Below are 53147 nucleotides of genomic sequence, written 5' to 3' on the forward strand. Positions count from 1 at the left end.
TAGCGCTCGACCGCCATGGCCATCTGCGCCTCGATGATCTTCTCCAGAGCCTGACGACCCATCGGCCGATAGCCCTCCGACCAATCCAGGCCTTCCGCCTGCATTGCCTTCACGACTTCAAAAGCCAGTGGTAAACTCGTGATCGTCGCAGCTTGCTGTGGCATGGGGGTGCTCCTCTTGTGTGCTTGGCAGTTCACATCTGGAGTACCCCTTCCTTGCCCTGACACAAAATCTCTTACGTCACCGGCGCCGCGTCGCACCGGACATGATGCGCGGATGGTGGTATAATCGGAGCGTTGTTTGACATCGTGAATACCGCATCGAAAGCGCGAGCAAAGAACCTGATCCGGGAACGCGGTGTTCGCGCGATCGAACAGACCACTTCAGAACCTTTACCTGCCTTTACGGGGGAAGATAAGCTTCGTCCTCTCGTGCAACGGACAAGGCTTTTGTTGTCAGAGGCTTGATGTCCTTTCGATGCCTCCAGAACGAGGGCAGCCGTAAAGGTGGTTGCGGGTTGTGCCGGCGGGCGGCTCACCCGGTCGTCGGGCGTTTGCGCCTCGCGCGGGATTGGGCGCTCTGGGCGAGCAGGGCGGTGACCGTCGCATCCTCGACCTGTTCGAAGTCCTTGTAGAACTGGCCGACGCCGCCGAAGTCGTCCGGCTGGTGCAGGCAGAGGATATCGTCGGCCTCGCCGGCGAGCGCGGCGAGCGTCTCCGGCGGTGCGACCGGCACCGCCAGGATGATCGCGTGCGGGCGGCGGCGACGGGTGGCGCGCAGCGCGGCGCGCATGGTGGCGCCGGTGGCAATTCCGTCATCCACCAGGATGGCGGTACGGCCGCGGACTTCCAGAGGGGCGCGCCCGCCGAGATAGAGCCGCCGCCGGCGCTCGATCTCTTCGAGCTGCTTCGCCGCTTCCGCTTTCAGATAATCATCGCCCGACCCGAGCTCGGCCTGAATCTCCGCGTTGACGGCCAGCTCGGGATGATCGCCGTCGGCGATCGCGCCCAGCGCCAGCTCGCGGTGCCAGGGCACACCGATCTTGCGCACCAGCACGATGTCGAGCGGCGCCTTCAGCTGCTCGGCGACGGCATAGCCGACCGGAACGCCGCCGCGGGGCAGGGCCAGCACGATCGGGTCCTGCAACTTCCGCTGCGCCAGCTGGTCGGCGAGCAGCCGTCCGGCCTGGATGCGATCCCGGAAGATCATGGGCTCTCCCGACGCCGGGCCTGCGGCGGATCTAGCGCGTGGCGAGGACGTTGAGGTAGGCGATGATGTCGTCGATCTCGCTGCGCGACAGGTTGAAGTTCGGCATCGGCGGATGCGGATCGGCGAGCCAGGCCTTGAGCCAGCCTTCCGGGTTCGGCCGCCGCGCGATGGTCTCCAGCGCGGGCGCCCCGTCGCTCGCGACTCCGGTGCCGAGCCCATGGCAGCTGCCGCACCAGTGGCGCACCAGCCAGAAGCCGCTCCTGGCATCGCCGTCGGCCAAAGCCACGCTCGACGCCGTCGCGAGCAATGCCGCGATGGCGAGACCCGCCCGGCGCTGCGTCATTCCGCCTCCCCATCCGCGTCATAGGCGGGATCGGCGATGAGAATGTCGTAGACCATCTCGGCGGTGGGGCTGAGGCCCTCGGCGTTGAGGCGCGGGTCTTCCCGGCCGCCGCCGAGCCACTTCAAGGCCTGCTCGATCTCGGCATAGGTCGCCCCGCTGGCGAGGATCGCGGCGATCGTGCCGTCCTCGAGCTCGCCGACCAGATGCGCGATGTCCTTGCGCTCCAGATGCTGCATCCGCGGTTCGCTGTTCGCTGTCATTGCCGTCTCCATCAGCGCGTTTCCCCGATGCAAGCCGAAGCCTGCCGCCGCCGCTTTGACGCCGGTCAAATCCGGGGCGCCGCCCGCGGACTAGATCCAGATGATCTTCGCCGGGTTCCGCACCGGGCCGTCCGGGCGGCGCTTCGGATGCCCGATGACGACCGGCGCCACGGGATGCAACACGGCCGGGATCCCGAGCTGGCGCTTGACGTCATCCTGCGCCAGCCAGGGCCGGGCGAAGCCGATCCAGCATGATCCCAATCCCGCCGCATGCGCCGCCAGCATCAGATTCTCCGCGGCCAGGCAGCAATCCTCGGTCGATTGGCTTTCCTGATCCGTCGCGCAGACGACCACCAGGGCAGCGGCGCCGTGGAACAGCTCGAAATGCGGATCGAGCGCATGGCTGCGCAGCGGCGAATCCGCGAGCAGGAACTGCAGCGCGGCCTTCTGCGCCTGGGTCGAGAGCTCATGCAGGCGCTGCCTTCCGAGCAGGACGGCGAAGGCCCAGGGCTGCCGGTTCATGGCGCTCGGCGCCAATGCGGCAGCCTCGACCAGCCGCTCGACGTCCTGCCTGGAGACGGCCTGGTCGGTGAACTCCCGGCAGGCTCGGCGCGTGCGCAGTCCCTCTAGCAAGTCCATCTTTGCCTCGCTGCTCCTACATCTCGTCGCCCATGCCCGGCATGCCCATGCCGGCAGGCTTGCGCTCCGGTTTCTCGGACACCAGGACCTTGGTCGTGATCAGCAGCCCGGCGACCGATGCGGCGTGCTGCAGCGCCAGCCGCATCACCTTGGTCGGATCGATGATCCCGGCCTTGACCATGTCGACATAGACGCCCTTCTGGGCGTCGAAGCCGAGCGCCGGGTCGGCGTCCTCCAGCAGCTTGCTGATGATCACGGCGCCATCCTTGCCGGCGTTCTCGGCGATGGTGCGGGTCGGCGCCTGCAGGCTCCGCTTCACGATGTCGAGGCCCATGCGCTGGTCGTCGTTCTCCGGATTGACGGCGTCGATCGCGGAAGCCGCATAGAGCAGGGCGATGCCGCCGCCGGCGACGATGCCTTCCTCGGCGGCGGCGCGGGCCGCGTGCATCGCATCGTCGACCCGGTCCTTGCGCTCGCGCACCTCGAGCTCGGTCGCGCCGCCGACCCGCACCACGGCGACGCCGCCGGAGAGCTTGGCCAGCCGCTCCTGGAGCTTCTCGCGGTCGTAGTCCGAGGTGGTTTCCTGGATCTGCTTGCGGATCTGGGTGCAGCGGGCGTCGATGTCGGCGCGCTTGCCCTTGCCGCCGATGATAGTGGACGTATCCTTGGTCGCGATCACGCGCCGCGCCGAACCCAGCATCTCGACGGTCACGGCCTCCAGCTTGATTCCGATCTCCTCGCTGATCATCTGGCCGCCGACCAGGATCGCGATGTCCTCGAGCATGGCCTTGCGCCGGTCGCCGAAGCCGGGGGCCTTCACCGCGACGATCCGCAACCCGCCGCGCAGCTTGTTCACCACCAGCGTGGTCAGGATCTCGACGTCGAGGTCCTCGGCGATCACCATCAGCGGCCGGCCGCTCTTGATCACGGATTCCAGCAACGGAATGAAGGACTGGAGATTGGAGATCTTCTTCTCGTAGACCAGGATCAGCGGCTCATCGAGCTCGCAGCTCATCTTCTCCGGGTCGGTCACGAAGTAGGGCGAGAGGTAACCGCGATCGAACTGCATGCCTTCGACGATCTCCACCTCGGTTTCCAGCGATTTCGCCTCCTCGATGGTGATCGCGCCTTCCTTCCCGACCTTGGCCATGGCGTCGGCGATCATCTCGCCGATATCGCGGTCGCCGTTCGCGGAAATGGTGGCGACCTGGGAAATGTCCTCGTGGCCCGACACGGTCTTCGAGCGCGCCTGAATGGCCTTCACCGCCGCTTCGACCGCGAGATCGATTCCGCGCTTCACCTCCATCGGATTGAAGCCCGCGGCGGTCGCCTTGACGCCGTCGCGGACCATGGCCTGCGCGAGCACCGTTGCCGTGGTGGTGCCGTCGCCGACCAGGTCGCCGGTCTTGACCGCGGCTTCCCGGACCACTTCCGCGCCCATCGCCTCGACCGGATCCTCAAGCTCGATCGACTTCGCGACCGTGACGCCGTCGTTGCTGACCCGCGGCCCGCCGAAGCCCTTCTTGATCAGCACCGTCCGGGCGCGCGGGCCCAGCGTGGTCTTCACCGCGTCGGCGAGCACATCGATGCCGTGCAGCATGCGCTCCTGCGCACTGCGCCCGAATTGCACTTCCGTGAATGGCATGGCTGGTTCCTTCTCGTGAGGCTCAGGTGGCGGCCCAGAGCTCGCGCAGCTCGTGCGGCATGATCTTGATGACCTTGGCGACCTCTCCGGAATCGATCCGCCGCCACATGACGTTGAAGACCGACCGTGCCGCCAGCTCCGGCTCGGCGGCGAGACGCGGCGGCAGCCGATCGCTCAGATGGTCGAGGAAGTCGCGCAGGTGCCGCTCATACGTCGGCGTCTTGGCCGGGTGCCAGCCCTCGTAGAACACCCCGCGCAGCAAAATCGGCAACTGCGCGCCGAGATGCACGGCGTTCTCCGGCCCGAGCCGATCCCGCAGCGCATGGAAGACCGCCTTGAGCGCCCCATAGGCGTCCTCGCGGCTGTCCAGGCCGGATTCTTCCATCAGTTCCTTCAGCCAGAGATTGGTCTCGTGCAACGTCTTTTCGAACACCGCAAGGCCGGTCGATGACATCGTTGCCTCTTATCGGTTCAGAGCGGGATCGCCGATTCCAGATGCCCCGGCAGGTCCTGCATGGGAATCTTGGTCAGGTCCTTGTCGATCTCCGCGACCAGCAGGGCCTTTGCCTTCTGCCCGAGCGACTTGCGCAAATCGCTCAACATGTGCGGCGGGGCGACCACGACCAGGCGGTCGTAGGATTTCTCGACCGCTTTCTGCTCGACGAAGCGTGCGACGTCCTTGGCGAAATTGGCGGCTGCCGTCCGCCGCGGGTCGTGCTTGGGCTCGACCGCATGCCGGGCCTTGCCGACGCTCTCGATGCTGCGGGACGGTCGATCGGAACCGAGGTCGCGGCTGTGATGCGAGGTGTCGGGATTGTGGAACGTGCCCTGGTCCACGCCGACCAGGCGCTCGTTCGGATTCTCCTGTGCGAAGATCTTCGCCTGGGCTGCATCGGCGATCACAATCCAAGTCCGGCGGCGATGTGGCATAGCTGATCCTCCTGAAGGCCTCGCCAGTTTCAGGGGAGATTGAACCCCGGCCGAAAAGGCGACCTTGACCGATATCAATGAGCCCTTTCGGCTGCGACTTTGATGGAGGTCAAACCATCGATCCGCGCCTTCCCGTAGGCTCGATGCGCGGAATCGCTCCGCAGGCCGGGCATCCCGATGGATCGAGCGCTGCTGGAGAAGCATCTCGCGATGGCGGAAAGAAACGTGCGGCGCGGCGCCGAGCATCTGGAGCGGCAACGCGCCCTGGTGGCCAGACGCGAGAGCCTCGGCCGTCCTTTGCCCACCGCCTGCGAGCTCCTGGAGATGTTCGAGGAGTTGCAGGTCGAACACGTCGCGCATCGCGACCGGCTCTTCGCCCCGTCGGCGCACTGGTCCCGCATGCATTGAAGGCGGTGAGGCCGGGCGGCAGTGTGGTCTGTGCGGGGATTCACATGAGCGACATCCCGGCGATGCCCTAGGCGCTGCTCTGGGGCGAGCGCGAGATCGCCTCGGTCGCGAATCTCACGCGCCGGGACGGCGAGGAGTTCCTCGCGCTGGCGCCGAGGATTCCGATCCGGACCGCGACCACTGGCTATGCCTTGGCCGATCCCAACCGCGCCCTGGCCGATCTCCGGCAGGGACGATTGAACGGCGCTGCGGTGCTCCGGACTTCGGCCGACTGACGCTTCTCTAGGAAGCTGCGGCGCGCTCTTCCTTCTCGGCGGCGGCGATATGGCGCTTCACCTGCAGGAATCGTTCCGGGTCGACCGAGATGGAGTCTATGCCGCAGGAGACCAGGAATTCCGCGAAGTCCGGATGATCGCTCGGCGCCTGGCCGCACAGCCCGACCTTGATGCCGCCCGCATGGGCCTCGGCGATCGCATGGGCGATCATCCATTTCACGGCCTCGTTCCGCTCGTCGAACAAGGGAGCGAGCAGCTCGGAATCGCGGTCCACGCCGAGCGTCAGCTGGGTGAGATCGTTGCTGCCGATCGAGAAGCCGTCGAAGCGGTCGGCAAACTGCCGGGCGAGGATGACGTTGGCGGGTATCTCGCACATCATGTAGACCTCGAGCCCGTTCGTGCCGCGCTTCAATCCATTCGCCGCCATGACGCCGAGCACCTGGTCGGCCTCGTCGAGCGAGCGGCAGAAGGGAATCATCACGATCACGTTGCGGAAGCCCAGCTGCTCGCGCAGGCGGCGCAGCGCCCGGCATTCGAGCGCGAAGCCGTCAAGATAGCGCGGCGAGTAGTAGCGGCTGGCGCCGCGGAAGCCCAGCATCGGGTTCTCCTCCGCGGTCTCGAAACCGGCGCCGCCGAGCAGGTGCGCGTATTCGTTGGTCTTGAAATCGCTGGTGCGGACGATGACCGGGGCCGGATGGTGGACCGCCGCGATCTTGGCCAAGGCGCAGGCGAGGTTCTCCACGAAGTATTCCGACTTGTCCGCATAGCCGCGGGTGAGCCGTTCGATCTCGGCGGCGACCGTGGGATCCTTGATCTCCGGGAAATGCGCCAGCGCCATCGGGTGAACCCGGATCTGGTTCGCGATCACGAACTCCATGCGGGCCAGCCCGACGCCGTCACTCGGCAGCCGCCACCAGCGCGATGCCGAGGCGGGATCGGCCAGGTTGATCATCACCTTGGTCCGGGTGGCGGGAATGGTCCCGAGCGCGATATCCTCGACGGTGAATTTCGCTGCGCCCCGGTAGATGTAGCCCTGGTCGCCTTCGGCACAGGAAACCGTGACGGTCTCGCCGTTGCGCAGGGTCGCGGTCGCGTTGCGGGTGCCCACCACGGCCGGCAGGCCGAGCTCGCGGCTGACGATCGCCGCATGCGAGGTCCGTCCGCCGTGATCGGTGACGATCGCCGCGGCGCGCTTCATCACCGGCACCCAGTCGGGGTCGGTGGTCGCGGTCACCAGGATCGACCCGTCCACGAACTTATGGATATCGCCGGGGCCTTCGATCACGCAAACCGGCGCCACGGCGACGCTGTCGCCGATGCTGAGACCTTTGAGCAGGCATTCGCCTTTCGACTGGATCTTGTAGTTGCGCAGGGTCGCGGCGGTCTTGTGCGACTGGACCGTCTCCGGCCGGGCCTGGACGATGAAGATCTCTCCGCTCTCGCCGTCCTTGGCCCATTCGATATCCATGGGGCGGCCGTAGTGGCGCTCGATCGCCTGGCCCCAGCGCGCGAGGGAAAGGATCTCGCCGTCCGAAAGCACGAAGGCCGCGCGCTCGGCCTCGGTGGTCGCGACTTCCTCCGTCGTCGCCGCCTGGTGGCCGGTCGCATAGACCATCTTCCGGCTCTTCTGCCCCAGCGCGCGTTCGATGATCGGCGCGAGGTTCGGGCTCGAGAGGAACGGCTTGTAGATCTCGTATTCGTCGGGATCGACCGAGCCCTGGACCACCAGCTCGCCGAGGCCCCAGGCGGCGTTGATCACCACCACCTTGTCGAAGCCGGTCTCGGTGTCGAGCGTGAACATGACGCCCGAGCTGCCCAGGTCGGACCGCACCATGCGCTCGATGCCGATCGAAAGCGCGACATCCAGATGGCCGAATCCCTTGGCGACGCGGTAGACGATCGCCCGGTCGGTGAAGAGCGAGGCAAAGCAGCGCCGGCAGGCATCGAGCAGCGCCGCCTCGCCGCTGATGTTGAGGAAGGTCTCCTGGGCGCCGGCGAAGCTGGCGTCGGGCAGATCCTCCGCGGTGGCGCTCGAGCGGACCGCCACCGCGATGTCGGTCTTGCCGCAGCGCCGGCCCAGTTCGGCATAGCCGTCTCGGATCGCCGCGGCGGTCTCGGCCGGCCACTCGCCCTTCAGGAAGGCGGCACGGACGGCCTGGCCCGCGTCGCCCAGGTCGTCGCCGGATGCCGAGACGCGGGAGAGTTCCGCCTCGATCACTTTCGCCAGCCCGTTATGCGCGACGAAGCGGCGATAGGCGGTGGCGGTGGTGGCAAATCCCGGCGGCACCCGGACGCCCAGCGTCCCCAGATTGCCCAGCATCTCGCCGAGCGACGCGTTCTTGCCGCCGACACTGGAGACATCGACGTTGCGAACTTGATCGAGCCAGAGGATCAGCGCCTTGGAGTCCGGCATGGAGATCTCAGTGCTTGCTATTGGGCTTGGCGTCGCGCGCGACCGAGGTCACGCGAAAGGTGAGGTCGGCCCCGGAGAGGTCGCGCACGGTCAGATACTCGCCGGGCGAAAAAGTGTGGTCGCCGAAATGGAAGATCGCCTCATCATCGCGCTCCCCGAAGGAGAAGCACCAGAGGCTCTGGTTGCGATGGACGAGACGCCCGTGCTTGGGATCCTTGTCGCCCCAGAACTCCTCCACCACGGCGCGGTCCCGATCGGACCTGTAGGCGGTCGCGTCGAGCCGTCCGGCGCGGTCCAGCGGCGCATGCAGCAGGTAGCCATGATGGGGGCTTCCCTCCGGAAACTCGGGATTCCGCGCCAGTTCCATGCGGATCGTGCTCCACGTCATTTGGCCCTCCTTGCGACGGCTCCGACGCGTGCCGGGCGGATGCCGAAAATGCCGGATGCCAGATTGATCGGAGGGCACGAGATGCGCTTTGATAGCGATCAAAGCGGCAACTTGCCACGCCGGGCCTGACGCCAAGCCAGCCGGCGCAGTAAGGTGAGGGACGGCGCCAATCGGGGAACATGCGTGACCGGCCAGGACCAGAACTCGGCGGCGATCGAAGGCGATGATGGACTGCTGCTGGCGCTTGAAGGCGGCCGGATCGGCACTTGGCGCTATCTGGCGGCGGATCGGCGCTTCCAGCTTTCCGGCCGGGCGCGACAGCTGCTCGGGCTGGGTCGCGCCGACGCGGATCTGAACGAATTCCTGATGCTGGTGCATCCGGATCAACGGAAAGAGATCGAATCGGCGTTCCGCCAGATCGACGGCGACTGGGCTTGCGATATCGATTTCAGGAACGGCCTCGGCCGATGGTTTCGCATCCGCGGTGCGGCGCCCGCCAGCGGCGGCGAGGCCCGCGGCATCCTGGTCGATATTCTCCGGCGCAAGGACCATGAGGAATCGGTCAGCCGGCTGGCCGCGATCGTGGCCTCGTCGGACGACGCCATTGTCGGCGAGACGCTGGACGGGATCATCACGGATTGGAATCGCGGGGCGGAGCAGATCTTCGGCTATCCGCCGCAGGAGGTCCTCGGCAAGTCGGTCTCGATCCTGCTCCCCGGGGATCACGCCGGCGAGACCGAACGCATTCTAGAGCGCATCCGGCAAGGCGAGCGGGTCGAGCATTTCGAGACGCAAAGAAGGCGCAAGGACGGCAGCGTGATCGAGGTCTCGGTGACCGTCTCCCCGGTCTGGGACGCGGCCGGCCGCCTGGTCGGTGCGTCGAAGGTGGCGCGCGATGTTTCCGCCGCGAAAATTGCGGAAAAGGCGCTGGCCGAGCGCGAGGCCCACCTTCAATCCGTCCTCGACACCGTGCCCGACGCGATGATCGTGATCGACACCAAGGGCATCATGCAGTCGTTTAGCGCCACCGCGGAGCGCCTGTTCGGCTACCGCGCGGCGGAAGCCATCGGCCAGAACGTGAGGATCCTGATGCCGACGCCCTATCACGAGAGCCATGACGGCTACCTGCGGCGCTACATGACGACCGGCGAACGCCGGATCATCGGGATCGGCCGCATCGTGGTCGGACGGCGCAAGGACGGCTCGACCTTTCCCATGGAGCTTTCGGTCGGCGAGATGAGCGTCGGCGACCGCCGCTTCTTTACCGGATTCGCCAGGGACCTGACCGAACGGCAGGAGGCGCAGCAGCGGCTGCAGGAGCTCCAGTCCGAGCTCATCCACATGGCGCGGTTCACCGCCCTCGGCGAGATGGCCTCGACGCTGGCCCATGAGCTGAACCAGCCGCTGACCGCGGCCGCCAGCTACCTCAACGGCGCAAGGCGCCTCCTGGACCAGAACCAGCCGGGCGGGCTGCCGATGGTGCGCGATGCGGTCGACCGCGCCGCGCAGCAGGCCTTGCGCGCCGGGCAGATCATCCGCCGGCTCCGGGAGTTCGTGGCCCGGGGCGAGGCCGAGCCGAAGATCGAAAACCTGGTGAAGCTGATCGAGGATGCCAGCGCCCTGGCGCTGGTCGGCGCGAAGGAAACCGGCGTCCGCGTCAGCTTTCGCTTCGACCCCTCCGTGCAGTTCGTGCTGGCCGACAAGGTGCAGATCCAGCAGGTGCTATTGAACCTGATCCGGAACGCCATCGAAGCGATGCTGGAGCTGCAGCGCCGCAACCTCACGGTTTCCACGGAACGCCTGGATGGGGAGACGGCGGTGGTGGCCGTGGCCGATACAGGCCCGGGCATTGCCGCGGAGATCAGGGACCAGCTGTTCCAGCCCTTCGTTTCGACCAAGCATCACGGAATGGGCGTCGGCCTGTCGATCTCCAGGACCATCATGGAATCCCATGGCGGCCGAATCTGGGTCGAGAATAATCCGGAGGGTGGCGCCATATTCAAGTTGACGCTGAAGACCGTCGAACCCGAGGAGATTGATGATGGTCGCTAATGCCGTGGTCCACGTCATTGACGATGACGAGAGCGTGCGCCATGCGCTGGCCTTCCTGCTGGCGACCTCCGGGATTCCGGTCCGAGTGCATGAGAGCGGGGACGCCTTCCTCGAAACCGTCGATGGCCTCCAGCCCGGCTGCATCCTGACCGACATTCGCATGCCGGGAATCGACGGTCTGGCGCTGCAGCGCCGGCTCGCCGAGCTTGGGATCAATCTTCCGGTCATCGTCATGACCGGTCACGGCGACGTGCCGATGGCGGTCGAAGCGATGAAATGGGGAGCCGTCGACTTCATCGAGAAGCCGTTCGACGACGCCGTGCTGCTGAAAGCGATCCAGACGGCGCTCGACCGCTACAGCGAGCAGGGCCAGCGCGAGTACGAAGCCGCGCAGATCACGGCCAAGGTCAACGGATTGTCGATCCGGGAACGCCAGGTGCTGGACGGGTTGATTGCCGGGCGGGCCAACAAGACGATCGCCCATGATCTGGAGATCAGCCCGCGGACGGTGGAGATCCACCGCGCCAATGTCATGACCAAGATGGGGGCGGGCAGCCTTTCGGAGCTGGTCCGAATGGCGCTGCTCGCGGGCCTCATTCCGCCCAAATAGCCGCCTGCACGCCTTGCGCCAAATCAAAGCCGGTGCCACGACCGGCGTTAGACTGCGACCGTTCCGCGACGATGCGGCGGATTGCGGAAGAAGGCGCAATGCCCGGCACCTGGGTTGTATTTATCGTCGACCGCGATTCGGCGGTCAGAGATTCGCTTCGCTTCAGCATCGAGCTCGATGGAATGAATGCGCGCACCTGCGGCAGCGGCCGGGAGCTGCTGGAGCACCCGGAGCTCGACAACGGCTGCTGTGCGGTCATCGATGGAAGGACGCTGGGTCATGACGGTGCCGAAGTCGCGACCGAGCTTCAGGCGCGGCGTCACATCCTGCCGCTCATTCTCATCCTGGACCACGTAAGCCAGCGCCCGCTGTCCCGCCTGATCGACCTGGACCTCTTCCATGTCGTGCAGAAGCCGGTCCTGGATGATGCGTTGCTGCGCTGCGTGCGGGCGGTGCGCCGGTTTGAAGGTTCCGGCGCCTCCGCCTCGACCTGAATACTAGGCGTAGAGCTCTTCGAGCGTGGCGACGTTCTTGATCTCAATCTGCCGGGCGGTCGGCAGGGCGATGTGGCCCTGGCGTTCCAGCTGCGAGAGACTCCGCGACACCGTCTCGATGGTGAGACCGAGGTAGTCGCCGATGTCGGTGCGGGTCATGGCCAGGCTGACGATGTCCTTGCGGCTCGAGTTCTTGGTCCATTCGACCAGAAAGGAGGCGACGCGCTCCAGGGCGCTGCGCCGGCTCAGGACCATCGCATGCTCCTGTGCCTTCGCCAGGCGGCCCATCGCATAGGAAAACAGCTGCTGCGGGACCGCCATCGCCCCCTGCTTGTCGCTGGTCAGCTTGACCTGCTGGTAGCAGTGGAGGGTGCAGTCGGTCACCGCCTCGGCGCCGAAGCTGCGCGCCTCAGCCAGGTCGAAGCCGAAGACTTCGCCCTCGCCGTAGAAGGCATCGATCTGGCGCCGGCCATCCGACAGGAAGCGGCAGGTGCGCACCACGCCGGAGACGACCCGATAGAATACCTTGGCGTCGTCACCTTCCGCGTAGATTTCCTGGTTGGGCTCGAAGTGGAGCACCGTCCCCTTCGCGAGTTCGTCTTCGGAGCCACTGTCCGCCGGAAGACGCGACAGCACGGCGGCGGCGGTGATGGCGGAGCGGTCCATGGCGATCGCGTTCTGGGCAAGCATCGTAGCCTCCTGTTCATTCGGTGACCCAAGCTGTAGCAGTTGCGCACAGCCGCCAGAATCCGCTCGGACCCTAAGGATTTCCCCCTAAGGGCCAGCCCTAGGTAGTTTCCCATAGTGCGCTAAACCCAAGCAATTCCAAGTGTTTACGTGATTCTTTCGCGCGGCGGGCGCAGCGGTCATCGGCGACCCGGCCGGACCCGCGCCCGGTGTTGATTGCCGTCAAAGCGGACTTGCGGCTTGGCCCGGATTCTCCCGCGCTCTCCCTGAGCAAACCGAGCAACGCGAGGCGCTGATGACCTACCGCAGAATTCTAGCCGCGATCAGCGGCGGCTCCGCGTCTCAGGCGACGACCGATGTCGCCTGCTGGTTGGCGAAGACCTTCGCGGCGAATGTCGAGGGCTTCCACGTCAAGTGGGATGCGGTCGCGATATCGGCGATGACCACCGGGATGCTTGGTCTGTCGATCGACGGCATCGCGCTTGAGCAATTGGTCGCCGAATCGGAGACCGCGGCGCGCCGTGCGGGTGACACTTTCCGCGGCCGGGCTGAGAAGATGGGCCTGGTGCCGTTTGCGGGCGACCGCAAGGTGCCGTCATTCGGCTGGCGCGTCGCCAAAGGCCCCGCGCCCGAGCTCGTCGCCCGCGAGGCCATTCTTTATGACCTGGTCGTGCTCGGCCGCTCGGACCGCGTGCTCGACGAGCCCTCGTCCCATGCCATCGAAGAGACTCTGACCAAGTCCGGCCGGCCGGTCCTGCTGACGCCTTCGACGGCGCCCACCGAGATCGGCCAGCATGCGGCGATCGGCTGGAACGGCTCGGCGCAGGCGGCGCGCGCCGTCACCGCCGGCCTGCCGCTGCTGAAGCGGGCGGAGAAAGTCACCGTCATCACGATCGGAAAGGAGTGGTCAGCCGGCTCGGCTGCGATCATCGACTTCCTGGCCTGGCACGGGGTCGAGGCCCATCACCTGGAACATGCAAGGGAAGGCGGTCGTGCCGCCGGTGCCCGGCTGATCGAACAGGCGGAGACGACCGGCGCCGACCTGTTGGTGATGGGTGCTTTCGCGCATGCCCCATGGCAGGAAGCCCTGTTCGGCGGCGCCTCACGGGAAGCGCTCAAGACCAGCAGCCTGCCGATCCTGCTCGCCCACTGAGGATCGGCTCCATTGAGGATCGGTGACGGAGCCGCGTAGCTGTCACATCATGCACATCGACTGCGGCAGCACCCAGCTCGCCTTCTCCTGCTGATCCGGCGTCAGCGCGTGGAATAGCTTGAGTGCAGCGTCTCTCGTGGTCTTCATCGCATCGAGATGCGATTCCATGGCCTGGATGTGCAGGTCGTAGGCCTGATCGAAGGGCAGCTTGTCCTGCCACATCGCACTCATCATGGTCTGGTGGGTGGACAACATCTGTCCGCTGCGCGCCTTGATCGCCGCGGCGTAAACGTCCCAGGCAGGCTCCTGTGCCGGCGTGATCGCAAGTTCAGAATGGATATAGGCCAGCTGGCCATCCAGCCAGGCCGACGCCGACCGCTGATAGTCGCTGTCGGAGGCAGCGCCCATCATCGATCCCGCCATCATCGGGCAGCCGCGCATCATGCCGAAGCCCATCATCCCCGGCCCGTAACCGTTCGGCCCGCCGCCGCCCCACATCATCATGTTCCGGCCGGGCCATTGAGAGGAGGGCTGATCCTGCGGTTCCGACTGGCCAAGGGCCGGGGTCGCGATCGCGAGGGCGGCGATGACGACGGAGGCCAGGAGTGTCTTGCTGGGCATGGCGCTGCTCCTTGGAGAGGACGACAGGTCAGACGATCCGCCAAGGGCCATCCCACCGCTTTGATTTTCGTCAACGCCCGCGGTTGGGGACGGAACAAGAGTGTCTCCGTCGGGCGCTGCCGGAGAACGTCCATGTCGAAGATGTATGCGCGCGGCGACAGCGTCTTCCTGCTGGAAGTGAATTAGGCAAGAGACTGGATCGATGTTACCGCGTACATATGCCATCGCGACCGTCCTGTTGGCATTCCTCACGCTTGTGCCACCGGCGGCCGCTCAGGATAGCCGGCAAGCCGCCAACGCGCTGCTCGCGGCGAGCGAGCTGGGTGACACGCCGCAGGCCGATCCCGGCTTCTGGCGGCTGCAAGGCGCCATCGCGCTTTATCGCGACCTCGCGGCGAAGGGCGGCTGGCCCATTTTGCCGGCCGGCCCGAAGCTCGCGCGCGGCGACAGCGGCCCCCGGGTCGAAGCCCTGCGGCGCCGCCTGGTCGCGAGCGACGACCTTGCCGCCGAACTGCAGCGCGGCGATTTCGACCCGGTGCTGGAGCAGGCCGTGCAAGCCTTCCAGGCGCGCCACGGGTTGCAGACCGACGGCGTCGTCGGGCCGAAGACCCTGGCGGCGCTGAACGTGCCGGTGCAGCAGCGGCTGGACATCATGGTCGCCAATCTCGGCCGGCTGCAGCGCCAGAACCGCGATTGGGGCCGGCGCTACATCGCCGTCAACATCGCCGCCGCCACCTACCGGCTGGTGATCGACGGCCATACGGTTTTCGAGCGCCCGGCGGTGGTGGGCAAGCCGAGCTGGCCGACGCCGGTCCTGGACAGCGTGATCGATCGCATCGAGTTTCACCCTTACTGGCGCATCCCGACCAGCATCGCCGACGGCGAAGTCTGGCCCAAGCAGGAGGCCGACCCGGGCTATTTCGCGCAGCAGGGCATTCGCATCGTCGGCAGCGGGCTGGTCCAGGATCCCGGCCCGCGCAACCCGCTCGGCGTCGTGAAGTTCGTGTTCGACAACCCCTACAGCGTCTATCTTCACGACACCTCGGCTCCGGGCTTGTTCGCCCGGGCCTATCGCTTCCTCAGTCACGGCTGCGTCCGCGTGTCCGATGCGGCCGCCCTGGCCCGTGCGCTGCTGGCGCCGGACCCGCAATGGCCGGAGGCGCGGGTGGACGCGGCCATCGCCGGCGGCGCCAACCAGGACGTCGTCCTGCGCCACCCGATTCCGCTGCACATCGTCTATGACACCGCTTGGGTCATGGAGGACGGCACGATCCAGTTCCGCGACGACGTCTACCACGGGGACTTCAGCCAGCAGGCGTCGGTATCGCCGAGCCTGGACGAGGCGAGCGCGCAGGTTGCCGGGTTGGGCATCCCGCCCGGCGGCTGCCGAGGTTAGTGAAGCCGGGCACGGCAAACCGGCGCCCGGATTGCTATATTTCTTCTCTCTATATCAATATCTTAGATGGATCCGGAAAAAGCCGGCGGGTGTTGTCGATTCTCCCGATCCCCGTTCGACGTTCTGATACCAGGCCGGTGAGGCCGGTTCAGACCTGGATTCCACTGTGAGAGGACAAGCCATGACCATCGCCAAGAACACGATCTGCGTCTGGTACGACAAGGACGCCGAGGCGGCCGCCCGCTTCTACGCCGCGACCTTTCCGAACAGCAGCGTCAACGGCGTCCACAAGGCGCCGAGCGATTATCCCTCCGGCAAGGCGGGCGACGTGATCACGGTCGATTTCACGGTCTGCGGCATTCCCTGCGTCGGCCTCAACGGCGGCTCCTACTTCAAGCAGACCGAGGCCTTCTCCTTCATGATCTCGACCGAGGACCAGGCGGAGACCGACCGCTACTGGAACGCCATCGTCGGCAACGGCGGGCAGGAGAGCGCCTGCGGCTGGTGCAAGGACAAGTGGGGCGTCAACTGGCAGATCACGCCGCGCGTGCTGCTGGAAGCGATGGCCGCCGGCGGCGCCGAAGCCAAGCGCGCCTTCGACGCGATGATGCACATGAAGAAGATCGACGTCGCCAAGATCGAGGCGGCGCGGCGCGGCTCTTAAGCCACGCCGAGCTCCGCATCGACCGCATCCGCAAGCTGTCCCAAAGTGGCGAAGTGGAAATGCGGCTTGGTCATGGCCTTGGGCTTCGGCGTGCCGCCGAAGCCGGCCTGGCCCTGGCGGCGCTCGATCCAGCAGGTGGTGTAGCCGAGCTCGACCGCGACGCCGATGTCGTGGTGCTGGCTCTGCGCGACGTGCAGGATTTCCGACTGCTTGTAGCCATGCGCCGATTGCCGGCCCTGGTTGAAGGCGAAGAACTGCGGGTTCGGCTTGGCGCAGCCGGTGTCGTCGCAGGTGACGCTGTCGTGGAACGGGTTGCCGAGGGTCTCGGAATAGGCCGAGAAGGCGGTGCGGTCGGCATTGGTCATGGCGACCAGCCGGAAGCGCTTCCTGAGCCTGGCGAGCGCTGCCGCGGAATCGGCAAAGGCCGGCAGGCGCAGGATGGCGAGCTGGAAGGCATCGGCCGTCGCTTCGTCGCGCACCAGATCGAGCTCGGCGGCGAGCGAGAGATAGACATGGTTGAAGGATTCCGAGGTGCGGCCGTGAAACTTGTCCCGGGCGCGGACATAGGGCTCGAAGATCGCGTCGTCGCTGGCGGCCTTCGCCTTCGGCCCACCCAGCGCCCGCACGGCATTGAGCACGCCGGCCTCGAAGTCGATGCAGGTGCCGACGATGTCGAAGGTCATGACCTTGAAATCCGAGATCTTCATGGGGCTCCTCTGTGCGCGCGGGAATGCGCGGGAAGCAGGGGACAGCGGACCAATGAACCACGCAACCGGAAAAGAAGGGCCGGCACCATTGAGTCGCGGCGGCGAGTCATGGGAGGATCGGCGCCATCCTCCGAATCTCTCCGCATGAGAACCAGACCATGTGCGACACCTTCGTGATCCGCAGCCGGCTGGCGCAGTCCGGCCGCACCACCCTCGCCAAGAATTCAGACCGCGAGCCCAATGAAGCGCAGTATCTGACGCGCAGCGAAGCTGCCGATCACGCGCCGGGCAGCACCGTCCGCTGCACCTACATCGAGGTGCCGCAGGTGGCGCATACCCATGCCCTGCTGGGCTCGCGGCCCTGGTGGATGTGGGGTTTCGAGCACGGCGTCAATGAACACGGGCTCGCGATCGGCAACGAGGCCGTGTGGTCGCGGGTGCCGGGTTCGCTGGAGCCGGGGCTGCTGGGGATGGATCTCTTGCGCCTCACCTTGGAGCGTGCGGCATCCGCCGATGAAGGCCTCGCGGTGATGACCGCCCTGCTGGAGCAATACGGGCAGTCGGGCAGCACGTCCGCAACGCGGCAGACCACCTATCACAACAGCTTCATCATCGCCGATGCCACCGATGCCTGGATCCTGGAAACCGCCGGCCGGCATTGGGCGGCGAAGCAGGTCCACGACTGGGCGGCGATCTCGAACGTCTACTCGATCGGCGCCGATTACGACCGGATCTCCGCCGGCGCGATCGCACACGCCGTCGCCTCGGGCTGGTTCGATCCGAAGGCGGGCAAGCCGTTCGACTTCGCCGCTGCCTATGCCGATCAGACGGTGGGCTTCCTGCCCGGCTGCAAGGCGCGGCTGGTCTGCGCCGAAGCACGCCTCGCGGGGCTCGAACGCAAGGGCAGGATCGCGCTCGAGGACGTCTTCTCGGTGCTGCGCAGCCATGATGAAGGCGACCTGCTGCACGACTGGCGGCCCGGCCCCGACGGCGAGAGCCTGATCTGCATGCACGCGACCGCGCCGGACGGCTCGGAGACCGCGGCGAGCATGGTGGCGGAGCTGCCGGGCGCAGGAGATCCTGACGGGCCTTATCGGCTCTGGCTCTCCTTGGGCTCGCCCTGTCTCTCCAGCTTCGTGCCGTTCTGGCGCGATTCCGAGATTATGGAGGATTGGCAGCAACCCGGCTCGAACGCGCCCGATGCCTGGTGGCGCTGGGAGGAGATGCAACGGCTGATCGAGCAGGATTATGGGCGATTGGCTGCAGCGCCGAGGGCGATCTTGAAGACGCTGGAGACGGATACATTGACTGCCGTTCGCGCTCTGCCGGAGGGCAACGACGCGCGTCGTGCACTTAGTGGGAATGTCGCACAGCGCCTGGATTCGGCCGGTCGCATCATCACCGACCTTACGCGCGCCAGTGCACGCGACGTGATCGCGCCCCGTTCACCGGATCCGCGTGGCGACTATCTCGCACGGGTCGAGGCTTCGCGCCTGCCGACTTCGCGCCGCGCCGGCGCCTAGTGGACAAACAGCCGAACGACTGTGCTCGAGCCCGCAGCCTTGAACGGACCGGTCCAGAGATCTTCGATCCCGTCGGGGAAGTTGTTGTTCCAGGCGAGCAGGCTGATACCGCCCATCACGCGGCGTTGGCGCTCCAGCGCGGGGGCGAGTTGAATGACATTGTCGGTGTGCATCTCGGGTCTCCACGGGGTTTCGCCCCTATGCGATCTTAGATGGGCATCGGCTAAGGTCCGGTTAGTGCGCCGGCGCACAACCGATGCTCATTTGCGAGAATTGACGTCGCGCCCGGCCGCAAACAGCACACCACGATGTGCTGCCGCTACACAGCGGGGGCGGTAGATTGGTCGTGACGGCCGAAGCCGCCGACCCCGGGCTAATTGCCGCCGTTGTCGGGATTGTTGGAATTGTCGGGGCTGCGGGTTCTGGTCGAGTCCGCTTCGCACTTCTGCTTGCTGTTGCCCACCATGCCCGAGCAGTCGGGGGCCGGCGCCGTGCAGCCGGCGAGAAGGGTAAGCGCCGTTGAAGCCGCCATCAGGAGGCGGGCTGATTTCGAGACCATTTCATACACCTTGGACCGTTCGGCTCGCTTCCTCAAAAACCGCCGATCGCGCCCTCGGTTCCGCGCGCTGCACGCGCAGTGTCATCTACTCCTTATGAATCGGGTCCACCCATTTTACGTTCTCCGGCTGCTCGACCGGCTCGATGTCGAGATTGACCACCACGGATTCCCCGTCGCTGCGGACCAGAACGCATTCCAGCACTTCGTCGCGGGAGCCGTTGATCTCCTGGTGCGGGACGAAGGGCGGGATGTAGATGAAATCGCCCGGCCCGGCTTCCGCGGTGAATTCCAGGCTCTCGCCCCAGCGCATCCGGGCCTTGCCGCGCACCACATAGATAACGCTTTCGAGCGGCCCATGATGATGGGCGCCGGTCTTGGCGTTGGGATGGATATGCACGGTGCCGGCCCAGATCTTCTGCGCGCCGACCCGCGCGGTGTTGATAGCCGCCTTGCGGTCCATGCCGGGCGTTTGCGCCGTGTTGCCGTCCAGCTGATTGCCCGGAATGACCCGGACGCCGTCATGCTTCCATTTCGGATCGGTCATGATCGCCTCCCATTTTCAGCCAGCTTAACAACTGCCGCGCTTCACGCCAAACTGCTTGCAACAGCGAGGTGACAACCTATGCCCGAACCAAGGCAGATGCGGCTCGGCGCCTTCATGCGGCCGGTGACCATCCACACCGCGGCCTGGCGCTATCCCGGCGCCTATACCGACGCCAACTTCAACTTCAAGCATCTGAAGCGCTTCGCCCAGACCCTGGAGCGCGGCAGGTTCGACGCCTTCTTCATGGCCGATCACCAGGCGCTGCTCAACATGCCGATCCAGGCCCTGAAGCGCAGCGGCACCGTCACTTCCTTCGAACCGCTGACTTTGCTGCCCGCGCTGGCCGTCGTCACCGAACGCCTGGGCCTGATCGCCACCGCGTCTACCACCTACAACGAGCCCTATCACGTGGCGCGGCGCTTCGCCTCGCTGGATCACCTCAGCGGCGGCCGTGCCGGCTGGAACCTGGTCACCTCCGGCAACCCGCATGAGGCGATGAACTTCGGCCGCGACGAGCATGTCGAGCATGATGCGCGCTACGCCCGCGCCCGCGAGTTCTTCGACGTGGTGACGGGCCTCTGGGATTCCTGGGCCGACGACGCCTTCATCCGCGATGTCGAGAGCGGCATCTATTTCGACCCGGAGAAGCTGCACACGCTCAACTGGAAGGGCGCGCATTTCAAGGTCAAGGGCCCCTTGAACATCGCGCGGCCGGTGCAGGGCTGGCCGGTGATCGTTCAGGCCGGTGCCTCGGAGGCCGGCCGCCAGATCGCCGCCGAGACCGCGGAAGCCGTCTTCACCGGCCAGACCAGCATCGTCGAGGCGCGCAAGTTCTACGCCGATGTGAAGGGCCGCATGGAGAAGGTCGGCCGCTCGCCCGATCACATGAAGATCCTGCCCGGCGTCTTCGTCGTGGTGGGCGACACGGTGGAGGCGGCGCGCGCGAAGAAGCGCAAGCTCGACAGCCTGGTCCATCCCGACAGCGGCATCGCCTCGCTCTCGGTGGCACTCGGCACCGACGTCTCCGGCTTGGCTCTCGACGGGCCGCTGCCGGAGATCCCGGAGAGCAATGCCAGCCAGAGCGGCCGCCAGCGCCTGGTCGACATGGCGGCGCGGGAGAACTTGACCGTGCGCCAACTGGCCCAGATCGTCGGCGGCTCCTACGGCGCGCTCGAGCTGGTCGGCACACCCGAGACCATCGTCGACCAGATGGAGGAGTGGTTCTCGACCCGGGCCTGCGACGGCTTCAACGTGATGTTCCCTTATGTCCCCGAAGGCCTCGACGACTTCGTTGATCGGGTGATTCCGGAATTGCAGCGCCGTGGACTGTTCCGCAAGGAATACGAGGGCAAGACCCTGCGCGAGAATCTCGGCCTGCCGCGACCGGAGAACCGATTCTTCAGCTGAACGCTCAGCGCATGACGGCATGCAGGATATCGGCGCCGTAGAGAACGGCGACATAGCGCAGCGCCTTGCCCAGCCCGACCAGGGCGGTGAACAGCCCGAGATGCACCCGGAGCACGCCAGCGACGATGGTCAGCGCGTCGCCGATCAGCGGCACCCAGGCGAGTGCCAGCGCCCAGACTCCATAGCGGCCGAACCAGCGGGATGCGCGCTCCATCTGCGCCGGCGAGGCGGGGAACCAGCGCCGGCCTGAGAGATTCGCGAACCAGCGGCCCATGATCCAGCCGACGATGCTGCCCAGCGTGTTGGCGACGGTCGCGACCAGCAGCAGCAGGGTGACGTCGAGCTTGCGCTCGAGCGCCAGCATTACCAGCACCACCTCGGAGGAGCCGGGCAGAATCGTGGCGGAAAGGAAGGCGGCGGTGAAGAGGCCGGCATAGGCGGTGAGGGCGTCCATCGCCCAGGTTCTAGCCGGAATAGGCGGCGCCGACGATCAACTTATCGTCGGCGCCGGAAAAGGCCGGTCAGCTCTTGAAGAAGGCGAGCAGGTCGGCGTTGATCACGTCGGCGTGGGTCGTCGCCATGCCATGCGGCAGGCCCTTGTAGGTCTTGAGCTCGCCCTTCTTCAGCAGCTTGGCGGCGAGCGGTGCGGAATCCGCGTAGGGGACGATCTGGTCGTCGTCGCCATGCATCACCAGCACCGGCACCTCGATCTTCGTCAGGTCCTCGGTGAAATCGGTCTCGGAGAAGGCCTTGATGCAGTCGTAATGCGCCTTGGCGCCGCCCATCATGCCCTGGCGCCACCAGTTGCGGATGGCGCCCTCGGAGACCTTGGCGCCCGGCCGGTTGAAGCCGTAGAACGGGCCGGTCGGGATCTCCAGGAAGAACTGGGCGCGGTTGGCGATCAGGGCGGCGCGGAAGCCGTCGAACACCTCCAGCGGCAGGCCGCCCGGATTCTTCTCGGACTTCACCATGACCGGCGGCACCGCGCCGATGATAGCGGCCTTGGCGACCCGGCCGGCCTCGGCGCGCGCGACGTAATGCACCACCTCGCCGCCGCCGGTCGAATGGCCGACATGGATGGCGTTCTTGAGGTTGAGATGCGCGGCCAGCGCGATGACATCGGCAGCGTAGGTGTCCATCTCGTTGCCGGTGTCGGTCTGGCTCGAGCGGCCATGGCCGCGCCGGTCATGGGCGATGACGCGGAAGCCCTGCTCCAGGAAGAACATCATCTGGTTATCCCAGTCGTCGGCGGAGAGCGGCCAGCCGTGGTGGAATACGATGGGCTGCGCGTCCTTGGCGCCCCAGTCCTTGTAGAAGATCTCGGTGCCGTCCTTGGTCTTGATCGTCGCCATGTATCGGTCTCCTGGGAGGGAATGCGGGCAGGGGAGCCGTCATATGGCACGCCCCAAGGCATCGGCCAAGTCATGCGTTGGTATAGGCTCGCGCGGCTCCGCGGACTCAGGCGCGCGTCCAGCCGAAGCGGTCGATCAGGCGGCGAGGCAGGGCGGCGTTCGCCAGGGCCGAAATCTCCGGGCTCAGCGGCGGCCGGGCCTGCGCGTCTGGCGAGAGGGCATCGAGGAGCTGCGAGTGAATGTTGTTGCGGCCGACGTCGCGCCGCGGGATCTTCAGCCAGTCCTCCTGATAGCGCACCTCATAGAAGTCGAGGAGCTTCCGCAGATAGACCCGGCTGTCGCGCGCCAGCTCGGCATAGTCGGTGACCAGGAACTCGACCTTGCCGCCGCGGTCGGCGATCTCGAGCCAGCCCTCGATCCAGGCGACCATCCGCGGCATCATGTGCTCGACCTGCCAGCGCAGGCGTTCCTCGAAGCTCCATTGGAGATAAACGTCGGGCACGTCCTGCTCGCAGGAGAAGGCGACGTAGCCCAGGCCGCGCTTCGGCAGATGCCGCTCCATCTGGTTGGTCCAGGACAGGATCGCGCCGCGCGGGTCCCGGACATGCACCACGGCGCGGCGGATGTTGAAGTCGGCGAGGACCTTCACGAACTCGGGTCGCGGCGGCATGTGCTCGCGCGACACCGCGTTGCCCTGGGCGAAGCGGCAGAGTTCCGGATAGGAGAACCAATTGCCGCTGGCTCCGACCCCGCCGATATGCCGGACCTCGACCTCGAGGGTCCTTCGCAACGCGCGCTGGATGTAGATGCTGCCCGACTTCAGCAGCGCGAACATCAGCACCGGCGGCAGCGTCATGCCGTGGGCGGGATAGGCCCAGGGCCGCAGGCGGTCCAGGAACCTCCCCTGGGCTCTCTCGATCCTGTCGAGCACGTGCTTGCGGGAAATCATAGGCGCTCCCCCGAGCCAGCCGTCGGCATGTCATCAATCCGACACCTTATAGTATCGAGGGATTCGCAGCGAGAGGGCGACGCTCCGACTCAGCAGCGCGTTCGGATTGCAGGCGGGCGTATGACAAACAACGTACGCAGGCGCAGGGCGTCGATCAGCCGAGGCCGGCGGCGACGTCCTTGATCGCATCGGCGGTGGCGGAGACGACGGTGTCGGCCTCGCCGCGGCTGAGGCAAAGCGGCGGCGCGAAGCCCAGGATGTCGCCTTGCGGCATGGCGCGGCCGACCACGTTGCGCTTCAGCAGCGCCGTCGCGACTTGCGGTCCCACCTTCTTGGCCGGATCGAACAGCTTCCGCGCCGCCTTGTCCGCGACGAACTCGACGGCGGCCAGCAAGCCTTCGCCGCGCAACTCGCCGACCATCGGGTGATCGCCGACCGCATCGCGCAGGGCTTTCAGGAAGTATGCCCCGGTCTCGCGCGCGTTCTGGATCAGGCCGAGCTCGTCGACCAGCTTGAGATTGGCGACGCCGGCCGCGGCGCCGATCGGGTGGGCGGAATAGGTCCAGCCATGGCCGATCGGCCCCAGCTCGTCGGTGCCGCGCTCCAGCACCTCCCAGACCCGCTTCGAGACGATCGAGCCCGAGAGCGGCGCATAGGCCGAGGTCAGGCCCTTGGCGATGGTGATGAAGTCGGGCTCGATCCCGTAATGGTCGGAGCCGAACATCGAGCCCAGGCGGCCGAAGCCGGTCACCACCTCGTCGGCGATCAGCAGGATGTCGTGCTTCTTCAACACCGCCTGGATCGCCGCCCAGTAGCCTTTCGGTGGCGGCACGATGCCGCCGGTGCCGAGCACCGGCTCGCCGATGAAGGCGGCGATATTCTCCGCGCCCTCCTTGGCGATCAGCTCTTCGAGTTTCTTGGCGCAATAGGCGGAGAACTGCTCCTCCGTCATCGCGGCGTCGGGCCGGCGGAAATAATAGGGAGCTTCGGTGTGGATGACCTGTGAGAGCGGCAGGTCGAATTTCTTGTGGAAGAGCTCGAGACCGGTCAGCGAACCGGTCATCAGGCCGGAGCCGTGATAGCCGCGCCAGCGCGAGATGATCTTCTTCTTGTTCGGCCGTCCCAGGATGTTGTTGTAGTACCAGATCAGCTTGACGTTGGTCTCGTTGGCGTCCGATCCGCCGAGGCCGAAATAGACCTTGGACATGTTCTTCGGCGCGCGTTCCAGGATCATATGCGCCAGCGTGATCGAGACCTCGGTGCCATGGCCGACATAGGCGTGGTAATAGGCAAGCTCCTTCGCCTGCTTGGCGATCGCTTCGGCGATCTCCTGCCGGCCGTAGCCGACATTGACGCAATAGAGTCCGGCGAAGGCGTCCAGCAGCTTGTTGCCGTCACGGTCGTCGATATAGACGCCCTTGCCGCCGGTCACGATCCGGTTCGGCATCTCGCCGCGCGCGAACTGGCCGAGATGGGTCGAGGGATGGAAGAAGGTCGAGCGATCCCATTGGTCGAGTTGGTCGTTGCGCAGCATTCCTTGAAACTCCTATTTGACGATCGGCCCGGTCGGGGTCCGGGTCAGCACTTCGGCGCCGTCGGGCCCGAGCAGCACGGTGTTGGAGAGGAAATAGTCGCCTTTCCCGGTTCCCATCAACCAGGAAAGAATGTGGAAGGACATGCCGGCGCGGATCGGAAGCTCCGAATCCCGCCGCAAGCCGGTGACCTTGTTGCCGCCGGTCCAGGACGGCGCCTGCCCGATGCCGACGCAATAGCCGCAATGATGGCGGCGATAATGCGCGAGGCCGGCGTCATCGACCACCGCCTGCCACGCCGCGTAGACGTCGCGCGCCTTGGCGCCGGGCTGCAGCGCCTTCAAGACGGCGTCGAAGGCGCACTGGGTCGTTTCCGCCATCTTTGCATCGGCATCGGGGATCGCGCCGATATGGACCAGCCGCCCCAGCGGCGCGTGGTAGCGCGAGCGGCAGCCGGAAAGCTCCAGGAAGACCGGCTCGCCCTTCTTGTAGCGCCCGTCCCCCCAGGTCGTATGTTCCTCTTCCAACCGGCTGCCCGGCCGGATGAAGGGGCCGAAGGCGGGCGGCGAACCGCCGGCGCGGGTCATTGCGGCGATGCAGGTCGCGGCGACCTCGGTTTCCGGCACGCCCTCGCCGATGGCTTCGATCGCCGCTGTCGCGGCTTGGTCCGAGATCGCCGCGGCACGGCGCATCAGAGCTTGTTCTTCGGCGCTCTTCACCAGGCGCTGGTCGTCGAGGATGCCGGAGATGTCGGTCCATTCCGCCTCCACCTGCGCTCGCAGCGCCTGGCCAAGGCCGTGGCTCAGGCCGGCGGTCCAGCATTCCAGGCCGAGCCTCTTCCCGGCGAGGCCGAGGTCGCGCAAGGTCCGCGCCGCCATGTCGGCCGCGGTTTCGCTGTCGCTGTGGCCGCGGAAGACGGCGTTGCGCACCTGCTTGTCGATCGAGACCTTCTCCATGGCACGGGTGACGAGCACCGGTTCCCGGTCGCGGGCAACGATCAGCAGGTGCGGCGCGAAATAGCCCCAATGGTCGAGGCCGGTCAGATAGAAGACATTCTCCGGCGCTGCGACCACCGCACCGTCGAGGTCGTGCGCCGATAATTCCGCACGGAACGCCTGCAGGCGGCGCGCGAGCTCGGCGCCGGAGAAGGGATTGTCGTGCATCATCGCCGGAGCCTCACGCGGCGTCCTGGCAGATGTATTTCACATCCATGAAGGCCTCCATCCCGAGCCGCGCGCCCTCGCGGCCGAGGCCCGACTGCTTCATGCCGCCGAAGGGGATCGGTGCGCCGGTGATCTTGGTGCGGTTGACCGCCACCATGCCGAACTGCAGGGCAGCGGAGAGCCGTGCGATCCGGCCGGGATCGCTGCTGTGCATATAGGCAACCAGGCCGTATTCCGTGGCATTGGCCCGCACACAGGCTTCCGCCTCGTCGTCGAAGGCGGCGAAGCCGGCGATCGGGCCGAAAGTTTCCTCGCGGAAGATCAACGCATCCGCCGGCACGTCGGCGAGGATGGTGGGCTGGAAGTAGAGCGGGCCGGCCGGATGCCGTTTGCCGCCCAGCACCAGGCGTGCACCCTTGGCGAGCGCATCCGCCACCTGCTCCTCCTGCTTCCGGACCGCGGCCTCGTTCATCAGCGGGCCGATATCCGGGTCTTCCAATCCGTGGCCGACCGAGAGCGCCGCCACCCGCGCGGCGAAGCGCGAGACGAAGGCGTCATAGACCGGCCGCTCGATCAGGAAGCGGTTGGCGGCCAGGCAGTCCTGGCCGGAAGTCGCGAACTTGGCCGCAACCGCCGCATCGACCGCGCGGTCGAGATCGGCATCGGCGAAGGCGAGGAAGGGCGCATGGCCGCCAAGCTCCAGCACCAGCGTCTTGATCGTGTCCGCGCTCTGCCGATACAGCAGCCGGCCGATCTCGGTCGAGCCGGTGAAGGAGAGTACGCGGACTGCGGCCGACTCCGTCATCGGCGACACCACTTCCGCGGCCTCGCCGGTCACCACGTTGAAGACGCCGGCCGGCAAGCCCGCGCGCTCGGCCAGCTCGGCGAGCGCCAGGGCGGAGAAGGGCGTGTAATGCGAAGGATGCACCACCGCCGTGCAGCCGGCCGCCAGGGCCGCCGCGGCCTTGCGCGTGATCATGGCGCTCGGAAAGTTCCACGGCGTCACCAGGGCGGCGACACCCATCGGCTGGCGCCGGACGCTCATCGCCGCACGCGGCAGATGCGCGGTCACGGATTCGATGTTGGTGCGCTTGGCTTCCTCGGCATAGAACTCGATGAAGGCGGCGGCGTAGTCGATCTCGCCCCGCGCTTCCGAAAGCGGCTTGCCCTGTTCGAGCGTCATCAGCACAGTGAGATCTTCGCGGTTGGCCAGCATCTGTTCGTGCCAGCTCTTGAGCAGTCGCGCGCGCTCCTGGGGCAGCAGCGCAGCCCAGGCGGGAAAGGCGCGCTCGGCGGCATCGATCGCGCGGCGGCTTTCGTCCGCGCTCAAAGCCGGAATCTGCCCGATCCACTGGCCGCTGCCGGGGTCGGTGACGGGCAGCACGCGGCCGGAGGCGCTGGCGATCCAAGCGCCGTCCAGATAGGCGAATTCCCTGAGCAGGCGGGAATCCCGCAGCCGGTCGAGGCCGGGAGAGCGGCTGCGGCGGATCGTGGCGGCATTCTGCAAGGGCGTCCTCCGGGAAAGCAGCTTCGTCGGAGAAATCTAGTCCGGCCGGACCCGGGCTTTGGTCCAAAGAGCGGCGGCGGTGCAGAAGATTCCTCTCTCCTGCACCGCCGCGGCGGAGAATTTCAGTGGGTCGCCAGGCTCTCCAGCGGCGCCGGGGCGTCTTCCTTGATCGTCTTGGTGACGATGTAGGTGTAGTAGCGCTTGAGCCCGATTCCGGCTTCCAGCATGCGGTCGACCAGCCGCTGGTAGGTGTCGATATCCTTCACCAGCAGCTGGACCAGGTAGTCGATGCCGCCGCCGACCGACCAGCAGCCGGTGATCTCCGGGATCCGCCGGATCTCCGCCTCGAAGCGGGCGAAGTCGGCGGCGCGGTGGCTTTCGAGCTCGGCCTCCATGAAGACCATGGTGAGGCCGAAGCGCTTCAGCGCGATCTTGGCGCGATAGCCTTCGATCAGGCCGATCTTCTCCAGCCGCTTCAGCCGGCTCCAGCAGGGTGTCGGCGAGAGGTTCACCCGTTCCGCAAGCTCGGTCTTGGTGATGCGGCCCTCCTGCTGCAGGATCGCCAGGATCCTGAGGTCGCGCGCATCGAGCTTGAGGTCGGGGCTCATCAGTCGATCACGATCAGCTCGCGCGCGACGTCGCAGAAGCGGGCGCCGCCCTTGGCGGTGATCTCGAAGGATTCCGAGATCGCCACGCCCCAATCCTTCAGCCACAAGCCGGCCTGGATATGGAAGCACATACCGGCCTGCAGCTCGGTGCGATCGCCGGGTCGGAGGCTCACCGTGCGCTCGCCCCAGTCGGGCGGGAATGAAAGGCCGACCGAATAGCCGACGCGGCTTTCCTTGCTGAGGCCGTTGCGGCGGAGCACCGCCTGCCAGGCCGCCTCGACCTGCTCGGCGGTCGAGCCGGGCTTGGCCATGGCGAGGCCGGCATCGACGCCTTCGACCGCGACCTTGGCGACGTCGAGCATTTCCGCCGGCGGCTTGCCGAGATGCATCGTGCGGGTCAGCGGCGCGTGATAGCCGCGGCGCGAGCCGGCGATCTCCAGCATGACCAGCCCGCTCGAGGGCAGCGGCGCGTCCGACCAGGTGAGATGCGGCGTGCTGGTGCCTTCGCCGACCGGCATCAGCGGGCAGATTGCGGTGTAGTCGCCGCCCGCACCCCCCGGCACGCCCATGGTCTGCGCATGGTAGATGTCGGCCACGACGTGATGCTGGGGCACGCCGGGCTTCATCTTGGCGATGCCGGCATTCATCGCTTGGCTGCAGATCTTGCCGGCCTCGCGCATCAATTTGAGCTCGGCCTCGGATTTCACCAGCCGGGCCCAGTTCACCAGGTCGCCGTTGTTGGAGAACTTCGCGTTGGGCAGGCCCTTGGTGAGATGTGCATGGCAGCGCGCGGTGTAGTAATGCGCATCCATCTCGACGCCGATCCGTGCCTTTGACCAGCCGCGCGCATCGATCAGCTGCACCAGCTCGTCATAGGGATGCTCGACCGGGTGATGCACCAGACGCTCGGAGAAGGGTACGATGTTGTGCCCGGGCAGGTCGGTGGTGACATGCGCGCATTTCGCATCCTGGGCGCGGCCGAACCAGATCGGCCATTCCTCCTCGAGATGCACCAGCACGCATTGCGGGACGTAGAACGACCAGCCGGCGAAGCCGGTCAGCCAACCCATGTTGGCGGGATCCTGGCAGATCAGCAGGTCGAAGCCCGCCGCCTGCATGCGCCGCTTGGTGTCGGCGATCCGCCGCGCATATTCGGCCTTTTCGAAAGTCTTCTCGTAGACGGCCATGATGCTTCCTCTCTCTAGGCTTGGATGACGGCGCCGGCACCGGCCTTGCGGGCCGCGGCGAGCGCATGGGTGGCAATCGCGGTGTCCTGGGCGCCGGTCCCGGTAAGGTCGCAGATCGTGATGTCGCCATCGGCGCGCCGCCCGGGCTTGGCAGCGGCGATGATCTCGCCGAGCTCCGGTGGCACCGGCTTGAATCCGGCGGCGCGTGCGCTGCGCAACTCGCCGAGCTTCTCGCTCTGGGACAGGCGGTCGCAGACGAAGAGGTCGGCCTTCGCGACCGCCGCGGGATCGATCTCGTTCTTGCCGGCCTGGTCCGAGCCCATCGCGGTGATGTGCAGGCCGGGATGCAGCCATTCCGCCTTCAGCACCGGTTCGCGCGCGGGCGTCGTGGTGACCACGAGCTGGCTGTCGCGCACCAGGGCGGCCGGATCGTCGGTGGCACTGGCTTCGACGCCGATCGCCGCGGCGATGTCCCTCGCGCAGGCGGTGGCTTTCCCGGCGTCGCGGCCCCAGACCAGGACCTTCTTGAACGGCCGGACCAGGTGCGCGGCGATGATCTGCAGCCGCGCCTGCACGCCGGTGCCGATCACGCCGGCGGTCGTGACTTCGCGCGGCGCCAGATGCTGCGCGGCCACCGCGCCCGCCGCGGCGGTGCGCACGTCAGTGAGGTATCCGTTGTCCAGCAGCAGCGCATCCACAAGGCCGGTCTGCGCCGAGAACAGGATCATCAGCCCGTTGAGGCTCGGCAGGCCGAGCTTCGGGTTGTTGAAGAAGCCGGGGCTGACCTTGATGGCGAACCCGGCGAAGCCCGGGATATAGGCGGTCTTCACATCGACCTCGCCATGCACATCGGGCAGGTCCATGGATAGGATCGGCGGCATCACCACCTTGCCCGAGGCGAGCGCCCGGAAGGCCTGCTCGACCACGTCGACGGCGGTACGGTCAAGATGCACGCAGCCGCGGAGGTCGCGCTCGGTCAGGACGGAGATATCGCGCATGCTTACCGTTGCTCCACTTGGGCTTTCACGATCTGGTCGCCGAGCTTGACCGGCTGTCCGGAAGCCACGGCGAGAAACTGGTCGGGATCGACATTGTTGCCGCTGATGATGAAGGCGGTCGGTCCGTCGAGCTTCAGCTTGCCGGCAAGCAAGGCCGCCGCGCTGACCGCCGCACCGCCCTCGGTCACCAGCCGCTGCTCGCGGAACAGGAACTGCATGCCGCGGTAGATCTCGGCCTCGCTGACCAGGATGGTTTCGTCGACGAGGTCGCGGCAGATCGGAAAGGTGTAGCGGTTCTCCAGGCCGATGCCGCCGCCAAGCGAATCCGCCAGCGATGCGTGCTCGTTCACCGAAACCGGCTTGCCGGCCTTCAGGCTTTCGACCATGGCGGCGCCGTTCTCCATCGTGACGCCGATGATGCGGATTGCCGGCTGCAGCGCCTTGGCGGCGACCGCGATGCCGGAGATCAGGCCGCCGCCGGAGAGCGGCACCACGACCGCGCGGAGGTCCGGCCGGTCTTCGAGCAGCTCGAGCGCGATCGTACCCTGGCCGGCGATGACGTCCGGGTGATCGAACGGTGGGATGTCGGTCAGGCCCTGTTCCTTGACCAGGCGGTCGATCTCCATCTGAGCCTGGTCCTGACTGACGCCGATCCGCCGCACCTCGGCGCCGAGCGCCTCGATCGCGCGCACCTTGGTCGCCGGCACCAGTGCCGAGAGCGCCACCACCGCGCGCACGCCGAGGCGCGCCGCGGCCGCGGCGACCGCTCGGCCGTGATTGCCGGTCGAACAGCAGCCGACACCGCGGCGGCGCTGGTCGTCGGAGAGCCGCTGGACGGCGTTGGTGGCGCCGCGGAGCTTGAACGCCCCGGTCGATTGCAGGCTCTCGAGCTTCAGCAGGATCTCCTGGCCGGCCTTGGCCGCGAGCGCGGCCGAGGGCACCAGCGGCGTGCGCAGGACCGCGCTGGCGATCGCCGCCCGGGCTTCCCGGATCGTCGCGAGCGTCGGCAGGATTTCAGGCCGGTTCATGGCTCAATGTACACATCATGTAAAATGCCGCCCGACCATCGAGAGGATTTATCTTATTTTCGGCAATACTATCCCGCCTGTTGCGGTATGGGAAGATAAGTTGTATACAACATGCCAAGAAGAAGATTTCGGGAGCGGTGGGCTGGCGGGGCCCTCCCGGCGTTGCAACAGCAGAAGCATCCGACCAGGCAACAGAGGAGGTCAGGCATGGACAACAATAGGAAGGTGACGCGGCGCGGCTTGTTGCTGACCGCGGCGGGACTGGGCGCGACGGCCGGCATCATCGGCGGCTTGCCGCGCTTCGCTTTCGCGGACACTGCCCTGGAGCGCGCCAAGGCGGACGGATTCATCCGCGTCGGTTTCGCCAACGAGGCGCCGTTCGGCTTTGCGACGCCGGATGGAAAATTGACCGGCGAGGCGCCGGAAGTCGCCAAGGCGGTGCTCGCCAAGATGGGAATCCCCCAGGTCGATGGCGTGCTGACTGAGTTCGGCTCGCTGATCCCGGGCCTGAAGGCCAAGCGCTTCGACATCATCGCCGCCGGCATGTTCATCAACCCGAAGCGCTGCGGCGAGATCAACTTCTCGGAACCCTCCTACGGCATCGGCCAGGCTATGCTGGTGAAGCAGGGCAACCCGAAAGGCATCAAGGACTATTCCTCGATCGCCGGCGACAAGTCGCTGAAGCTCGCGGTCATGGCCGGCGCGGTCGAAGTCGGCTATGCCAAGGACTCCAAGGTCGGCGAAGACCAGCTCGTCGTGCTGCCGGACCAGTCGAGCCTCTTGGCCGCGGTGCAGTCCGGACGGGCCGACGCCGCCTCGCTGACCGCGCTCTCCATCGCCGACATGGCGAAGAAGGGCGAGGGCGTCGAATCCACCACGCCGTTCGGCGAGGTCGCCGGCAAGTCGGTGAAGGGCCATGGCGGCTTCGGCTTCCGCAAGGAAGACAAGGACCTCTACGAGGCGTTCAACACCGAGCTCAAGAAGTTCATCGGCTCGCCCGAGCATATCGCCCTGGTGACGCCGCTCGGCTTCGGCAAGGACTACCTGCCAAACAAGAGCATGGAGCAGCTCTGCAAGGGCGAATAGTTTCCGACCTGCAACTTGGTGACGGGGCGGGCCGGGTCCCTCCTGCGGCCCGCCCCGATTTCTCCGGCGTTCACGACTGAAGTGCGCCTGCGATGGGAATAACCTCGCTCGCCGTCCTGCTGATCGCGGCTCTGGTCGCCATCGGCGCGATGGCGGCCCATGCCGAATACACGATCTTCCTGCCGGGCCTGCTGGCGGGCGCCTGGCTGACCGTCGAGATCACCGTGGTCGGCTGCGTTTTGGCCGTGCTGCTGGCGATCCTCGCCGCGCTCGGCAAGCTCTACGGCCCGGCGCCGGTCCGCTGGCTATCCACGGTCTATGTCGAGTTCTTCCGCGGCACCTCGGCGCTGGTGCAGCTGTTCTGGCTGTTCTTCGTGCTCCCCGATTTCGGCATCTCGATGGAGGCCTTCACCGTCGCGGTGCTCGGCCTCGGCCTCAACGTCGGGGCCTATGGCGCCGAGGTGGTGCGGGGTGCCATCCAGGGCGTCACCCGCGGCCAGTGGGAGGCCACCACCGCGCTCAACATGACCCGCGCCCAGGCGTTGCGCCGCATCATCCTGCCCCAGGCCTTGGTGGCGATGATCCCGCCCTGGGGCAATCTCTTCATCGAGCTCCTGAAGTCGACCGCCCTGGTCTCGCTGATCACCCTCAGCGACCTCACCTTCCGGGCCAAGACCATCAACGACACGACGATGAAGACCATCCCGATCTTCACCCTGGCGCTGCTCATGTACCTGGTGATGTCGCTCAGCATCACGATCGGCATGCGCCTCCTCGAGCGACGCGCCGGCCGCGGCCTGGCGCGGGGACGGGGGTAGCGCGATGGACGAAACCACGCCGATCTGGAACTGGGCCTACACGCTCGAGATCCTGCCGGTTCTGGCCAAGGCGACCCTGGTCACCATCGAGGCGACCATCATCAGCTTCGTGATCGCGGCGGTTCTCGGCCTCGTCCTGGCGATCCTGCGGATGAGCGGCGCCGTGGTCGGCTGGCTGGCCTCGGCCTTCGTCGAGCTGGTGCGCTCGACGCCGCTGCTGATCCAGATCTTCTTCATCTTCTTCGTGCTGCCGCGCTTCGGTATCACCCTCGACGCCTTCACCGCCGGCATCATCGCCTTGAGCCTGCATTACGGTTGCTATTGCTCGGAGGTCTACCGCGCCGGATTGGAAGCGGTGCCGCGTGGCCAATGGGAGGCCTGCATCGCCCTCAACCTCTCGAGCTGGAATACCTTCAAGAACATCATCCTGCCGCAGGCGATCCCGCCGATCGTGCCGGCCCTCGGCAACTATCTCGTGGCTTTGTTCAAGGACACGCCTTTGCTGTCGGCGATCGCGGTGCTGGAGCTGGTGCAGACCGCGAAGATTCTCGGCTCCGAGAACTTCCGCTACACCGAGCCGATGACCATCGTCGGCGCGATCTTCCTGGTCCTCAGCCTGGTTTCCTCGGCCGGCATCCGCTGGCTGGAGCGTCGCCTCAACCGCAGGAGCGTGCGATGAGTCCCACCGCGAAGGAACCGATGGTGCGCTTCGACGGCGTCACCAAGCGCTACGGCGCGCTGACCGTGCTCGACAACTTGAACCTCGAGATCGGCCGCGGCGAGAAGGTGGCGATCATCGGCCCCTCGGGGTCGGGCAAGACCACCGTGCTCCGCATGTTGATGACGCTCGAGCGAATCGACGGCGGCGTCATCTGGGTCGACGGCGAGCCGCTCACCCATGTGCAGCGGGGCGGCGGCATGGCGCCGGCCGACCCGAAGCACCTGCGCCGGGTGCGCGCGAAGATCGGCATGGTGTTCCAGCACTTCAATCTTTTCCCGCATATGAACGCGCTCGCCAATTGCATGGAGGCGCCGGTCACCGTGCTCGGCATTCCGAAGCGCGAGGCGGAAGAGCGCGCCGCCGGCCTGCTGGATATGGTAGGCTTGGCCGACAAGAAGGGGCACTATCCGTCGCAGCTTTCCGGCGGCCAGCAGCAGCGGGTGGCGATCGCCCGGGCGCTGGCGATGCGGCCGAAGGTGATGCTGTTCGACGAGGTGACCTCGGCGCTGGATCCGGAGCTCTGCGGCGAGGTGCTGCAGGTGATCCGCAAATTAGGGAGCGAGCACGACCTGACCATGCTGATGGTGACGCACCAGATGGGTTTCGCGAAGGAGTTCGCCGACCGGGTCTGCTTCTTCTATCAGGGCAAGATCTGCGAGCAGGGCGAACCGCAGCAGCTCTTCACCGTCCCCTCGAACGACCGTACCAGGCAGTTCCTGCGGGCGGTCCTGGATTCGGTATGAGCCCCTTGGACGACAGCACGGAACGGCCGCTCAGCATGTCGCGCGAGCGGTTCGAGCGGATCTACAAGGCGATCCGCGACCGCATCTGCCTGCTCGAATACCAGCCCGGCGAGCGCCTGGGCGAGGAGGAGCTGGCGCGCGAGTTCGAAGTCTCGCGCACGCCGATCCGCCGCGTGCTGTCGCGGCTGGAAGGCGAAGGCCTGCTGGAGAGCCGGCACGGCGTCGGCACCTTCGTCACCGACGTCGATATCGATGCGCTGTCGCAGGTGTTCCAGCTGCGCATGGAGCTTGCCGTGCTGATCGGCAAGCTCGACCCGATCCCGCGCAGCGCGGCCGATCTTGCGCGCGTGCGCGAAATCCTCGCGCGCTGCGACGAGCATACCAAGGCGCCGGACGCCAAGGTCTATGCCCGGATCAACATGGACTTCTTCCAGGAGCTGGGCGCGATGATCGGCAATGCGCCCTTGAAGGAGATTTCCGAGCGGCTCTATTACCTGACCACGCGGATCTGGCTGAAATCGGTGCCGCACCTCAACCTCAGGGACGAGATCATCGTCTTCCGGCGCGAGGTCGCGGACGTGCTGGCGGCGATGGAGGCCGGCGACCTCGAAGCGGTCGGCCATATCCGCCGCAGCCACATCTCCATGAGCGTCAAGCGCATGAAGCACTATCCCGACGGCAAATCCCACTGAGCATTCCGGAGTAGCAGAGAAGTGTCCGAACAGGAGACGCGCGCCAATCCCATCGCCGCCACCGTCGATTTCGAGCGCGACGGCCTGCAGCACGGCTTCCTGCGGCTGCCCTACAGCCGCGACGATTCCGCCTGGGGCGCGGTGATGATCCCGGTCACCGTCGCGAAGAACGGGAAAGGGCCGACCGTGCTGCTGACCGGCGCCAACCACGGCGACGAATACGAAGGCCCGGTCGCGCTCATGGACCTCGCCGCCTCGATCGACGCTGCCTCGCTCACCGGCCGGGTGATCATCCTGCCGGCGATGAACTTCCCGGCCTTTCGCGCCGCGACGCGCACCTCGCCGATCGACCAGGGCAATCTGAACCGCAGCTTCCCGGGCAAGCCCGATGGCACGGTCACGCAGAAGATCGCCGACTATTTCCAACGCACCTTGCTGCCCTTGGCCGACGTGGTGCTGGACATCCATTCCGGCGGCAAGACCCTGGAATTCGTGCCGTTCTGCTGCGCCCACCGCCTGCCGGACCCGGCGCAGGAACAGGCCTGCGTCGCGGCGATGCAGGCCTTCAACGCGCCCTATTCGATGATGCTGCTGGAGATCGACAGCGTCGGCATGTACGACACCGCGGCGGAAGCGATGGGCAAGGTCTTCATCTCGACCGAGCTCGGCGGCGGCGGTTCGACCAGCGCGCGCACCGTCGGCGTCGCCAAGCGCGGCGTGCGCAATCTCCTGGTCCATGCCGGGGTCATGCAGGGCGAGCTCGCACGCAAGTCATCCGTGATGCTCGACATGCCGGACGGCGATTGCTTCAGCTTCAGCGAGCAGGACGGCTTGATCGAGCCCTGCGTCGATCTCGGCGAAGCGGTCGGGAAGGGCGATCTCATCGCCCGGATCTGGCCTGCCGACCGCACCGGGGTGAAGCCGGTCGAGGTCCGCGCCAGGATGTCCGGCCTTGCCGCCGGCCGTCACTTCCCCGGCCTGGTGAAGACCGGCGACTGCATCTCGGTGCTGGCCGTCGCGGCCTAGCGGCTGACCGGATCAGGCCTGGCGCAACGATTCCAGGATGGTCTGCGCTGCTTCGCTGATATCGGCTTCGATGGCGGCGCGTGCCTTGTTGCCGTCGCGCTTCCCCAGGGCCTTCAGCATCGCCTCGTGATGACCGAGAAAGTCCGACTGGCCGAAGTCGGTGGTCACGTGGTGGAGAAACGGGCCGATCTGCAGCCAGAGCGTCTCCACGATCGACATCGCCTGCGGCATGCGCGCCGCGAGATAGAGCTGGAAGTGGAATTCCTGGTTCAGCGCCAGGTATTTCTTCGAGCCTTGCCGCAGCTTGGCGATCATCTCCTCGTTCAGGCGCGACATCCGTTTGAGCTCGTCCGGCGTGATGTGCTTGGCCGCGGTCTCCGCCATCAGGCCCTCGAGCGCCAGCCGGATGCGCACGATCTCGTCGAACTTCTCCGCCGTCATCACCGGCAGCGACACCGAGCGGTTGGGCAGCAGCTCCAGCGCCCGTTCCGCGACCAGCCGGCGCAAAGCCTCGCGCACCGGCATGACACTGGTGCCGAGCGCCTTGGCGAGCGCGCGGATCGTCATCGGCTCGCCGGGCGCGATCGCCCCGCCCATGATCGCCTTCTTCACTTCCTCATAGGCGCGTTCGTGCAGGGTCTCGCGCTCGAGCTTGGCGAGGCCGAAAGCGGGGCGCTGCTGAGTCTGGGCTGCTGCTAGTGCCATGATCGTCGGCTGGGCCGTGAAAGCTGGTGAACTGATACCGCCCGGACTCGGCTGGAAGCCAGCCCGAATCGCGCGCGGAAGGGTCGCCGCCCGATCCTACACGACGACCAATGCCGGGTCTCGTCGGCTTGACAGTGACGGTATAAGTTTCTTAGCATTACAACAGCCGTGATCACAAGTCACAAGTAGAAGGGCGCCGCGATGCGCCGGCGCGGCTGGGGCAAGTGGCGCGCATCGAATGCTTTCGAGCGCAATAAGCAGCCGCCGCGTGGGGCGGCGGTAGAAACAGGGAGCAGACCATGTTGAAGACGGTTTCGCGTCGTACGTTACTCCGCACGAGCATCGGCCTGAGCGCGACGATCGCCCTGGGCGCCCTGGCGCCCAGGCTCGTCATGGCCGACACGCTGGACGACATCAAGAAGGCCGGCACCATCAAGGTCGGGGTCGGCGTCATGGGGCTGAAGCCCTGGGTCTGGCAGAACGAGGACGGCAGCTACGGCGGCATGGAATATGAGATGCTGCAGAAGATGCTGCCGCATCTCGGCATCTCGAAGTTCGAATACGTTCCGGTCGAATGGGACGCGCTCATTCCCGGCCTCAAGGCCAAGCGCTTCGACATCATCTTCTCCGGCATGACGGTGACCGAGGAGCGCCGCCAGGGCTCCGGCATCGAGTTCTCGCGCCCCTACTATTTCGAGAGCGATCGCATCGCCGTGCTGGAAGACTCGCCCTATCAGAAGCCCGAGGACCTCAAGGGCAAGATCATCGGCACCACCGTCGGCACGGTCGAGGAGATGCAGGCCAACAAGCTGGTCTCCATGGGCTGGGGCGGCTCGGTGAAGTCCTTCGACGATTTCGCGGCGCCGTTCATGGCGCTGCAGAACAAGCAGGTCGATGCGGTGGTCGCCGACTTCACCAGCCTCGGCGAGCAGAAGAAGGTGACCCCGAACATCCGGGCGATCGGCGAGCCGATGGCGCTGGAGCCGAAGCCGGAATGGAAAGAGAAGCAGGCGGCCGCCGGCTACAAGTTCGGCGGCGCCGGCGTCGGCGTCCGCAAGGAAGACCCCGCCCTGCTGGCCGCGATCAACGCCGCCTGGGACAAGATGGACGAGGCCGGCGAGCGCCAGAAGATCCTGGAAAGCTACGGCCTCTGGGACGAATCCCTCTCCCGCAAGTCGATGATGGGCAGCTGACCTTCGTGTAGTCTGTCGCGTGGCCCGCCGACCCCGGTCGGCGGGCCTTTTCTTTCGGCGAGCGGGATTGAGCCGACGAGGGGGCCTGGATGTGGGAGTTCTTCACCGAGTTCGTGCCGCGCTACCTGCCGCGCCTGCTGAAGGGCGTGCCGGTCACGCTCGAGCTCACCTTCTGCAGCATGGCGGTCAGCATCGCGATCGGCATCTGTTGCGCGATCGTGACCCAGACCAAGAGCCGCTTCGCCAAGTGGTTCGTGCGGGTCTATGTCGAGATCTGCCGCGACGTGCCGCTGATCGTGATCCTGCTGTTCGTCTATTTCTCGCTGCCGCGCTATGGCATCAGCCTGCCGGAGTTCTGGGCCGCCGTCGTCGGCCTCTCGGTGGTGATCGGCGCCTACCTGACCGAGGTGTTCCGCGCCGCCATCCAGGCGATCGATCCCGGCCAGTACCAGGCCGGCATGGCGCTCGGCATGAGCCGCTTCGCGGTCTACTGGAAGGTGATCCTGCCCCAAGCCATGGCGATCGCCATCCCCACCGTCGGCGGCTATTTCATCTCGGTGCTGAAGGACTGCGCGCTGGTCTCCTTCATCGGCGTGGAGGAGCTGCTGCGCCAGGGCAAATACGTGATCAGCGAGACCTTCCGCAGCGAGGAAACCTATTTCCTGATCGGGATGATCTACTTCGCCCTGAGCTTCACGGCGGCGCGCGCCGTGCGGCATGTCGAGAACTGGCTGCGGCCGGCCTATCTCCGGAAGAAGGCGAGCTGATCAGTCCATCACCTGGCGGATCCCATCACTTGGCGGATCCCACCACTTGGCGGATCAGAGTGCCGCGGTTGACCAGGAACTCGTCCAGGGCGTCAATCAGGAGATCGACGTCGGCCGCGCTGCTGACCAGCGAGAGGTTGCCGAGGATCCGGCGCGTCACATAGAGGCCGCGCGCGAACATGTCGAGCTGGTAGAGCTTCTTCAGCGCGGCGATGTCGCGCTCGCGGCCCTTCTCGCCTTCATCCAGGTCCTGGATGTTGCGGATCGGCCCGGCGTGGAAATGGATGGCGAAGATCGAGCCGGTCCCGGTGGTCTGCACCGGCAGCCCGTGCTTCTTGGCCAGCGCGTTGGCGCGGTCGCGGAGCGAATCGCCGAGGCCGTTCATGCGCTCGAGGGCCGCGGGGGTGAGCACCTTGGTGAAGCCGGCCAGGCCCCCGGCCATGGCCAGCACATTGTTGTTGAAGGTGCCGCCATGCGGGAAGGCGTCGGGCCGGCTGGGGTCGAAGCGGTCCATGATGTCGCCGCGGCCGCCGAAGGCGCCGATCGTCATCCCTCCGCCGACATATTTGCCGAGCGTGGTGAGGTCCGGCGTGATGCCGTGCTTGCCCTGCAGGCCGCCGGTGCCCAGGCGCGAGGTCATCACCTCGTCGAACACCAGCAGCACGCCATGCTTGCTGCAGGCCTCGCGCAGGGCCTTGAGGAACTCCGGCGTGCCGCAGATCGCACCCGCGCCGCCCTGCATCGGCTCCAGGATCACCGCCGCCAGGGTCGAGGCGTGTTTCGCGATGTCGGAGACCGCGCGCTCGACGTCGTTGTAGACGGATTCGATCGTCGGGATCGGCGCGTTGAGGGGCGAGGGGCCGTGGCTGAAATAGAGCAGGCTGCCGTGATAGGCGCCGCCGAAGATCAGCACGTTGGGCTTGCCGGTGACCGCCCGCGCGGCACCGAGTGCCAGCAGGTTCGCCTCAGTGCCGGAATTGCAGAAGCGCAGCCGCGCCATCGACGGGAAGCGGGCGAGGATCGCCGCGGCGAGCTCATGCTCGTAGATGTTCGGCGCGCCGAGGGTGATGCCGTCGTCGATCGCCTGCTTCAGCGCCGCCTGGATCACCGGCTCGGTATGGCCGAAGACGCCGGCGGTATGCTCGTTGATGAAGTCCACATAGCTGTGGCCGTCCACGTCGATGACCTTGGAGCCCTGGGCGGAACGGATCGCAAGCGGGAAGGGGCCGTAATGCAGGGTGGTCCGGGTATTGCCGCCCGGCATGGTCGCCCGCGCGGCCTGGTTCAGCTTGGCACTGCCCGGGTTGGCGGCGACATAGCGCTGCTCCGCCTCGGCGACCGCCGATTCCAGATGCTGGTTGGTCTGGCGCCCAGTCTTTGCGGTATCGGCACGCACGCTGCTCATGGTCTTTGCTTCCCTTCGTCTTCGCGGCGGGCGGGATCATACCCGAAGCCCGGCGCGGCTCGCGGGTTTCTTGGCCAGGATCCCGGCCAACCGCCTGATATCTTGTGATCACAGATCATGTGATGCTAATATTGGCGCAAGGACAGTGTCAAGAATGCCGCCCCCAGCGGGTCGGCCAGTGGCACGGGATTTCAACAGGGGAGAGCACGGGGCATGAGCACGGCAACGGCTGACGCGAAACCGAAGGGCAAATCCGGCCGCAAGGTCATCATCACCTGTGCCGTCACCGGCTCGGTGCACACGCCGACCATGTCGCCCTATCTCCCGATCACCCCGGACCAGATCGCCGCGGATTCGATCGCCGCCGCCGAGGCCGGCGCCGCGGTCATCCACCTGCACGCCCGCAACCCGGAGGACGGCAGCCCGACGCCGGACCCGAAGGTCTTCATGCAGTTCCTGCCGCGCATCAAGCAGAACTGCGACGCGGTCATCAACATCACCACCGGCGGCTCGCTCGGCATGAGCATGGAGGACCGGTTGGCGGCGCCGCTGCGTGCCAAGCCGGAGCTCTGCTCGCTCAACATGGGATCGATGAATTTCGGCATCTTCCACGTGACCGACAAGATCACCGAATGGAAGTATCCCTGGGAAAAGGCCTATGTGGAGCGGACCAAGGAGAACGTGGTCAGCAACAGCTTCGCCCAGATCGAGCGCTTCGTGAAGGAGCTGGGCGACGGCTGCGGCACCCGCTTCGAATGCGAGTGCTACGACATCGGCCATCTCTACACCCTGGCGCATTTCGTCGACCGCAAGCTGCTGACGCCGCCGCTCTTCGTGCAGACCATCTTCGGCGTGCTCGGCGGCATCGGCCCGCATCCGGAAGACCTGATGCATATGCGGCGCACAGCCGATCGCCTGTTCGGCAGCGATTACCAGTGGTCGATCCTCGCCGCCGGCCGGCACCAGATCAATCTTGCCACCATCGGCGCCACCATGGGCGGCAATGTCCGGGTCGGCATGGAGGACAGCATCTATCTCGGTCCCGGCCAGCTCGCCAAGAGCAATGCCGAGCAGGTGACCAAGATCCGCGGCATCCTGGAGAATCTCTCGCTGCAGATCGCGACCCCGGCCGAGGCCCGCGCGATGCTGCAGCTCAAGGGCGGCGACCAGGTCGGGTTCTAGCGATGGCGGCGGTCGAGACCTATCGCGGGGTCGCCTATCCCTGGAACTGCGATTCCATGGGGCATATGAACACGCAGTTCTATGCCGCGCTCTACGACGGCGCCGCGTTTCATTTACTGTCGATGCTCGCCCCCTACAACGAGCTGAAGGAAAAGGGCCTCGGCTGGGCCGATGTGAAGCAGGTCATCGAATACAAGCACGAGGTTCGCGCCGGCGCGCTGCTGGTGGTGCGCACGACGCTGAAGCGGCTCGGCAACAAATCCACCGAATACCTGCATGAACTCTGCAACGCCGAGACCGGCGAACTCCACGGCACCAGCCTGCAGACCACGGTCCTGTTCGATCTCAATGCGCGCGCCGCGGCGCCGCTGACCGACGAGATCCGCCGGCGCGGCCGCGCGCTCGGCCTGGAGGCCTGACATGGGCGAGACCCGGATCGCCGGTCGCGGCCCTTGGCTGCGCGAAGCCATCCAGCCCGGCGAGCAGGACGAGGCGGCGCTCGAAGGCGCGCAGCGCGCCGATGTCTGCATCGTCGGCGGCGGCATGGCGGGGATGTGGACCGCGCTGGAGCTGAAGCAGCGCAAGCCGGAACTCGACATCGCCATCGTCGAGGCCGACATCCTCGGCGGCGGCGCCAGCGGCCGCAATTCCGGCATGGTGCTCTCGCAATGGGCCAAGTTCGCCGCCTTGCAGGCCTTCTGCGGCACCGCGGATGCGATCCGGCTGGGCCATGTGTTCGGCAATTCCGCGTCCGAGCTTGACGCCTTCTTCCGCACCGAAGGCATCGACATCGAGTTCCGCCGCGACGGCTGGATCTGGGGTGCGACCTGTCGTCGGCACGTGGGTTCCTGGCGCGGCATCCTCGCCGCACTCGCGCAACACGGGCTCACGCCGTTCCGCGAAGTGACCGCCGCCGAGATCACCGCGATGACCGGCTCGAAGTCCTTCCTCGCCGGCATCCACGACCCGACCGCCGCCACCATCCATCCCGGCAAGCTGGCGCGCGGCCTGCGCAAGGTGGTGCTGAAGCGCGGCATCCGCGTCTATGAGAATTCCGCGATGGCCCGGCTGGAGCGCGGCCGGCCCGCGGTCGTGCACACGGCAAAAGGTTCGATCGCCGCCGAGCGCGTCGTGCTCACCATGAACGCCTGGTCGACCTCGATCCCGGAGCTCCGCGCGGCGATCCTGGTCATCGCCAGCGAGGACGCGGTCACCGAGCCCATCCCCGATCTCCTGGAGAAGCTCGGCTACAAGGAGAAGCCGCTGATGGGCGACTCCCAGCTCTTCGTCACCGGCTTCCGCACCACCCGCGATCACCGCTTCAATCCCGGCGTCACCGGCGGTGTCATCGGCTTCGGCGGCTTGAACGGCGGGCGCTGGGAAGGCCGCAGCCCCCGCGAGGACGTGATCCGCGCCTGCGTCGAGCGCGGCTATCCAGAGCTCGCCAAGGTGCCTTTCGCCGACAGCTGGTTCGGCCCGATCGACCGCACCCGGAGCGGCCTGCCGCTGTTCGGCGCGCTGCCCGGCCATCCGCATATCTTCTACGGCTACGGCTTCTCCGGGAACGGCGTCGCGACCACGCCGATCGCCGGTCGGATCCTCGCCTCGCTGGCGCTGGATCTGAAGGACGAATGGTCGGGCTGCGGCTTGGTGCGGCCGGCCGAGCGCTGGCTGCCGCCGGAGCCGATCCGCTACATCGGCGCGCACATGGTCCGCGCCGCGATCGCGCGGAAGGACCGGCTCGATCATCTCGACCGCACGCCCGGCCCGATCGTGCGCGCGCTCGCGGGCCTGGCGCCCGGCGGCATCACCACGTCACGCGTCAGCAAATAGAGCAACCACCCAGCAGGAGGGCGACATGCCGAATGCCATTCACTTCAAGCGCAACGAATTGCCGTTCATCCCCTGCAAGGCGCCGGGCGGCGAGACCACGATCGCACGGGTGATCAACGGCAAGATCTCGCAGCACATGGGCGGCGGCCTGGAGATCGCCGAGAACATCAAGGTCCACTGGACCACGCTCTACGACGAGATCCTGTTCATCCACGAAGGCAGCATGATCATCCGCACCGGCCAGGGCGAGATGGAATGCCATGTCGGCGACATCGTCTGGCTGCCGGAGGGCTGCACGTTGGACTACGACATCACCGGCCGCCGCTGCGCCTATTTCTACGCGCTCTATCCCTTCGACTGGGCCAAGCGCAACGGGATGGAAGAGCCGTGAGGCTTTGGAAGCTCGATGCTGAGGGAAGCGATGGTGGGCGGTACTGGGATTGAACCAGTGACCCCTACGATGTCAACGTAGTGCTCTCCCGCTGAGCTAACCGCCCGATATCACAGCGCTTTTTAAAAGCGCGGCCCAGGGCGCGGGGCCGCTGGGCTGGGTGCCGGTTGGGCCGGCGGCACGCGAGATACCACCCCCTCCGGCGCTTTGCAAGCACCGGAAATCAACCGCTTTATTGGTTCTGGTAAGCCTCGGGGCAAACCATTGGCATCCAGGCGCTGACAGCCCGCCCGGAATTCACTAAATCTAATGGCTATGAGCAACGGCACGGCCCTGCCCAAAACCCAAGATGCCCCGGAAGCCGCCGCCCCGGGTATGGAAGCCGAAAGCCCGGCGGCGCCCGATGCCGCCGGCCAGGCAGCCTATGAGATCAGCCGCCCGACGCGGCAGAGCACGCCTTTGGTGCTGGCCTCGCCGCACAGCGGCGACCGCTATCCGGCGGAATTCCTCAAGATGTCCAAGCTCGACCGCGCCACCTTGCGCTTGAGCGAGGACTGCTATGTCGATGAGCTGATCGCCGCCGGGCCGAGCCACGGCGCACCGGTCCTCAAGGCTTTGTTCCCGCGGGTCTATGTCGATGCCAACCGCGAGGCCTTCGAGCTCGATCCCGTGATGTTCGAAGACCGGCTGCCGGAGGCCGCGATCACCGATTCGCCGCGGGTCGCCGCCGGGCTCGGCAGCATCCCGCGCCTCGCCGCCAACGATCGCGAGATTTATGGCCGCAAGCTGCCCTTCGCGGAAGCCGAGCAGCGGATCGCGCGCTATTACCGGCCCTATCACCAGGCGCTCTCGGCCCTGATGCAGGAAACGCGCGAGCGCTTCGGCGGCTGCCTCTTGATCGACTGCCACTCGATGCCCTCGGTCGGCGGGCAGGGTGAGCGCGACCTCGGCCGATCGCGGGTGGATTTCGTGCTCGGCGATTGCTTCGGCGCCTCCTGCGCCGATGCGGTCACCGCCGCGGCCGAGACGCATCTCCGCAAGGAAGGCGCCAACGTCCGCCGCAACAATCCCTATTCCGGCGGCTATGTGACCCAGCATTACGGGCGGCCGACCGAAGGCATCCATGTGCTGCAGATTGAGATCAACCGCTCGATCTACATGGACGAGCAGACCCTCGAGCGTCTCCCGCAGTTCCAGGAGACCAAGGCGCGGCTGGAGCGCCTGATCGCCATGCTGGCCCGTGAGGCGCCGGCCTTGATCCGCCGGCGTTGAGCGTCACGCTTCGCCCCGCCGCCGCCGAAGATCTCGCGACCTTGCGCGAGATCTATGCCGGCCATGTCCTCAACGGCGCCGCCAGCTTCGAGGAAGTGCCGCCCGATCTCGCCGAGTTCGAGCGACGCTGGCGCAGCATTGCCGAGCTCGGCCTGCCCTATCTGGTCGCCTGCGAAGCGGAGCGGGTGCTGGGCTATGCCTATGCCGGGCCCTATCGGCCGCGCAGTGCCTATCGCTTCAGCGTCGAGGATTCGGTCTATCTCGATCCGGCTGCGACCGGGCGCGGCATTGGCCGGCAGTTGCTGGCCGCGATCATCGACGGTGCCACCGCCGCGGGGAAACGGCAGATGCTGGCGGTGATCGGCGACAGCGCCAACCGCGCCTCGATCGCGCTGCATGCCGGCCTCGGCTTCACCGCGGTCGGGACCTTCCGCGCGGTCGGTTTCAAGTTCGGGCGCTGGGTCGATACCGTGCTGATGCAGCGCGCGCTGGGCGAGGGCGATGCCTCGCTGCCTGGCCAATAGGCGCGCAACCCAGCCGCCGCAACCCAGGCGCCATTGTATCGTTTTAAAAAAAAGGGCCGTGCGTCTGGCACGGCCCAAGTTCTGGGAGGAAACGCCCATGAGGGGCGCCGCGACAACGTACTGTCAGGGGAGATTTCCGTTGTCGCACTGCAAAAGATGATGCTGCATAAGCGAAAAGTCAAGCATCTAAAGTGACTCTACGATAACCAGCTAAGCTATTGTCATATAAAAGATAGATGGTCGCTGTTGCAGCGCGGCAACTGTTCAAATCCGAACTTTCTCCGGCGCCCCATCCCGGGAATCGAGACAGGTCCGCCGGAGACCGGGCAAAGCCTCGGAAAGCTTGGACCCAGCGGTCCTAACCGTATATCTCCGTGAACCGCCGGGGGGCCGCTGTTAGACTGCGCGCCCATCTCCGGCGAGATCGGAAGAGCGGGTGGCTCGAGGACAGCAGCAGGACCGGAATCCCTTCAGCGGAAGCGCGAGCAGCATTTCCGGGAAGGGCGAGGCGCGCCTGCGCCGCTGGCTCGACCGCTGGCGCCCCGCGGCGCCGGTGCTGATGCTGTTCGCGATCGGCGTCGGCGCGGTCTTCGGCCTCACCTATCTCGGCGGCGTCGGGCTCGACCGCGAGGCGGCGCAGACTTCGCTGATGGAGATGTCGGGCCAGGTCAGCGACCGCTCGAAGACCCTGGAATCGATCGCGCGCGACTACGCCTGGTGGGATTCCGCGGTCGAGAATCTGGCGATCCGCTTCTCGCCGAACTGGGCCCGCGACAACATCGGCCCGCTCACCATCCCGGCGAGCTACCCGCAGGTCACCGGCATCCTGGCGGTCGGCGGCGACGACCGGGTGCTCTACGGCTTCATCGGCCCGCGCGAGGTCGCGCGCGGCACGCTGCCGGAATTCAGCGGCGGCTTCGCCGAGTTGATGGAAGCGGCGCGCTCGCGCGCGACCGATGTGCCGGTGCCGGTCCATGCCGTGCTCGGCCGCGGCGATGCCGTCTATCTCGCCGCCGCCGCCGCGGTGACACCCTATGCCCGGCCCGCCGGTCCGGCCGCGCCGCAGCCGGTGCTGGTCATGCTGACCGCGCTCGATGCCGCCAGCCTCAACGCGATCGCGCTGGCGACGCGGGTCGAGGGGCTGAAGACCGCCGCGGCGATCGAAGCCGGCGCGATCGGCCAGCCGCTGGTCGGCGCCGACGGCACGCATGTGGCTTATCTCACTTGGCAGCCGCCGCAGCCGGGGCGGCACCTGATCGACCGCCTGCTGATGCCGATCGCGCTGGTGACCTTGCTGCTGGCCGCACTCTGCGTGATGGCGCTCGACCAGATCCTGCGCACCCGCCGCGCCGCGGAGAGCTATGCGGATCTGGTCGCGGCCAAGAATGCCAGCCTGCAGCAGGCCGCGAGCCTGCTCGGCGTCACCATCGATTCGATCGACGAAGGCATCGTCGTGCTCGGCAACGGCGGCGAGATCCGCCATTGGAACCAGACCTACGAGCGGATGTGGAACTTCCCGCCGGGCGTGCTGAAGACCGGGATGAAGCTGCAGGACCTGATCGCCTGGAAGCTGCGCGACGGCGGCTACGAGCTGGTCGACGACGACAACGAATGGTGCGGCGACGCGCCCCCGGCCAAGCGCGGCGAGCGCGAGCCGATCCGGCGCCGTCTCTACCGCGAGCCCAAGGGCCGCCTGATCGAATCCCGCCGCTTCGAGATGCCGGGCGGCGCCGGGCAGATCGGGGTCACCCGCGACCTCACCGACCTTAAAGCCCGCGAGCAGGCGCTGATCGAGGCCCGCGAGCAGGCGGTGGTCGCCAACCGCGCCAAGTCCGAGTTCCTGGCCAATGTCAGCCACGAGCTGCGCACGCCCTTGAACGCGGTCATCGGCTTCTCCGAGGTGCTGGAGGTCGAGCTCTACGGCGCAATCGAGAACCCGCGCTACCGCAGCTACATCCGCGACATCCGCAGGAGCGGGCTGCATCTCTTGAGCCTGATCAACGACATCCTCGACTTCTCCAAGCTCGAGGCCGGCAAGCTGGAGCTGCGGCTGGAGCTCTGCGACTGCTCGGCCATCGCCGACGACGCCGCCCACCAGGTCAGCCACCAGGCCGGCGAGCAGGGGCTGACTTTGGTGATGGACCTGCCGGCGACGCCGCTGGTGATCCAGGCCGACGCCCGCGCCGTGTTCCGAGCCCTGCTCAACATGCTGTCCAATGCGGTGAAGTTCACGCCCGCGGGCAGCGTCACGCTGCGCTACCGGCGCAACGCGGAGGGTGCGGCGGTGTTCAGCGTCGCCGATACCGGCATCGGCATCGCCGCCGCCGACATTGAGAAGGCCCTCTCGCCCTTCGGCCAGATCGACAGCGACATCGCGCGCCGCTACCGCGGGACGGGATTGGGTCTCTCGATCGTCAAGGGCATCTGCGAGCTGCACGGCGGCAGCATCGACATCGACAGCGAAGTCGGCGTCGGCACCACGGTCACCATCGTGATCCCCGACCAGCGCCGCCGCGGCCTGCCCGGCATCAAGGTCACGCCGCGCGAGCCCGCGGCGGTCTAATCGCAGCAGCCGGGATTGCCGTCTTCGGCATTCAACGCCGCGGCCAGGGATTCGCGCCGCTGCGCGGTCGCGACGTCTTCCGCCGGAGGCATCAAGTCCCAGGGCCCCGCCGCGCCGGCCGGCGCCCGGTGAAATTGCCCGTCGGCCCGCCAGGCACAGGCGCCCAGCATCGGCACCTCGCCGGAGATCAACCCGTTCTCGGGGTCGACCGCGGTGATCCGGGCTTCGCGCCGGTCGCGGGTCTTCAGCACCATGCCGGGGCGGCAATGCGCGAGGAAATCGAAGCTCATGCCGCGAGGATAAGCCGGGCAAGCCGCCGGTCAAGAAAGTTGACCGGCTTTCCGCGCCGCCGGTAACTTGCGGCCTAGAGCAGGGGAAGGCGCATTGGCGGAAATCGAGCTCCATGGCCCGGCGAACAGCAGCTTCGTCTGCGCGGCCCGGGTCGCGCTGGAGGAGAAGGGCGTCCTCTATAACCTGATCGAGCCCGACATCCTGCGGGCCCGCGGCTTCCGTCTCGCCGACCTCTTGCGCTACCTCGCTGCGCAGCAGCCCAGATTGGTCGAGGGCGATTTCGCGCTGTTCGATTGCGATTCAATCCTGCGCTATGTCGATGAGGGTTTCGAAGGCCCGTTGCTGCAGCCCTCGGCCGCGCGCCCGCGGGCAATGATGGTCGAGATCCAGGGCATCATCCGCGAATACCTCTATCCCGCGGCGATCGGCAAGATCGCGACCCAGCGGCTGTTCGCGCCCTTCCTCGGCAGCGCCACCGACCTGCGCCTGGTCGAGGAGGCGGTGCAGCCGATGACCGATGCCCTGCAGGCGATCGAGCAGATCTCGCTCGCGGCACACGACGGCGAGAAATCCGAGCTCCTGATCGGGCCGCAGGTGACCCTGGCCGACATCGCGCTGATGCCGATCGCCTCCTACCTCTCCATGACGCCGGAAGGGCAGAAGGCGATCGCCGCCTCCAGGCGTCTCGCGCGCTGGTGGCTCAGTGTGTCGCGCCGGCCGAGTCTGGCGCGGTCCTGGCCGGGTTTGGGCTAGCCGCCAGCAGGCTGGTGAAACGCAAGGCGAAGAGCAGCGCTCCCACCGGCGCCAGCACGCCGATCCCGAACACCGTCAGCACCGCATGTGACACGTCGGCCGGCAGCAGCGCGTCGGTCAGCCCTGCGCCGTTGGCGATCACGCCCGCCGCCGCCGCGCCGAAGGCAATGCCCAGCGAGCGGATCGTCGGAATGGAGGAGGCGGTCAGCGTCTCCTCGCCGGCCCGCGCATGCCGCATGGTGGCCGCGGTCACATGGAGATTCGAGCAGCCGAGGCCGAGGCCAACCAATCCGTTCAGCATCGGGATGACGTAGGTCGGCACCTGCTCCATGCCGAAGGCGAGGGCCGCGAGGCCGGTCACGCACATCACCTGCCCGGCGATGATCGCGATCGAGGCGGCGCGGCCGTGGAGATGCGCGGTCGCCATCGAGGCCGCGGTCCATGAGACCGCGAGGCTCGCGGTCATGTAGCCCGCGACCAGCGGATCGACGCCATGCAGCACCTGCAGCGCCAGCGGCAGGAAGACGCCGATCACCGTATGGGTCATCGAGGAGAGGAAGAATACCCAGCTCGCCGACCCGGTCGTGGTATTCGGCGAGAAGGGATGGCTGGGGAAGAGCTTCGCCGCCCCCGCCGCATCCAGCCGCAAGGTCTGCCAGACCAGCAGCACGGAAGCCGCGATCAGCGCCGCCTGCACCGCGATACTGTGCCAGTTGCTGGCCACGCCGACGCAGAGCACGCCGAGGCTGAGCAGCGCCATGCGCCGCCAGGGAAAGCCGTGCTTGGGCGGCGTGGCGCTGCGCTCCGGCAGGCCGAACCAGGCCGCGGCCATGAAGCCGATGATGATCGGCGCGTTGATCCAGAAGGCGCCGCGCCAGAATCCGTATTCCGCGAAGGTGCCGCCGACCGCCGGGCCGATCAGCGCGGCGACGCCCCAGGTGGAGGAAATGAGCCCGAGGATGCGCTTGCGCAACCGCTCCGGATAGAGCTCGGAGACCAGCGCCATCGACAGCGAGATGATGAGGCCGCCGCCGAAGCCCTGCACCAGCCGCGCCGCCAGCAGCACGAACATCGCCGGGCTCAGCGCGCAGGAGACCGAGCCCAGCAGGAACAGCAGCGAGCCCAGGCAATAGGCGCGGCGCGCGCCGAACTTCGCCTTCATCGGCGAGCCGGTCGCGGCGCCGATGATCGAGGCCACCATGTAGAGCATGGTGGTCCAGGAGTAATAGCTGGCGCCGCCGATATCGCGCACCACCGAGGGCATCACCGTGGTGACGATGAAGACATCAACCGCATGCAGGCCGATGCCGAGATTGAGCATGATGGTGTAAAGGCCGAGCCCGTCCTTGAAGACGGCGCCCCATCCGACTTTTTGTTCTGGCACGAAGACCTGCGCGGGAACTGCACCTGCGGGAAGCTGCCGCCGACTATAGAGTTCCCGGGGGTGATGTCAAAACGCCGCAGGCCTGTGCTAAGTACACCGCATCCGCCAGCAAGGAGCGCGTTATGTCGAATGCCATTGTTCGTTTTGGGGCCAATCCGCCCGCGGTCGAGGCGGGCAAGCCCGACAACCCGATCTCCGGCGCGCCGGTGACCAGGTTGCAGAACTACTTCACCGATCAGACCGGCCAGTTCTTCTCCGGCATCTGGGAATCCTCGGTCGGCAAATGGCCGGTCAGCTACAGCGAGAGCGAGTTCTGCGCGATCCTGGAAGGCAAATGCGTGCTGACCGACGCCGCCGGGAAAGCCGAGACCTTCTCGAAGGGCGACAGCTTCGTCATCCCGAGCGGTTTCGCAGGCACCTGGGAAACGGTCGAGCCGGTCCGCAAGCTCTACGCGATCTTCGAGGCGAAGAGTTGAGCTACTCCGCCGGGTGGCGGTGCTCGGAGGCCTGGCTGGAATAGATGGCGCCCATGACGCCGCCTTTGATCAGCGGCAGCAGCACGCCCATCATCACCACCGCGACCGGCACCCAGAGCGACTGCACCCACATCGGCGGATGCCCGAGCTGCTCGGTGAACAGCACGCCGGCGATCACCACATGGCCGACCAGGAACACGGTGAAATAGGCCGGCGCGTCATCGGCGCGCAGCGGCTCGAAGGCGAGGCCGCAGGATGCGCAGGATTCGGCGGGCGTCAGATAGCCGGCGAACATCTTGCCCTTGCCGCAGCGCGGGCAGCTGCGCTTCAGGCCGCGCATCAGTGCTTCGGTCCAGGTCGGTCGGGAGGACATGATCATGTGCACCGGGGCAATTTGATAAGCGTCAATTTAGCGGAATTCCGCCCCGCATCCATGTGACCGGTTGTCGCTTAAACTCATTCTAAACGAGAGGTAAACGGCGCCCCGCCGTGGGAGAAGGAGGGCTGAAAGCGATTGGACGCTAAGCGATGATGCCGCTTACGCGATGATGCCCCTTACGCGATGATGTCGGGCAGCAGCTTCGATTCCAGCTTGATGATCTGATCCTTGAGCGCGAGCTTGCGCTTCTTCAGGCGCTGGATCTGCAGCTGGTTGAACGGCGAGGTCTCGGCGAGCCGCTGGATCACGTCGTCGAGGTCGCGGTGCTCCGACCGCAGTTCCTCGAGCTTGACCCGCATTTCTGTGACGCTGGGTATCACGCTCAATGCTTGCTCCTCCCGTTGCCCGGCATTCTATCCCAAGCCCCCGGCTATCCCAAGTCCCGCGAAGTCAGGGGCGAGGTCATGGACTTGCGCGCCGGGGTCCGGAGCCTTAGACATCAGGTCACAACCTCCCCAGCAGCCCGGAAATCAGCCCCGGATGGAAAATTCCTTCGACTTGACGGTTATCGGCGGGACGGTCTGGACCGTCAGCGGCCCGACCGAGACCGATATCGGCATCAAGGGCGGCCGAGTCGCTGCTTTCGGCGATCTTTCCCGGGCTAAGGCCGCGCAAAGCATTGCCGCCAGGGGCCTGACCGTGCTCCCGGGTGCGATCGACACCCAGGTGCATTTCCGCGAGCCCGGACTTACCCACAAGGAAGACCTGGAAAGCGGCACCGCGGGCGCCGCGCTCGGCGGCATCACCGCGATCTTCGAGATGCCCAACACCAACCCGAACACGCTCGACGGCAAGGACATCCAGGACAAGCTCGACCGTGCCAAGGGCCGCAGCTGGGTCGACCATGCCTTTTTCGTCGGCGCCTCGGACGAGAATATCGAGACGCTGGCCCAGACCGAGCTGGTCCCGGGCTGCTCCGGCGTGAAGATCTTCATGGGCTCCTCCACCGGCAGCCTGCTGGTTGCGGAAGACGACAGCCTGGAACGCGTGCTGGCCAACGGCCGCCGCCGGGTCGCGATCCACGCCGAGGACGAAGCGCGGCTGCGCGAGCGCCTCGCCTTGGTCAAAGGCGGCGCAGACCCCGCGATGCACCCAGTCTGGCGCGACGAGGAGACCGCGCTCCGCGCCACCAAGCGCATCATCGCGCTGGCCCGCAAGACCGGCCGCCGCATCCACATCCTCCATGTCTCGACCGGCGACGAGGTGCCGATCCTCGCCGCCAACAAGGACCTGGTGACGATGGAATGCCTGACGCATCATCTCACCTTCGCCGCCCCCGAATGCTACGAGCGGCTCGGCACCTTCGCCCAGATGAACCCTCCCGTGCGCGACGCCCGTCACCGCGAGGCACTCTGGCAGGCGGTGCGCGACGGCGTGGTCGATTGCATCGGCTCCGACCACGCGCCGCATACCAAGGAGGAGAAGGCGAAGCCCTATCCGCAGTCGCCCTCCGGCATGCCCGGCGTGCAGACCCTGCTGCCGATCATGCTCGACCACATGAACGCCGGACGGTTGACGCTGCAGCGCGTGGTAGATCTCACCAGCGCCGGCCCGGCCCGGATCTTCAACATCGCCGGCAAGGGCCGCATCGCCTTGGGCTACGACGCCGACCTCTCGATCGTGGATCTGAAG

At 66.6% G+C, this 53147-nt stretch carries 58 protein-coding genes, 1 tRNA gene and 1 pseudogene (1 of these 60 running past the window's edge); 28 read left to right on the top strand and 32 right to left on the bottom strand.

Annotated elements, in window-relative coordinates:
- Nucleotides 1-534 precede the first annotated feature (534 nt).
- From ACH2CY_RS24145 to ACH2CY_RS24175, 7 genes are all read right to left on the bottom strand, one after another.
- Nucleotides 535-1209, bottom strand: a complete 675-nt coding sequence (locus ACH2CY_RS24145; protein ID WP_395022324.1) for a phosphoribosyltransferase — start codon at nt 1207-1209, stop codon at nt 535-537.
- Between the two features lie 31 nt (nt 1210-1240).
- Nucleotides 1241-1552, bottom strand: coding sequence for a c-type cytochrome (locus tag ACH2CY_RS24150; protein WP_395022326.1), 312 nt, complete (start codon nt 1550-1552; stop codon nt 1241-1243).
- Nucleotides 1549-1812 (bottom strand): hypothetical protein, encoded by a 264-nt coding sequence (locus ACH2CY_RS24155; protein ID WP_395022328.1) that lies wholly within the window; start codon nt 1810-1812, stop codon nt 1549-1551. Before ACH2CY_RS24155 ends, ACH2CY_RS24150 begins: the two co-directional genes overlap by 4 nt.
- A gap of 90 nt (nt 1813-1902) precedes the next feature.
- Complete coding sequence (locus ACH2CY_RS24160; RefSeq protein ID WP_395022331.1) at nt 1903-2451, bottom strand: nitroreductase family protein; 549 nt, start codon at nt 2449-2451, stop codon at nt 1903-1905.
- A gap of 16 nt (nt 2452-2467) precedes the next feature.
- Nucleotides 2468-4096 carry a chaperonin GroEL gene (gene groL / locus ACH2CY_RS24165; protein WP_395022332.1) on the bottom strand — a complete coding sequence of 543 codons (1629 nt, stop codon included), beginning with the start codon at nt 4094-4096 and terminating at the stop codon, nt 2468-2470.
- 22 nt (nt 4097-4118) lie between these two features.
- On the bottom strand, nt 4119-4550 hold the full coding sequence (locus ACH2CY_RS24170; RefSeq protein ID WP_395022333.1) for a DUF2267 domain-containing protein: 432 nt from the start codon (nt 4548-4550) through the stop codon (nt 4119-4121).
- A 17-nt stretch (nt 4551-4567) separates the two neighbouring features.
- A complete protein-coding gene (locus ACH2CY_RS24175) occupies nt 4568-4999 on the bottom strand; it encodes a host attachment protein (RefSeq protein ID WP_395022334.1) in 432 nt (143 codons plus the stop codon).
- 204 nt (nt 5000-5203) lie between these two features.
- Here ACH2CY_RS24175 and ACH2CY_RS24180 point away from each other — a divergent pair, with 204 nt between their 5' ends.
- Together ACH2CY_RS24180 and ACH2CY_RS24185 are read left to right on the top strand one after the other, a co-directional pair.
- Nucleotides 5204-5434: a hypothetical protein gene (locus tag ACH2CY_RS24180; RefSeq protein ID WP_395022420.1), complete on the top strand. Its 231-nt coding sequence runs from the start codon at nt 5204-5206 to the stop codon at nt 5432-5434.
- Nucleotides 5404-5709: pseudogene (locus tag ACH2CY_RS24185) on the top strand (alcohol dehydrogenase); the annotation flags it as partial. The gene ACH2CY_RS24180 and the pseudogene ACH2CY_RS24185, both read left to right, overlap by 31 nt.
- Before the next feature lie 7 nt (nt 5710-5716).
- On the opposite strand, the gene ppsA reads toward ACH2CY_RS24185, so the two are convergent.
- Both ppsA and ACH2CY_RS24195 read right to left on the bottom strand, forming a co-directional pair.
- Nucleotides 5717-8122 carry a phosphoenolpyruvate synthase gene (ppsA, locus tag ACH2CY_RS24190; RefSeq protein ID WP_395022335.1) on the bottom strand — a complete coding sequence of 802 codons (2406 nt, stop codon included), beginning with the start codon at nt 8120-8122 and terminating at the stop codon, nt 5717-5719.
- A gap of 7 nt (nt 8123-8129) precedes the next feature.
- Nucleotides 8130-8510 carry a hypothetical protein gene (locus tag ACH2CY_RS24195; RefSeq protein ID WP_395022337.1) on the bottom strand — a complete coding sequence of 127 codons (381 nt, stop codon included), beginning with the start codon at nt 8508-8510 and terminating at the stop codon, nt 8130-8132.
- Nucleotides 8511-8693: 183 nt separating this feature from the next.
- Here ACH2CY_RS24195 and ACH2CY_RS24200 point away from each other — a divergent pair, with 183 nt between their 5' ends.
- From ACH2CY_RS24200 to ACH2CY_RS24210, 3 genes are all read left to right on the top strand, one after another.
- On the top strand, nt 8694-10562 hold the full coding sequence (locus ACH2CY_RS24200; protein WP_395022338.1) for a PAS domain S-box protein: 1869 nt from the start codon (nt 8694-8696) through the stop codon (nt 10560-10562).
- A complete protein-coding gene (gene fixJ / locus ACH2CY_RS24205) occupies nt 10552-11172 on the top strand; it encodes a response regulator FixJ (RefSeq protein WP_395022339.1) in 621 nt (206 codons plus the stop codon). The genes ACH2CY_RS24200 and fixJ overlap by 11 nt, the downstream gene beginning before the upstream one ends.
- A 98-nt stretch (nt 11173-11270) precedes the next feature.
- Nucleotides 11271-11666 (top strand): response regulator, encoded by a 396-nt coding sequence (locus ACH2CY_RS24210; protein WP_395022340.1) that lies wholly within the window; start codon nt 11271-11273, stop codon nt 11664-11666.
- 3 nt (nt 11667-11669) lie between these two features.
- Here ACH2CY_RS24210 and ACH2CY_RS24215 read toward each other — a convergent pair whose 3' ends face one another.
- Entirely contained in the window at nt 11670-12356 is a 687-nt protein-coding gene (locus ACH2CY_RS24215) for a helix-turn-helix domain-containing protein (protein ID WP_395022341.1), read from the bottom strand.
- Between the two features lie 292 nt (nt 12357-12648).
- On the opposite strand from ACH2CY_RS24215, the gene ACH2CY_RS24220 reads away from it, so the two are divergent.
- On the top strand, nt 12649-13506 hold the full coding sequence (locus ACH2CY_RS24220; protein WP_395022342.1) for a hypothetical protein: 858 nt from the start codon (nt 12649-12651) through the stop codon (nt 13504-13506).
- Between the two features lie 42 nt (nt 13507-13548).
- On the opposite strand, the gene ACH2CY_RS24225 is transcribed toward ACH2CY_RS24220, so the two are convergent.
- Entirely contained in the window at nt 13549-14127 is a 579-nt protein-coding gene (locus tag ACH2CY_RS24225; RefSeq protein ID WP_395022344.1) for a Spy/CpxP family protein refolding chaperone, read from the bottom strand.
- A gap of 202 nt (nt 14128-14329) precedes the next feature.
- Between ACH2CY_RS24225 and ACH2CY_RS24230 the strand changes: the two genes are divergently transcribed.
- Together ACH2CY_RS24230 and ACH2CY_RS24235 are read left to right on the top strand one after the other, a co-directional pair.
- Complete coding sequence (locus ACH2CY_RS24230) at nt 14330-15523, top strand: murein L,D-transpeptidase (RefSeq protein ID WP_395022346.1); 1194 nt, start codon at nt 14330-14332, stop codon at nt 15521-15523.
- A gap of 187 nt (nt 15524-15710) precedes the next feature.
- Nucleotides 15711-16187 carry a VOC family protein gene (locus ACH2CY_RS24235; protein ID WP_395022418.1) on the top strand — a complete coding sequence of 159 codons (477 nt, stop codon included), beginning with the start codon at nt 15711-15713 and terminating at the stop codon, nt 16185-16187.
- Here ACH2CY_RS24235 and ACH2CY_RS24240 read toward each other — a convergent pair.
- The gene (locus tag ACH2CY_RS24240) at nt 16184-16894 is read right to left on the bottom strand and encodes an HAD-IA family hydrolase (RefSeq protein ID WP_395022347.1); all 711 of its coding nucleotides are present in this window, start codon (nt 16892-16894) and stop codon (nt 16184-16186) included. The two genes, ACH2CY_RS24235 and ACH2CY_RS24240, sit on opposite strands and share 4 nt — an antisense overlap.
- 158 nt (nt 16895-17052) lie before the next feature.
- Between ACH2CY_RS24240 and ACH2CY_RS24245 the strand changes: the two genes are divergently transcribed.
- A complete protein-coding gene (locus ACH2CY_RS24245; RefSeq protein ID WP_395022348.1) occupies nt 17053-18417 on the top strand; it encodes a C69 family dipeptidase in 1365 nt (454 codons plus the stop codon).
- Here ACH2CY_RS24245 and ACH2CY_RS24250 read toward each other — a convergent pair.
- The 3 genes from ACH2CY_RS24250 to ACH2CY_RS24260 all read right to left on the bottom strand — a co-directional run bounded on the left by ACH2CY_RS24250 (nt 18414) and on the right by ACH2CY_RS24260 (nt 19520).
- Complete coding sequence (locus ACH2CY_RS24250) at nt 18414-18590, bottom strand: hypothetical protein (protein WP_395022350.1); 177 nt, start codon at nt 18588-18590, stop codon at nt 18414-18416. The two genes, ACH2CY_RS24245 and ACH2CY_RS24250, sit on opposite strands and share 4 nt — an antisense overlap.
- Nucleotides 18591-18790: 200 nt before the next feature.
- Nucleotides 18791-18976, bottom strand: coding sequence for a hypothetical protein (locus ACH2CY_RS24255; RefSeq protein WP_395022351.1), 186 nt, complete (start codon nt 18974-18976; stop codon nt 18791-18793).
- An 85-nt stretch (nt 18977-19061) separates the two neighbouring features.
- The gene (locus ACH2CY_RS24260) at nt 19062-19520 is read right to left on the bottom strand and encodes a cupin domain-containing protein (protein WP_395022352.1); all 459 of its coding nucleotides are present in this window, start codon (nt 19518-19520) and stop codon (nt 19062-19064) included.
- Nucleotides 19521-19598: 78 nt separating this feature from the next.
- Here ACH2CY_RS24260 and ACH2CY_RS24265 point away from each other — a divergent pair, with 78 nt between their 5' ends.
- A complete protein-coding gene (locus ACH2CY_RS24265) occupies nt 19599-20927 on the top strand; it encodes an LLM class flavin-dependent oxidoreductase (RefSeq protein ID WP_395022353.1) in 1329 nt (442 codons plus the stop codon).
- A 4-nt stretch (nt 20928-20931) separates the two neighbouring features.
- On the opposite strand, the gene ACH2CY_RS24270 is transcribed toward ACH2CY_RS24265, so the two are convergent.
- The 10 genes from ACH2CY_RS24270 to eutB form a co-directional block, all read right to left on the bottom strand.
- Entirely contained in the window at nt 20932-21381 is a 450-nt protein-coding gene (locus tag ACH2CY_RS24270; protein WP_395022354.1) for a YqaA family protein, read from the bottom strand.
- A 67-nt stretch (nt 21382-21448) separates the two neighbouring features.
- A complete protein-coding gene (locus tag ACH2CY_RS24275) occupies nt 21449-22279 on the bottom strand; it encodes an alpha/beta fold hydrolase (protein ID WP_395022355.1) in 831 nt (276 codons plus the stop codon).
- Between the two features lie 106 nt (nt 22280-22385).
- Entirely contained in the window at nt 22386-23228 is an 843-nt protein-coding gene (locus tag ACH2CY_RS24280) for a sulfotransferase domain-containing protein (RefSeq protein WP_395022356.1), read from the bottom strand.
- Between the two features lie 154 nt (nt 23229-23382).
- Entirely contained in the window at nt 23383-24762 is a 1380-nt protein-coding gene (locus tag ACH2CY_RS24285) for an aspartate aminotransferase family protein (protein ID WP_395022357.1), read from the bottom strand.
- A gap of 12 nt (nt 24763-24774) precedes the next feature.
- Nucleotides 24775-25926 carry a M24 family metallopeptidase gene (locus ACH2CY_RS24290; RefSeq protein ID WP_395022358.1) on the bottom strand — a complete coding sequence of 384 codons (1152 nt, stop codon included), beginning with the start codon at nt 25924-25926 and terminating at the stop codon, nt 24775-24777.
- Between the two features lie 10 nt (nt 25927-25936).
- A complete protein-coding gene (locus ACH2CY_RS24295; protein ID WP_395022359.1) occupies nt 25937-27430 on the bottom strand; it encodes an NAD-dependent succinate-semialdehyde dehydrogenase in 1494 nt (497 codons plus the stop codon).
- Between the two features lie 122 nt (nt 27431-27552).
- Nucleotides 27553-28038, bottom strand: a complete 486-nt coding sequence (locus tag ACH2CY_RS24300) for an Lrp/AsnC family transcriptional regulator (protein WP_395022360.1) — start codon at nt 28036-28038, stop codon at nt 27553-27555.
- Entirely contained in the window at nt 28038-29225 is a 1188-nt protein-coding gene (locus ACH2CY_RS24305) for a M24 family metallopeptidase (RefSeq protein ID WP_395022362.1), read from the bottom strand. The genes ACH2CY_RS24300 and ACH2CY_RS24305 overlap by 1 nt, the downstream gene beginning before the upstream one ends.
- Before the next feature lie 14 nt (nt 29226-29239).
- On the bottom strand, nt 29240-30223 hold the full coding sequence (locus ACH2CY_RS24310) for a cyclodeaminase (RefSeq protein WP_395022363.1): 984 nt from the start codon (nt 30221-30223) through the stop codon (nt 29240-29242).
- Between the two features lie 2 nt (nt 30224-30225).
- Nucleotides 30226-31251: a hydroxyectoine utilization dehydratase EutB gene (gene eutB, locus ACH2CY_RS24315; RefSeq protein WP_395022365.1), complete on the bottom strand. Its 1026-nt coding sequence runs from the start codon at nt 31249-31251 to the stop codon at nt 30226-30228.
- A gap of 207 nt (nt 31252-31458) precedes the next feature.
- Here eutB and ehuB point away from each other — a divergent pair, with 207 nt between their 5' ends.
- From ehuB to doeB, 6 genes are all read left to right on the top strand, one after another.
- Nucleotides 31459-32337, top strand: a complete 879-nt coding sequence (gene ehuB, locus ACH2CY_RS24320; RefSeq protein WP_395022366.1) for an ectoine/hydroxyectoine ABC transporter substrate-binding protein EhuB — start codon at nt 31459-31461, stop codon at nt 32335-32337.
- A 92-nt stretch (nt 32338-32429) separates the two neighbouring features.
- The gene (ehuC, locus tag ACH2CY_RS24325; RefSeq protein WP_395022368.1) at nt 32430-33155 is read left to right on the top strand and encodes an ectoine/hydroxyectoine ABC transporter permease subunit EhuC; all 726 of its coding nucleotides are present in this window, start codon (nt 32430-32432) and stop codon (nt 33153-33155) included.
- Between the two features lie 4 nt (nt 33156-33159).
- A complete protein-coding gene (gene ehuD / locus ACH2CY_RS24330; RefSeq protein ID WP_395022369.1) occupies nt 33160-33834 on the top strand; it encodes an ectoine/hydroxyectoine ABC transporter permease subunit EhuD in 675 nt (224 codons plus the stop codon).
- Complete coding sequence (gene ehuA, locus ACH2CY_RS24335) at nt 33831-34619, top strand: ectoine/hydroxyectoine ABC transporter ATP-binding protein EhuA (protein ID WP_395022371.1); 789 nt, start codon at nt 33831-33833, stop codon at nt 34617-34619. The genes ehuD and ehuA overlap by 4 nt, the downstream gene beginning before the upstream one ends.
- The gene (locus ACH2CY_RS24340) at nt 34616-35311 is read left to right on the top strand and encodes a GntR family transcriptional regulator (RefSeq protein WP_395022373.1); all 696 of its coding nucleotides are present in this window, start codon (nt 34616-34618) and stop codon (nt 35309-35311) included. Before ehuA ends, ACH2CY_RS24340 begins: the two co-directional genes overlap by 4 nt.
- 21 nt (nt 35312-35332) lie before the next feature.
- Nucleotides 35333-36337, top strand: coding sequence for a N(2)-acetyl-L-2,4-diaminobutanoate deacetylase DoeB (gene doeB, locus ACH2CY_RS24345; protein WP_395022374.1), 1005 nt, complete (start codon nt 35333-35335; stop codon nt 36335-36337).
- A gap of 12 nt (nt 36338-36349) precedes the next feature.
- Here doeB and ACH2CY_RS24350 read toward each other — a convergent pair whose 3' ends face one another.
- On the bottom strand, nt 36350-37042 hold the full coding sequence (locus ACH2CY_RS24350; protein WP_395022375.1) for a GntR family transcriptional regulator: 693 nt from the start codon (nt 37040-37042) through the stop codon (nt 36350-36352).
- Nucleotides 37043-37341: 299 nt separating this feature from the next.
- Here ACH2CY_RS24350 and ACH2CY_RS24355 point away from each other — a divergent pair, with 299 nt between their 5' ends.
- Together ACH2CY_RS24355 and ACH2CY_RS24360 are read left to right on the top strand one after the other, a co-directional pair.
- A complete protein-coding gene (locus tag ACH2CY_RS24355; RefSeq protein ID WP_395022376.1) occupies nt 37342-38235 on the top strand; it encodes a substrate-binding periplasmic protein in 894 nt (297 codons plus the stop codon).
- Between the two features lie 89 nt (nt 38236-38324).
- Nucleotides 38325-39002, top strand: coding sequence for an amino acid ABC transporter permease (locus ACH2CY_RS24360; protein ID WP_395022377.1), 678 nt, complete (start codon nt 38325-38327; stop codon nt 39000-39002).
- Between the two features lie 25 nt (nt 39003-39027).
- On the opposite strand, the gene ACH2CY_RS24365 is transcribed toward ACH2CY_RS24360, so the two are convergent.
- Entirely contained in the window at nt 39028-40407 is a 1380-nt protein-coding gene (locus ACH2CY_RS24365; protein ID WP_395022378.1) for an aspartate aminotransferase family protein, read from the bottom strand.
- A gap of 213 nt (nt 40408-40620) precedes the next feature.
- Between ACH2CY_RS24365 and ACH2CY_RS24370 the strand changes: the two genes are divergently transcribed.
- The 4 genes from ACH2CY_RS24370 to ACH2CY_RS24385 are packed head-to-tail and all read left to right on the top strand — an operon-like array spanning nt 40621 to nt 43813.
- Nucleotides 40621-41589 carry a 3-keto-5-aminohexanoate cleavage protein gene (locus ACH2CY_RS24370; RefSeq protein WP_395022379.1) on the top strand — a complete coding sequence of 323 codons (969 nt, stop codon included), beginning with the start codon at nt 40621-40623 and terminating at the stop codon, nt 41587-41589.
- A 2-nt stretch (nt 41590-41591) separates the two neighbouring features.
- A complete protein-coding gene (locus ACH2CY_RS24375) occupies nt 41592-42008 on the top strand; it encodes an acyl-CoA thioesterase (protein ID WP_395022381.1) in 417 nt (138 codons plus the stop codon).
- 1 nt (nt 42009) lies between these two features.
- Nucleotides 42010-43422 carry an NAD(P)/FAD-dependent oxidoreductase gene (locus ACH2CY_RS24380; RefSeq protein WP_395022382.1) on the top strand — a complete coding sequence of 471 codons (1413 nt, stop codon included), beginning with the start codon at nt 42010-42012 and terminating at the stop codon, nt 43420-43422.
- 25 nt (nt 43423-43447) lie between these two features.
- On the top strand, nt 43448-43813 hold the full coding sequence (locus ACH2CY_RS24385) for a hypothetical protein (protein WP_395022383.1): 366 nt from the start codon (nt 43448-43450) through the stop codon (nt 43811-43813).
- 31 nt (nt 43814-43844) lie between these two features.
- Here the strand turns inward: ACH2CY_RS24385 and ACH2CY_RS24390 are convergent.
- Nucleotides 43845-43919: transfer RNA gene (locus ACH2CY_RS24390), tRNA-Val, on the bottom strand.
- 209 nt (nt 43920-44128) lie between these two features.
- On the opposite strand from ACH2CY_RS24390, the gene ACH2CY_RS24395 reads away from it, so the two are divergent.
- The 3 genes from ACH2CY_RS24395 (at nt 44129) to ACH2CY_RS24405 (ending at nt 48172) form a co-directional block, all read left to right on the top strand.
- The gene (locus tag ACH2CY_RS24395; RefSeq protein ID WP_395022384.1) at nt 44129-45085 is read left to right on the top strand and encodes an N-formylglutamate amidohydrolase; all 957 of its coding nucleotides are present in this window, start codon (nt 44129-44131) and stop codon (nt 45083-45085) included.
- Complete coding sequence (locus ACH2CY_RS24400; protein WP_395022385.1) at nt 45082-45609, top strand: GNAT family N-acetyltransferase; 528 nt, start codon at nt 45082-45084, stop codon at nt 45607-45609. Before ACH2CY_RS24395 ends, ACH2CY_RS24400 begins: the two co-directional genes overlap by 4 nt.
- 436 nt (nt 45610-46045) lie before the next feature.
- On the top strand, nt 46046-48172 hold the full coding sequence (locus tag ACH2CY_RS24405; protein WP_395022386.1) for an ATP-binding protein: 2127 nt from the start codon (nt 46046-46048) through the stop codon (nt 48170-48172).
- Here ACH2CY_RS24405 and ACH2CY_RS24410 read toward each other — a convergent pair.
- Nucleotides 48169-48462: a hypothetical protein gene (locus ACH2CY_RS24410; RefSeq protein WP_395022387.1), complete on the bottom strand. Its 294-nt coding sequence runs from the start codon at nt 48460-48462 to the stop codon at nt 48169-48171. The two genes, ACH2CY_RS24405 and ACH2CY_RS24410, sit on opposite strands and share 4 nt — an antisense overlap.
- Before the next feature lie 94 nt (nt 48463-48556).
- On the opposite strand from ACH2CY_RS24410, the gene ACH2CY_RS24415 reads away from it, so the two are divergent.
- On the top strand, nt 48557-49216 hold the full coding sequence (locus ACH2CY_RS24415) for a glutathione S-transferase family protein (protein ID WP_395022388.1): 660 nt from the start codon (nt 48557-48559) through the stop codon (nt 49214-49216).
- Here the strand turns inward: ACH2CY_RS24415 and ACH2CY_RS24420 are convergent.
- Complete coding sequence (locus ACH2CY_RS24420) at nt 49164-50600, bottom strand: MFS transporter (protein ID WP_395022389.1); 1437 nt, start codon at nt 50598-50600, stop codon at nt 49164-49166. The two genes, ACH2CY_RS24415 and ACH2CY_RS24420, sit on opposite strands and share 53 nt — an antisense overlap.
- Nucleotides 50601-50722: 122 nt before the next feature.
- Here ACH2CY_RS24420 and ACH2CY_RS24425 point away from each other — a divergent pair, with 122 nt between their 5' ends.
- On the top strand, nt 50723-51076 hold the full coding sequence (locus ACH2CY_RS24425; RefSeq protein ID WP_395022391.1) for a cupin domain-containing protein: 354 nt from the start codon (nt 50723-50725) through the stop codon (nt 51074-51076).
- A 1-nt stretch (nt 51077) separates the two neighbouring features.
- On the opposite strand, the gene ACH2CY_RS24430 is transcribed toward ACH2CY_RS24425, so the two are convergent.
- Nucleotides 51078-51449 (bottom strand): DUF983 domain-containing protein, encoded by a 372-nt coding sequence (locus ACH2CY_RS24430; protein WP_395022392.1) that lies wholly within the window; start codon nt 51447-51449, stop codon nt 51078-51080.
- A 182-nt stretch (nt 51450-51631) separates the two neighbouring features.
- The gene (locus ACH2CY_RS24435) at nt 51632-51814 is read right to left on the bottom strand and encodes a DUF465 domain-containing protein (protein WP_028099835.1); all 183 of its coding nucleotides are present in this window, start codon (nt 51812-51814) and stop codon (nt 51632-51634) included.
- 181 nt (nt 51815-51995) lie between these two features.
- Here ACH2CY_RS24435 and ACH2CY_RS24440 point away from each other — a divergent pair, with 181 nt between their 5' ends.
- Nucleotides 51996-53147, top strand: the 5' portion of a protein-coding gene (locus ACH2CY_RS24440) for a dihydroorotase (protein WP_395022393.1). Its footprint extends 189 nt past the window's final position; only the first 1152 of its 1341 coding nucleotides appear in the window; its start codon is at nt 51996-51998; its stop codon lies beyond the right edge, outside the window.

The sequence above is a fragment of the Dongia sp. genome (assembly GCF_041905885.1).
Taxonomy (GTDB): domain Bacteria; phylum Pseudomonadota; class Alphaproteobacteria; order Dongiales; family Dongiaceae; genus Dongia.

Excerpts from the sequence above, each read along its gene's own strand:
- ACH2CY_RS24145 (WP_395022324.1), bottom strand. The coding sequence starts at position 1,209 with ATGATCTTCCGGGATCGCATCCAGGCCGGACGGCTGCTCGCCGACCAG.
- ACH2CY_RS24150 (WP_395022326.1), bottom strand. The coding sequence starts at position 1,552 with ATGACGCAGCGCCGGGCGGGTCTCGCCATCGCGGCATTGCTCGCGACG.
- ACH2CY_RS24155 (WP_395022328.1), bottom strand. The coding sequence starts at position 1,812 with ATGACAGCGAACAGCGAACCGCGGATGCAGCATCTGGAGCGCAAGGAC.
- ACH2CY_RS24160 (WP_395022331.1), bottom strand. The coding sequence starts at position 2,451 with ATGGACTTGCTAGAGGGACTGCGCACGCGCCGAGCCTGCCGGGAGTTC.
- groL (WP_395022332.1), bottom strand. The coding sequence starts at position 4,096 with ATGCCATTCACGGAAGTGCAATTCGGGCGCAGTGCGCAGGAGCGCATG.
- ACH2CY_RS24170 (WP_395022333.1), bottom strand. The coding sequence starts at position 4,550 with ATGTCATCGACCGGCCTTGCGGTGTTCGAAAAGACGTTGCACGAGACC.
- ACH2CY_RS24180 (WP_395022420.1), top strand. The coding sequence starts at position 5,204 with ATGGATCGAGCGCTGCTGGAGAAGCATCTCGCGATGGCGGAAAGAAAC.
- ppsA (WP_395022335.1), bottom strand. The coding sequence starts at position 8,122 with ATGCCGGACTCCAAGGCGCTGATCCTCTGGCTCGATCAAGTTCGCAAC.
- ACH2CY_RS24195 (WP_395022337.1), bottom strand. The coding sequence starts at position 8,510 with ATGACGTGGAGCACGATCCGCATGGAACTGGCGCGGAATCCCGAGTTT.
- fixJ (WP_395022339.1), top strand. The coding sequence starts at position 10,552 with ATGGTCGCTAATGCCGTGGTCCACGTCATTGACGATGACGAGAGCGTG.
- ACH2CY_RS24210 (WP_395022340.1), top strand. The coding sequence starts at position 11,271 with ATGCCCGGCACCTGGGTTGTATTTATCGTCGACCGCGATTCGGCGGTC.
- ACH2CY_RS24215 (WP_395022341.1), bottom strand. The coding sequence starts at position 12,356 with ATGCTTGCCCAGAACGCGATCGCCATGGACCGCTCCGCCATCACCGCC.
- ACH2CY_RS24220 (WP_395022342.1), top strand. The coding sequence starts at position 12,649 with ATGACCTACCGCAGAATTCTAGCCGCGATCAGCGGCGGCTCCGCGTCT.
- ACH2CY_RS24225 (WP_395022344.1), bottom strand. The coding sequence starts at position 14,127 with ATGCCCAGCAAGACACTCCTGGCCTCCGTCGTCATCGCCGCCCTCGCG.
- ACH2CY_RS24230 (WP_395022346.1), top strand. The coding sequence starts at position 14,330 with ATGTTACCGCGTACATATGCCATCGCGACCGTCCTGTTGGCATTCCTC.
- ACH2CY_RS24240 (WP_395022347.1), bottom strand. The coding sequence starts at position 16,894 with ATGAAGATCTCGGATTTCAAGGTCATGACCTTCGACATCGTCGGCACC.
- ACH2CY_RS24245 (WP_395022348.1), top strand. The coding sequence starts at position 17,053 with ATGTGCGACACCTTCGTGATCCGCAGCCGGCTGGCGCAGTCCGGCCGC.
- ACH2CY_RS24250 (WP_395022350.1), bottom strand. The coding sequence starts at position 18,590 with ATGCACACCGACAATGTCATTCAACTCGCCCCCGCGCTGGAGCGCCAA.
- ACH2CY_RS24255 (WP_395022351.1), bottom strand. The coding sequence starts at position 18,976 with ATGGTCTCGAAATCAGCCCGCCTCCTGATGGCGGCTTCAACGGCGCTT.
- ACH2CY_RS24260 (WP_395022352.1), bottom strand. The coding sequence starts at position 19,520 with ATGACCGATCCGAAATGGAAGCATGACGGCGTCCGGGTCATTCCGGGC.
- ACH2CY_RS24265 (WP_395022353.1), top strand. The coding sequence starts at position 19,599 with ATGCCCGAACCAAGGCAGATGCGGCTCGGCGCCTTCATGCGGCCGGTG.
- ACH2CY_RS24270 (WP_395022354.1), bottom strand. The coding sequence starts at position 21,381 with ATGGACGCCCTCACCGCCTATGCCGGCCTCTTCACCGCCGCCTTCCTT.
- ACH2CY_RS24275 (WP_395022355.1), bottom strand. The coding sequence starts at position 22,279 with ATGGCGACGATCAAGACCAAGGACGGCACCGAGATCTTCTACAAGGAC.
- ACH2CY_RS24280 (WP_395022356.1), bottom strand. The coding sequence starts at position 23,228 with ATGATTTCCCGCAAGCACGTGCTCGACAGGATCGAGAGAGCCCAGGGG.
- ACH2CY_RS24285 (WP_395022357.1), bottom strand. The coding sequence starts at position 24,762 with ATGCTGCGCAACGACCAACTCGACCAATGGGATCGCTCGACCTTCTTC.
- ACH2CY_RS24290 (WP_395022358.1), bottom strand. The coding sequence starts at position 25,926 with ATGATGCACGACAATCCCTTCTCCGGCGCCGAGCTCGCGCGCCGCCTG.
- ACH2CY_RS24300 (WP_395022360.1), bottom strand. The coding sequence starts at position 28,038 with ATGAGCCCCGACCTCAAGCTCGATGCGCGCGACCTCAGGATCCTGGCG.
- ACH2CY_RS24305 (WP_395022362.1), bottom strand. The coding sequence starts at position 29,225 with ATGGCCGTCTACGAGAAGACTTTCGAAAAGGCCGAATATGCGCGGCGG.
- ACH2CY_RS24310 (WP_395022363.1), bottom strand. The coding sequence starts at position 30,223 with ATGCGCGATATCTCCGTCCTGACCGAGCGCGACCTCCGCGGCTGCGTG.
- eutB (WP_395022365.1), bottom strand. The coding sequence starts at position 31,251 with ATGAACCGGCCTGAAATCCTGCCGACGCTCGCGACGATCCGGGAAGCC.
- ehuB (WP_395022366.1), top strand. The coding sequence starts at position 31,459 with ATGGACAACAATAGGAAGGTGACGCGGCGCGGCTTGTTGCTGACCGCG.
- ehuC (WP_395022368.1), top strand. The coding sequence starts at position 32,430 with ATGGGAATAACCTCGCTCGCCGTCCTGCTGATCGCGGCTCTGGTCGCC.
- ehuD (WP_395022369.1), top strand. The coding sequence starts at position 33,160 with ATGGACGAAACCACGCCGATCTGGAACTGGGCCTACACGCTCGAGATC.
- ehuA (WP_395022371.1), top strand. The coding sequence starts at position 33,831 with ATGAGTCCCACCGCGAAGGAACCGATGGTGCGCTTCGACGGCGTCACC.
- ACH2CY_RS24340 (WP_395022373.1), top strand. The coding sequence starts at position 34,616 with ATGAGCCCCTTGGACGACAGCACGGAACGGCCGCTCAGCATGTCGCGC.
- ACH2CY_RS24350 (WP_395022375.1), bottom strand. The coding sequence starts at position 37,042 with ATGGCACTAGCAGCAGCCCAGACTCAGCAGCGCCCCGCTTTCGGCCTC.
- ACH2CY_RS24355 (WP_395022376.1), top strand. The coding sequence starts at position 37,342 with ATGTTGAAGACGGTTTCGCGTCGTACGTTACTCCGCACGAGCATCGGC.
- ACH2CY_RS24360 (WP_395022377.1), top strand. The coding sequence starts at position 38,325 with ATGTGGGAGTTCTTCACCGAGTTCGTGCCGCGCTACCTGCCGCGCCTG.
- ACH2CY_RS24365 (WP_395022378.1), bottom strand. The coding sequence starts at position 40,407 with ATGAGCAGCGTGCGTGCCGATACCGCAAAGACTGGGCGCCAGACCAAC.
- ACH2CY_RS24370 (WP_395022379.1), top strand. The coding sequence starts at position 40,621 with ATGAGCACGGCAACGGCTGACGCGAAACCGAAGGGCAAATCCGGCCGC.
- ACH2CY_RS24375 (WP_395022381.1), top strand. The coding sequence starts at position 41,592 with ATGGCGGCGGTCGAGACCTATCGCGGGGTCGCCTATCCCTGGAACTGC.
- ACH2CY_RS24380 (WP_395022382.1), top strand. The coding sequence starts at position 42,010 with ATGGGCGAGACCCGGATCGCCGGTCGCGGCCCTTGGCTGCGCGAAGCC.
- ACH2CY_RS24385 (WP_395022383.1), top strand. The coding sequence starts at position 43,448 with ATGCCGAATGCCATTCACTTCAAGCGCAACGAATTGCCGTTCATCCCC.
- ACH2CY_RS24395 (WP_395022384.1), top strand. The coding sequence starts at position 44,129 with ATGAGCAACGGCACGGCCCTGCCCAAAACCCAAGATGCCCCGGAAGCC.
- ACH2CY_RS24410 (WP_395022387.1), bottom strand. The coding sequence starts at position 48,462 with ATGAGCTTCGATTTCCTCGCGCATTGCCGCCCCGGCATGGTGCTGAAG.
- ACH2CY_RS24425 (WP_395022391.1), top strand. The coding sequence starts at position 50,723 with ATGTCGAATGCCATTGTTCGTTTTGGGGCCAATCCGCCCGCGGTCGAG.
- ACH2CY_RS24430 (WP_395022392.1), bottom strand. The coding sequence starts at position 51,449 with ATGTCCTCCCGACCGACCTGGACCGAAGCACTGATGCGCGGCCTGAAG.
- ACH2CY_RS24435 (WP_028099835.1), bottom strand. The coding sequence starts at position 51,814 with ATGCGGGTCAAGCTCGAGGAACTGCGGTCGGAGCACCGCGACCTCGAC.